77 protein-coding genes and 1 tRNA gene (1 of these 78 cut by a window edge) are annotated in these 52171 nt (G+C 40.4%); 54 read left to right on the top strand and 24 right to left on the bottom strand.

Annotation, left to right across the window (positions count from 1 at the left end):
• The 5 genes in view from ADHAQ_RS0114355 to ADHAQ_RS0114335 are tightly spaced (at most 55 nt apart) and all read right to left on the bottom strand, a layout consistent with a single transcriptional unit that may run on beyond the window.
• Positions 1-665 carry the 5' portion of a hypothetical protein gene (locus ADHAQ_RS0114355; RefSeq protein WP_026463528.1) on the bottom strand. 295 nt of this gene lie to the left of the window's left edge, so only the first 665 of its 960 coding nucleotides appear in the window; its start codon is at positions 663-665; its stop codon lies beyond the left edge, outside the window.
• A complete protein-coding gene (locus ADHAQ_RS0114350; RefSeq protein ID WP_026463527.1) occupies positions 640-1113 on the bottom strand; it encodes a DUF6932 family protein in 474 nt (157 codons plus the stop codon). Before ADHAQ_RS0114350 ends, ADHAQ_RS0114355 begins: the two co-directional genes overlap by 26 nt.
• A 33-nt stretch (positions 1114-1146) precedes the next feature.
• On the bottom strand, positions 1147-1476 hold the full coding sequence (locus tag ADHAQ_RS0114345) for a hypothetical protein (RefSeq protein ID WP_026463526.1): 330 nt from the start codon (positions 1474-1476) through the stop codon (positions 1147-1149).
• 55 nt (positions 1477-1531) lie between these two features.
• Positions 1532-2344 (bottom strand): DUF4468 domain-containing protein, encoded by an 813-nt coding sequence (locus tag ADHAQ_RS0114340; protein ID WP_026463525.1) that lies wholly within the window; start codon positions 2342-2344, stop codon positions 1532-1534.
• Between the two features lie 12 nt (positions 2345-2356).
• Entirely contained in the window at positions 2357-3046 is a 690-nt protein-coding gene (locus ADHAQ_RS0114335) for a LexA family transcriptional regulator (RefSeq protein ID WP_051359933.1), read from the bottom strand.
• A 38-nt stretch (positions 3047-3084) separates the two neighbouring features.
• Here ADHAQ_RS0114335 and ADHAQ_RS0114330 point away from each other — a divergent pair, with 38 nt between their 5' ends.
• The 29 genes from ADHAQ_RS0114330 (at position 3085) to ADHAQ_RS27275 (ending at position 22468) form a co-directional block, all read left to right on the top strand.
• Positions 3085-3360 (top strand): hypothetical protein, encoded by a 276-nt coding sequence (locus ADHAQ_RS0114330; RefSeq protein WP_026463523.1) that lies wholly within the window; start codon positions 3085-3087, stop codon positions 3358-3360.
• Positions 3361-3362: 2 nt separating this feature from the next.
• Positions 3363-4160: a KilA-N domain-containing protein gene (locus tag ADHAQ_RS27660; RefSeq protein ID WP_071781117.1), complete on the top strand. Its 798-nt coding sequence runs from the start codon at positions 3363-3365 to the stop codon at positions 4158-4160.
• A 3-nt stretch (positions 4161-4163) separates the two neighbouring features.
• Positions 4164-4478 (top strand): MerR family transcriptional regulator, encoded by a 315-nt coding sequence (locus tag ADHAQ_RS0114320; RefSeq protein WP_026463522.1) that lies wholly within the window; start codon positions 4164-4166, stop codon positions 4476-4478.
• Between the two features lie 85 nt (positions 4479-4563).
• Positions 4564-4941 carry a hypothetical protein gene (locus ADHAQ_RS0114315; RefSeq protein WP_026463521.1) on the top strand — a complete coding sequence of 126 codons (378 nt, stop codon included), beginning with the start codon at positions 4564-4566 and terminating at the stop codon, positions 4939-4941.
• A 2-nt stretch (positions 4942-4943) separates the two neighbouring features.
• Positions 4944-5204 (top strand): hypothetical protein, encoded by a 261-nt coding sequence (locus ADHAQ_RS0114310; RefSeq protein WP_026463520.1) that lies wholly within the window; start codon positions 4944-4946, stop codon positions 5202-5204.
• Between the two features lie 2 nt (positions 5205-5206).
• Complete coding sequence (locus ADHAQ_RS0114305; protein WP_026463519.1) at positions 5207-5407, top strand: hypothetical protein; 201 nt, start codon at positions 5207-5209, stop codon at positions 5405-5407.
• Positions 5408-5531: 124 nt separating this feature from the next.
• A complete protein-coding gene (locus tag ADHAQ_RS25765) occupies positions 5532-6251 on the top strand; it encodes a phage replication initiation protein, NGO0469 family (protein WP_034256833.1) in 720 nt (239 codons plus the stop codon).
• A 1-nt stretch (position 6252) separates the two neighbouring features.
• Positions 6253-6468 carry a hypothetical protein gene (locus ADHAQ_RS0114295; RefSeq protein WP_157433424.1) on the top strand — a complete coding sequence of 72 codons (216 nt, stop codon included), beginning with the start codon at positions 6253-6255 and terminating at the stop codon, positions 6466-6468.
• 15 nt (positions 6469-6483) lie between these two features.
• Positions 6484-7734, top strand: coding sequence for an ATP-binding protein (locus ADHAQ_RS0114290; protein ID WP_026463517.1), 1251 nt, complete (start codon positions 6484-6486; stop codon positions 7732-7734).
• Positions 7734-7979 carry a hypothetical protein gene (locus tag ADHAQ_RS0114285; RefSeq protein ID WP_026463516.1) on the top strand — a complete coding sequence of 82 codons (246 nt, stop codon included), beginning with the start codon at positions 7734-7736 and terminating at the stop codon, positions 7977-7979. The genes ADHAQ_RS0114290 and ADHAQ_RS0114285 overlap by 1 nt, the downstream gene beginning before the upstream one ends.
• 9 nt (positions 7980-7988) lie before the next feature.
• A complete protein-coding gene (locus ADHAQ_RS0114280; protein ID WP_026463515.1) occupies positions 7989-8276 on the top strand; it encodes a hypothetical protein in 288 nt (95 codons plus the stop codon).
• Positions 8263-8859 carry a 3'-5' exonuclease gene (locus ADHAQ_RS0114275; protein WP_026463514.1) on the top strand — a complete coding sequence of 199 codons (597 nt, stop codon included), beginning with the start codon at positions 8263-8265 and terminating at the stop codon, positions 8857-8859. The genes ADHAQ_RS0114280 and ADHAQ_RS0114275 overlap by 14 nt, the downstream gene beginning before the upstream one ends.
• A gap of 1 nt (position 8860) precedes the next feature.
• Complete coding sequence (locus ADHAQ_RS0114270; RefSeq protein ID WP_071781116.1) at positions 8861-10036, top strand: ATP-dependent DNA helicase; 1176 nt, start codon at positions 8861-8863, stop codon at positions 10034-10036.
• Positions 10037-10120: 84 nt separating this feature from the next.
• Positions 10121-11518: a DEAD/DEAH box helicase gene (locus ADHAQ_RS0114260; protein WP_026463512.1), complete on the top strand. Its 1398-nt coding sequence runs from the start codon at positions 10121-10123 to the stop codon at positions 11516-11518.
• Complete coding sequence (locus tag ADHAQ_RS0114255; protein WP_157433423.1) at positions 11476-11730, top strand: hypothetical protein; 255 nt, start codon at positions 11476-11478, stop codon at positions 11728-11730. The genes ADHAQ_RS0114260 and ADHAQ_RS0114255 overlap by 43 nt, the downstream gene beginning before the upstream one ends.
• Positions 11731-11733: 3 nt before the next feature.
• Entirely contained in the window at positions 11734-14199 is a 2466-nt protein-coding gene (locus ADHAQ_RS0114250; protein ID WP_026463510.1) for a BT4734/BF3469 family protein, read from the top strand.
• Positions 14168-14905 carry a hypothetical protein gene (locus ADHAQ_RS0114245; RefSeq protein ID WP_026463509.1) on the top strand — a complete coding sequence of 246 codons (738 nt, stop codon included), beginning with the start codon at positions 14168-14170 and terminating at the stop codon, positions 14903-14905. The genes ADHAQ_RS0114250 and ADHAQ_RS0114245 overlap by 32 nt, the downstream gene beginning before the upstream one ends.
• Before the next feature lie 158 nt (positions 14906-15063).
• The gene (locus ADHAQ_RS25760; RefSeq protein ID WP_034256831.1) at positions 15064-15462 is read left to right on the top strand and encodes a VRR-NUC domain-containing protein; all 399 of its coding nucleotides are present in this window, start codon (positions 15064-15066) and stop codon (positions 15460-15462) included.
• A gap of 182 nt (positions 15463-15644) precedes the next feature.
• Positions 15645-15776, top strand: coding sequence for a hypothetical protein (locus tag ADHAQ_RS28885; protein ID WP_281172351.1), 132 nt, complete (start codon positions 15645-15647; stop codon positions 15774-15776).
• Positions 15773-16033: a hypothetical protein gene (locus tag ADHAQ_RS0114230; protein WP_026463508.1), complete on the top strand. Its 261-nt coding sequence runs from the start codon at positions 15773-15775 to the stop codon at positions 16031-16033. Before ADHAQ_RS28885 ends, ADHAQ_RS0114230 begins: the two co-directional genes overlap by 4 nt.
• Before the next feature lie 5 nt (positions 16034-16038).
• Positions 16039-16218 (top strand): hypothetical protein, encoded by a 180-nt coding sequence (locus ADHAQ_RS0114225; protein WP_026463507.1) that lies wholly within the window; start codon positions 16039-16041, stop codon positions 16216-16218.
• 50 nt (positions 16219-16268) lie between these two features.
• On the top strand, positions 16269-16817 hold the full coding sequence (locus tag ADHAQ_RS0114220; protein ID WP_026463506.1) for a hypothetical protein: 549 nt from the start codon (positions 16269-16271) through the stop codon (positions 16815-16817).
• 2 nt (positions 16818-16819) lie between these two features.
• Positions 16820-17596 (top strand): terminase small subunit, encoded by a 777-nt coding sequence (locus tag ADHAQ_RS27285; protein ID WP_051359932.1) that lies wholly within the window; start codon positions 16820-16822, stop codon positions 17594-17596.
• The gene (locus ADHAQ_RS27280) at positions 17593-18786 is read left to right on the top strand and encodes a PBSX family phage terminase large subunit (RefSeq protein WP_051359931.1); all 1194 of its coding nucleotides are present in this window, start codon (positions 17593-17595) and stop codon (positions 18784-18786) included. The genes ADHAQ_RS27285 and ADHAQ_RS27280 overlap by 4 nt, the downstream gene beginning before the upstream one ends.
• Position 18787: 1 nt before the next feature.
• Positions 18788-20182, top strand: a complete 1395-nt coding sequence (locus tag ADHAQ_RS0114205) for a phage portal protein (RefSeq protein ID WP_026463504.1) — start codon at positions 18788-18790, stop codon at positions 20180-20182.
• 175 nt (positions 20183-20357) lie between these two features.
• Entirely contained in the window at positions 20358-20729 is a 372-nt protein-coding gene (locus ADHAQ_RS25750; RefSeq protein ID WP_034256829.1) for a DUF551 domain-containing protein, read from the top strand.
• Positions 20730-20731: 2 nt separating this feature from the next.
• Positions 20732-21118, top strand: coding sequence for a hypothetical protein (locus ADHAQ_RS0114190; protein ID WP_026463503.1), 387 nt, complete (start codon positions 20732-20734; stop codon positions 21116-21118).
• A 72-nt stretch (positions 21119-21190) separates the two neighbouring features.
• Positions 21191-21418 carry a hypothetical protein gene (locus ADHAQ_RS0114185; RefSeq protein WP_026463502.1) on the top strand — a complete coding sequence of 76 codons (228 nt, stop codon included), beginning with the start codon at positions 21191-21193 and terminating at the stop codon, positions 21416-21418.
• Between the two features lie 27 nt (positions 21419-21445).
• Positions 21446-22468 (top strand): hypothetical protein, encoded by a 1023-nt coding sequence (locus ADHAQ_RS27275; RefSeq protein ID WP_051359929.1) that lies wholly within the window; start codon positions 21446-21448, stop codon positions 22466-22468.
• Between the two features lie 19 nt (positions 22469-22487).
• Here the strand turns inward: ADHAQ_RS27275 and ADHAQ_RS28135 are convergent, their stop codons facing one another.
• The 9 genes from ADHAQ_RS28135 to ADHAQ_RS0114140 form a co-directional block, all read right to left on the bottom strand.
• Positions 22488-22655, bottom strand: coding sequence for a hypothetical protein (locus ADHAQ_RS28135; protein WP_157433422.1), 168 nt, complete (start codon positions 22653-22655; stop codon positions 22488-22490).
• A 75-nt stretch (positions 22656-22730) separates the two neighbouring features.
• Entirely contained in the window at positions 22731-23615 is an 885-nt protein-coding gene (locus tag ADHAQ_RS0114170; protein WP_169728002.1) for a hypothetical protein, read from the bottom strand.
• Positions 23616-23665: 50 nt separating this feature from the next.
• Complete coding sequence (locus tag ADHAQ_RS25740; RefSeq protein ID WP_034256828.1) at positions 23666-23914, bottom strand: hypothetical protein; 249 nt, start codon at positions 23912-23914, stop codon at positions 23666-23668.
• Positions 23915-23920: 6 nt separating this feature from the next.
• Complete coding sequence (locus ADHAQ_RS0114160) at positions 23921-24157, bottom strand: hypothetical protein (protein ID WP_026463500.1); 237 nt, start codon at positions 24155-24157, stop codon at positions 23921-23923.
• 70 nt (positions 24158-24227) lie between these two features.
• Positions 24228-24647 carry a hypothetical protein gene (locus ADHAQ_RS0114155; RefSeq protein WP_026463499.1) on the bottom strand — a complete coding sequence of 140 codons (420 nt, stop codon included), beginning with the start codon at positions 24645-24647 and terminating at the stop codon, positions 24228-24230.
• A gap of 1 nt (position 24648) precedes the next feature.
• Positions 24649-24882 (bottom strand): hypothetical protein, encoded by a 234-nt coding sequence (locus tag ADHAQ_RS25735; RefSeq protein ID WP_034256826.1) that lies wholly within the window; start codon positions 24880-24882, stop codon positions 24649-24651.
• Between the two features lie 2 nt (positions 24883-24884).
• Positions 24885-25160, bottom strand: coding sequence for a hypothetical protein (locus tag ADHAQ_RS0114150; protein WP_026463498.1), 276 nt, complete (start codon positions 25158-25160; stop codon positions 24885-24887).
• 4 nt (positions 25161-25164) lie between these two features.
• Positions 25165-25374 carry a hypothetical protein gene (locus ADHAQ_RS0114145; RefSeq protein WP_026463497.1) on the bottom strand — a complete coding sequence of 70 codons (210 nt, stop codon included), beginning with the start codon at positions 25372-25374 and terminating at the stop codon, positions 25165-25167.
• A 157-nt stretch (positions 25375-25531) separates the two neighbouring features.
• Positions 25532-25604, bottom strand: a tRNA-Gln gene (locus tag ADHAQ_RS0114140).
• 462 nt (positions 25605-26066) lie between these two features.
• On the opposite strand from ADHAQ_RS0114140, the gene ADHAQ_RS29035 reads away from it, so the two are divergent.
• The 13 genes from ADHAQ_RS29035 (at position 26067) to ADHAQ_RS28130 (ending at position 31979) form a co-directional block, all read left to right on the top strand.
• Positions 26067-26276 carry a helix-turn-helix domain-containing protein gene (locus tag ADHAQ_RS29035; RefSeq protein WP_051359928.1) on the top strand — a complete coding sequence of 70 codons (210 nt, stop codon included), beginning with the start codon at positions 26067-26069 and terminating at the stop codon, positions 26274-26276.
• Positions 26277-26445: 169 nt separating this feature from the next.
• Entirely contained in the window at positions 26446-27075 is a 630-nt protein-coding gene (locus ADHAQ_RS25725; RefSeq protein ID WP_034256824.1) for a hypothetical protein, read from the top strand.
• 10 nt (positions 27076-27085) lie between these two features.
• Positions 27086-27478: a hypothetical protein gene (locus tag ADHAQ_RS0114125; RefSeq protein WP_026463496.1), complete on the top strand. Its 393-nt coding sequence runs from the start codon at positions 27086-27088 to the stop codon at positions 27476-27478.
• Positions 27479-27482: 4 nt separating this feature from the next.
• Positions 27483-28568 carry a major capsid protein gene (locus ADHAQ_RS0114120; protein ID WP_026463495.1) on the top strand — a complete coding sequence of 362 codons (1086 nt, stop codon included), beginning with the start codon at positions 27483-27485 and terminating at the stop codon, positions 28566-28568.
• A gap of 2 nt (positions 28569-28570) precedes the next feature.
• The gene (locus ADHAQ_RS0114115; protein WP_026463494.1) at positions 28571-28822 is read left to right on the top strand and encodes a hypothetical protein; all 252 of its coding nucleotides are present in this window, start codon (positions 28571-28573) and stop codon (positions 28820-28822) included.
• A complete protein-coding gene (locus ADHAQ_RS0114110; RefSeq protein ID WP_026463493.1) occupies positions 28822-29118 on the top strand; it encodes a DUF6706 family protein in 297 nt (98 codons plus the stop codon). The genes ADHAQ_RS0114115 and ADHAQ_RS0114110 overlap by 1 nt, the downstream gene beginning before the upstream one ends.
• The gene (locus ADHAQ_RS0114105; protein ID WP_026463492.1) at positions 29112-29492 is read left to right on the top strand and encodes a hypothetical protein; all 381 of its coding nucleotides are present in this window, start codon (positions 29112-29114) and stop codon (positions 29490-29492) included. Before ADHAQ_RS0114110 ends, ADHAQ_RS0114105 begins: the two co-directional genes overlap by 7 nt.
• A complete protein-coding gene (locus ADHAQ_RS0114100) occupies positions 29483-29941 on the top strand; it encodes a hypothetical protein (protein WP_026463491.1) in 459 nt (152 codons plus the stop codon). Before ADHAQ_RS0114105 ends, ADHAQ_RS0114100 begins: the two co-directional genes overlap by 10 nt.
• Positions 29938-30372, top strand: a complete 435-nt coding sequence (locus tag ADHAQ_RS0114095; protein WP_026463490.1) for a hypothetical protein — start codon at positions 29938-29940, stop codon at positions 30370-30372. The genes ADHAQ_RS0114100 and ADHAQ_RS0114095 overlap by 4 nt, the downstream gene beginning before the upstream one ends.
• A 31-nt stretch (positions 30373-30403) precedes the next feature.
• Positions 30404-30910: a hypothetical protein gene (locus ADHAQ_RS0114090; protein WP_026463489.1), complete on the top strand. Its 507-nt coding sequence runs from the start codon at positions 30404-30406 to the stop codon at positions 30908-30910.
• Between the two features lie 90 nt (positions 30911-31000).
• Positions 31001-31180, top strand: coding sequence for a hypothetical protein (locus ADHAQ_RS0114085; protein ID WP_026463488.1), 180 nt, complete (start codon positions 31001-31003; stop codon positions 31178-31180).
• 65 nt (positions 31181-31245) lie between these two features.
• Positions 31246-31773 (top strand): hypothetical protein, encoded by a 528-nt coding sequence (locus ADHAQ_RS0114080; RefSeq protein WP_026463487.1) that lies wholly within the window; start codon positions 31246-31248, stop codon positions 31771-31773.
• Positions 31774-31814: 41 nt separating this feature from the next.
• Positions 31815-31979, top strand: coding sequence for a hypothetical protein (locus ADHAQ_RS28130; protein WP_157433421.1), 165 nt, complete (start codon positions 31815-31817; stop codon positions 31977-31979).
• Between the two features lie 18 nt (positions 31980-31997).
• Here the strand turns inward: ADHAQ_RS28130 and ADHAQ_RS0114070 are convergent, their stop codons facing one another.
• From ADHAQ_RS0114070 to ADHAQ_RS0114055, 4 genes are all read right to left on the bottom strand, one after another.
• Entirely contained in the window at positions 31998-32207 is a 210-nt protein-coding gene (locus tag ADHAQ_RS0114070) for a hypothetical protein (RefSeq protein ID WP_026463486.1), read from the bottom strand.
• Positions 32208-32339: 132 nt separating this feature from the next.
• Positions 32340-32579 carry a hypothetical protein gene (locus ADHAQ_RS0114065; RefSeq protein ID WP_026463485.1) on the bottom strand — a complete coding sequence of 80 codons (240 nt, stop codon included), beginning with the start codon at positions 32577-32579 and terminating at the stop codon, positions 32340-32342.
• Between the two features lie 40 nt (positions 32580-32619).
• Positions 32620-32985, bottom strand: a complete 366-nt coding sequence (locus ADHAQ_RS0114060; protein ID WP_026463484.1) for a helix-turn-helix domain-containing protein — start codon at positions 32983-32985, stop codon at positions 32620-32622.
• Between the two features lie 46 nt (positions 32986-33031).
• On the bottom strand, positions 33032-33325 hold the full coding sequence (locus ADHAQ_RS0114055; protein ID WP_026463483.1) for a type II toxin-antitoxin system HigB family toxin: 294 nt from the start codon (positions 33323-33325) through the stop codon (positions 33032-33034).
• Between the two features lie 186 nt (positions 33326-33511).
• Between ADHAQ_RS0114055 and ADHAQ_RS0114050 the strand changes: the two genes are divergently transcribed.
• Together ADHAQ_RS0114050 and ADHAQ_RS0114045 are read left to right on the top strand one after the other, a co-directional pair.
• Positions 33512-39475 (top strand): hypothetical protein, encoded by a 5964-nt coding sequence (locus ADHAQ_RS0114050; RefSeq protein WP_026463482.1) that lies wholly within the window; start codon positions 33512-33514, stop codon positions 39473-39475.
• 51 nt (positions 39476-39526) lie between these two features.
• The gene (locus ADHAQ_RS0114045; RefSeq protein ID WP_026463481.1) at positions 39527-39715 is read left to right on the top strand and encodes a hypothetical protein; all 189 of its coding nucleotides are present in this window, start codon (positions 39527-39529) and stop codon (positions 39713-39715) included.
• A 91-nt stretch (positions 39716-39806) separates the two neighbouring features.
• Here the strand turns inward: ADHAQ_RS0114045 and ADHAQ_RS0114040 are convergent, their stop codons facing one another.
• The 6 genes from ADHAQ_RS0114040 to ADHAQ_RS0114005 all read right to left on the bottom strand — a co-directional run bounded on the left by ADHAQ_RS0114040 (position 39807) and on the right by ADHAQ_RS0114005 (position 43301).
• The gene (locus ADHAQ_RS0114040; RefSeq protein WP_026463480.1) at positions 39807-40199 is read right to left on the bottom strand and encodes a hypothetical protein; all 393 of its coding nucleotides are present in this window, start codon (positions 40197-40199) and stop codon (positions 39807-39809) included.
• 35 nt (positions 40200-40234) lie between these two features.
• Positions 40235-40531, bottom strand: a complete 297-nt coding sequence (locus ADHAQ_RS0114035) for a hypothetical protein (RefSeq protein ID WP_026463479.1) — start codon at positions 40529-40531, stop codon at positions 40235-40237.
• Between the two features lie 122 nt (positions 40532-40653).
• Positions 40654-41022, bottom strand: coding sequence for a hypothetical protein (locus ADHAQ_RS0114025; RefSeq protein WP_026463478.1), 369 nt, complete (start codon positions 41020-41022; stop codon positions 40654-40656).
• A gap of 648 nt (positions 41023-41670) precedes the next feature.
• Positions 41671-42030 carry a hypothetical protein gene (locus tag ADHAQ_RS0114015; RefSeq protein WP_026463476.1) on the bottom strand — a complete coding sequence of 120 codons (360 nt, stop codon included), beginning with the start codon at positions 42028-42030 and terminating at the stop codon, positions 41671-41673.
• On the bottom strand, positions 42030-42230 hold the full coding sequence (locus ADHAQ_RS0114010; RefSeq protein ID WP_026463475.1) for a hypothetical protein: 201 nt from the start codon (positions 42228-42230) through the stop codon (positions 42030-42032). The genes ADHAQ_RS0114015 and ADHAQ_RS0114010 overlap by 1 nt, the downstream gene beginning before the upstream one ends.
• A gap of 273 nt (positions 42231-42503) precedes the next feature.
• Complete coding sequence (locus tag ADHAQ_RS0114005) at positions 42504-43301, bottom strand: hypothetical protein (protein ID WP_026463474.1); 798 nt, start codon at positions 43299-43301, stop codon at positions 42504-42506.
• Positions 43302-43444: 143 nt separating this feature from the next.
• On the opposite strand from ADHAQ_RS0114005, the gene ADHAQ_RS0114000 reads away from it, so the two are divergent.
• From ADHAQ_RS0114000 to ADHAQ_RS28345, 10 genes are all read left to right on the top strand, one after another.
• The gene (locus ADHAQ_RS0114000; protein ID WP_034256822.1) at positions 43445-43771 is read left to right on the top strand and encodes a hypothetical protein; all 327 of its coding nucleotides are present in this window, start codon (positions 43445-43447) and stop codon (positions 43769-43771) included.
• Between the two features lie 48 nt (positions 43772-43819).
• On the top strand, positions 43820-44302 hold the full coding sequence (locus ADHAQ_RS27855) for a hypothetical protein (protein WP_051359927.1): 483 nt from the start codon (positions 43820-43822) through the stop codon (positions 44300-44302).
• The gene (locus ADHAQ_RS0113990; protein WP_026463471.1) at positions 44295-46292 is read left to right on the top strand and encodes a phage tail family protein; all 1998 of its coding nucleotides are present in this window, start codon (positions 44295-44297) and stop codon (positions 46290-46292) included. Before ADHAQ_RS27855 ends, ADHAQ_RS0113990 begins: the two co-directional genes overlap by 8 nt.
• Positions 46293-46346: 54 nt before the next feature.
• Complete coding sequence (locus tag ADHAQ_RS0113985; RefSeq protein ID WP_026463470.1) at positions 46347-47642, top strand: hypothetical protein; 1296 nt, start codon at positions 46347-46349, stop codon at positions 47640-47642.
• Entirely contained in the window at positions 47642-50023 is a 2382-nt protein-coding gene (locus tag ADHAQ_RS0113980) for a hypothetical protein (RefSeq protein ID WP_026463469.1), read from the top strand. Before ADHAQ_RS0113985 ends, ADHAQ_RS0113980 begins: the two co-directional genes overlap by 1 nt.
• Positions 50023-50436 (top strand): hypothetical protein, encoded by a 414-nt coding sequence (locus tag ADHAQ_RS0113975; RefSeq protein ID WP_026463468.1) that lies wholly within the window; start codon positions 50023-50025, stop codon positions 50434-50436. Before ADHAQ_RS0113980 ends, ADHAQ_RS0113975 begins: the two co-directional genes overlap by 1 nt.
• Positions 50437-50438: 2 nt before the next feature.
• Positions 50439-50645, top strand: a complete 207-nt coding sequence (locus ADHAQ_RS0113970) for a hypothetical protein (RefSeq protein WP_026463467.1) — start codon at positions 50439-50441, stop codon at positions 50643-50645.
• Positions 50645-51052, top strand: coding sequence for a hypothetical protein (locus ADHAQ_RS0113965; RefSeq protein ID WP_026463466.1), 408 nt, complete (start codon positions 50645-50647; stop codon positions 51050-51052). The genes ADHAQ_RS0113970 and ADHAQ_RS0113965 overlap by 1 nt, the downstream gene beginning before the upstream one ends.
• Positions 51039-51746, top strand: a complete 708-nt coding sequence (locus ADHAQ_RS0113960) for a hypothetical protein (RefSeq protein ID WP_026463465.1) — start codon at positions 51039-51041, stop codon at positions 51744-51746. The genes ADHAQ_RS0113965 and ADHAQ_RS0113960 overlap by 14 nt, the downstream gene beginning before the upstream one ends.
• The coding region (locus ADHAQ_RS28345) for a hypothetical protein (RefSeq protein ID WP_026463464.1) at positions 51746-52171 on the top strand (426 nt) is incomplete at its 3' end. The genes ADHAQ_RS0113960 and ADHAQ_RS28345, both read left to right, overlap by 1 nt.

Raw genomic sequence — 52171 nt, 5'->3', positions numbered from 1 at the left:
AAACTTAATATCCTATCCTTGTCACCATACCATTTATTGGTTTCGTTATTGGGAGTTATCCAATCCATTTCAAGTTCTAAGCCGTCTTCATTTAATTCTCTAAAGAACCTGGAATAATGCTTTATACTTGAAAGCCCTACTTTATTAAGATTATTAGTCAGGTCTTCGCCATTTTCGCTGCTAACAAATTTAAATAAGTTATCTAAGCTATCCTGAATCAACGAGTTCCCATAGAGATCAGGCGTTGTTTTACCTGACAAATAAAAGATTGTGGATCCTTTTCCAATTGCCTCTAATCTCAAATCAATTGTATTGCTTATGATTTTATTTGAGTTTTTAATATTGCGTTGGCCAAACTGTAAATATTTGGAAGTAGTATGAAGTGCATCAGAAAAGGCTGACGTTAAAGCTCCGGCAATACTAAGTGGAATTGAGCCAAATTGAGCAGGCTTTCCTATTAATCTTAATGAAATTACCTCCTTATAACGGTCTTCGTTTACTTGTTTTAATTGCGTATATAACTCTTGAAGGTGGTTTTTTAAAGAATTAAGGTTGAGTTCAATAGCCATGTTTCCTGGAGAAGAATTTAGAATATTTTCTTCTTCAAGGATTCTCTGGTTTATTTCCTCTATCCTGTTTTTAAGCTGCTTGTATGTTGTTGTCATACCATATTCGGGCTATCCCCTTAGGTTGTTCATCTCTAGTAAAACAGAACCATCCTCTCCAATAACTCCTTGATTCCATATCTTCTTTTCTAACGAGAAAAACGTCACAATTATACCTAATTTGAGAAAGAGTTCTGTCATTAATTTCTTTTAAAATAGAAATTTGATCTGGTGTCAGGTTCTGTACATCATTATCTGAATAAAAGAATATAAGATCTACATCCCCTGGTGACTCCTTAAATGTAGAGAAAGACCCATCAATCCATATTTCTGCAGGGATACCTGCTTCAGAGAACCGTTTAAAAAGGCTTTTTAAACGACTGACCAAAAAAATCCTTCTTTCTTGATTTATAAAAGGATTTACGAAAATATCTTCAAGTTGATCAGGGGTCATTTCATAGAAACCTGGCGGGAACAAGGGAAGGAACTCCTCTTTATCTTCTAGCATCTATTTGCATTGGTAAAGATTAAAACAATATTGTTATACACTAATTGCTCCCTCTAATTTCTCCAGGCTTTCCTGGATGGCGCTGAGCTGTGACCGGATAAAAACCATGTTGAGTTTGGGCGGATTGATAAACAGGATGGATTCAACCGAAACCTTGTAAACAGACTGTAGGTTATAAAGCATCTGCAGGGTGGGCTTAGTAACACCCGTTTTAACCTGGTTAAAGGAAGCCGGTGATATTTCAATACTCCGGCATAATTCGGCATAAGAATCTACCCGGCCGGTGCTGATCAGGTCATCACATTTCTGGATAAACCTGGTTCTTATTTGGTTTTCTATATCGTCGTTATAAAGTTGTGGCATGGGATTTTAGTTATTGTTTTGGTGGGGACTGGTTTTTAAATGTGTTTTCTGTTATCTACCAATCTGTTTCTGGCGAGGAAAGTGTATTAGCAAAAGATTGTATTAAGGTGTTAAAGTGGGTCTCTAAATCATTTTTAGCAAGTTTAGATTTTAACTCTCCTGCTGTATTAAAAATACCTAGAATTGAGCCGTCCAAAGTACCGTCATGCACTAATAATAATCTTTGGTGGGATTGGGTAAAAGTGGTCAACCTAAAAGAAGGCTTTTCAACTTTGATCTTATTGTCTTTAAACTCAAAGTTTATTGTATAATTCATGTCGAAGACATGGCCTAGTTTATTTCTATAAATTGATCTGGGGGCAAACCCATTTACAGTGATTGATTCGTTTTCAATAAGGCTCATTACATCTTTAGGAGATACATAGTTTTTGTTGATGTATTTTAAGGCCTTCTGGTATAATGTCTTTTGATCAGTATTAGGAATATTTATAACTATAAATGACCTTGATTCATCTTTATCATTAATAAATCCATCAGAAGTTAGTTTAAATTTATCTACTGGATAGTTTTGTAATATAGAATTAGGGTTTTTATTTGGAACCCTTTCAGGGCTATCTAAATCTTCTATTAAAGCAAAATACCATTCTCCATCTTGTTTTATTGAATACCACAAATCATTATGTTTCTGATATACAAACACTCTACCGCCCTGATTTAAAAATTTATAGACATTGGCTTTAGCACTTGGGCTGTATCTGAGTGCAACTTTATCATGTTTAGCTGCATACTCTGTATTTATTTTTTGTCCATATATAAACTGGAAGCTTGATAATAATAAGATTAAAACAAATGCAAATGTTGGTTTCATAAGAGGTAGAATTTAAGACATGCTATTTATTCTAATACTTGCTTTCACTAAAGCCAAAGCCCTTACATTATCTAAAGGGATTTCAAAAGGGTCATGATATTGATTCTGGCTTGCTAACTTTATAAACCCTTCTGTAGAAGACTTCTGGATATACTTGACAAGAGTGTAAATTTTACTATCCAATTCGAAGGATATTAAATACATCTCTCCGTAAAAAATGTATCTTTTATCATTTAATATCTGGTACATAACTATATCTCCGCTTTTTAAAAGAGGGTACATGCTATCACCAGTTATATGAATAGCCCCATCGCACTTGGGGATGTTCGGTATCTTGATAAAATCAATAACATTGTTGTGTCTCCCAAACAACTCAACCAATCCTGCTGAGGCCTCAAAATCATAAAGCGGCACATCTTGTTGCTCCTCAATTTTATCTGTTCTCATTTTAAAATTCTTTACTTCGGATTCTCCTGTTATCCCTCCTATTCCGGTAAGTAGCCATGCAGGTCTTATATCAGGAAATTCCTTACATATTTCAGTAAGATACTTTGCTGGAATGTCCCCTTTTTTGTTTAAATGCTCTGAAACAGTCTGTGGTTTTACCCCAACAAGCTCAGAAAGCTTTGCCTGAGTAAAAAATTTTTTAATAATGAGAATTTTAATTCGCTCATTGACAGGCATTTGAGAATAATCTTCCATACTGTTTTAAATAATATCAGATATTTCCGAACTTTTATTTGGAAACTTCGGTAAAACCTGATAACTTTGGTTTACTAAATAATTATAACGGACAAAATAATATTAAAATGGCAGAAGAAAAAATAATTCAGATGAACGATGAGGTACGGGCAACCTTTATCGTTCGCCCTGATCTCAATGAAAAAATGAAGGCCATTGCTTATTGGGATCGCAAACTTATTAAAGATGTAGTCAATGAGGCTTTCGAAGCATTCATTAATAAATACGAGAAAAGCCATGGTCAACTTGTTTCTCCACCCTCTAAAGCAGCCTAGTCATGCTTCAAAAATTCATCTACAACGATAACCCAATAACCTTTGACCTGAATGGCGAGGTTATGATTAATGCGTCTCAAATGGCTAAACCTTTTGGAAAGGCTCCAAAAGATTTTTTGAAAAATGAGCAAACCCAATCTTTCGTTATGGCCTTGCAAAAGCAATGGGAGAATTCTCCTATTGGGTCTGAAAGGCAAGACCGGAATTCCGGCCTTGGTATTGTTCGGGTCAATAGAGGCGGCAACAACCCCGGCACCTGGATGCACAGGAAACTAGCCTTAAAATTTGCTGCCTGGTTGTCTGCTGATTTTGAGCTTTGGGTTTTCGATCGTATTGAAGAAATCCTTCTAGCCGGTAAATCTGAAACCACCGCTACTCTTTCTAATGAAACTTACCTGCAACTGGTAAGCGATCTGAACAGTCTGAAAAAAACAATCAATCTGCACAGCTCTATTATTACCCAACAAAGCCAGGAGATTACCAACCTTCGGAGAGTTAATCAATCCAAGTCCTCTCGCTTACCAACCTTGAAAGAAATCACGGCGCATGTAAATATGTACGTGGACAAGAGCCTTGATCTGGAGCCAGCGGAAATGAAAGTTGAAACTCTAAAAGAACTGTTGGGCAAAAATTGGCTACAAAAATTAATGGAGCAAACCAACATGAAAGCCTTTGAAGTGCGCAACATGGTTTTAGGTTTATGCACCAATCATTCCCAATGGCACAAAGTGGTTGCGCTTGCTTTAGCCGCCCAAACCGAAAAGACTTTAGCCGAACTGGAAAGTTTAAAAGCCGCCTAAGCCATGAATGTTGAATTAAAACCAGAATCCTATTGGGATAACAAGATGCTTGAGAAAGCTTCTGAAAAATACGGAGACAAGAAAGCCCTGATGGATACCTTTTCTAAAGTTTACAAAGTAGGTCCGGAGCTTTATCAGCGGTTACAGCTAAGCAAGAACACTGTTTACAGTCTTATTCACACTGGAAAACTTAAAGCTTTTTGTGTTGGTGAAAAGGGTTACCGAGTAACCGAACTTGCTTGTCTTGAATTGTTGGGGGATACTAAAATTCTTGGGTTCACTACCCGAGATGAAGAGCCGCAAATGCGGAGAGCGTAAATGATTTACGCTGCTAATATATAAAAGTTCTATATACCAACCAAATCATAAATTAATTATTTGCCCAACCTCTAAATCTTTTGTTATGTCAACGTCATTTTTACCTAACCCATTAACCAGCCCAATTGATTACAGTGCTTTCCTGGTGCCACCTAGCCGCCAAGTGCGCAAGGATACTGTTTTTACCACTCCCCACAACATTGAACCTGAATGGAGAGAAGAAAGCCAGGCTTACTTACACCTTATATATAATGAGGTTGACAAAGCCTTTAAAACGGACCCCAAAGAGATTAAATGTTTCTTCTCAGTTAAAGGCAAAGGCCACCGGGAATGGAAGGATGTCTCGAAAGCCATTGATAAAGGGGACGCTGAGAAAGCAATTGAAGAAATGGATGACCTGATTACCAAGCTAATCACCATGCGGCTGAAAGTTTCCAAGAACACTCACCTTCCTATTCAATAACCATGCAACTCACAGGAAACGAACCAGCAATGCCGCAAATAACTACCGATGTAGACTTTGCTGATGCAAGTAAAGAAAAGCAGTATGGTTTAACCTATTCAACAGGTGGCCTTACCATTCGCCAACACTTTGCCATCTCCATTCTTCAGGGGTCTATGGCAGGAGTTAAGGTTACTGTAACTCCCGAAATAGCCACGGCTTTAAGCAAAGAGGCGGTAATGGTTGCTGATGCTTTAATAGTTGAACTTAATCAAGGAGAATAACCATGACCATTTTCAAGACCAACGAAGGTGAAGTTGTTTACCGCACCTTATGCCGGATGAGCAGCGCCGGCAGAGCTATAAGAAAAGCTGCAAAAAAGGGGAAAACTTCCTTAGTAGCCATAGAGCCGGATGGCCAGCAATTCAACTACAGCTTTATGCTGAACCGCTATTACGAGGAACACCAGTTAAGCCCGGTAGCATGAGCCACCACAAACTAGGGCCGTGCAGTGTCAACTGCAAATTGAAAGACCTTATTACCGTCATCAAATCAAATTTAAATCAATCATAATCTAATTCATAATCTATAACCTTTTTACTATTTCAATCATGAACGAGAACTATTTTGCACCAGACGAGGAAATTATTGCCACATCAACAGGAGAAAAATCTTTTGAATTAATCCCAGCCGGGAACTACCTGGCACGCTGCTACTCCATGATACTATTGGGTACTGTTACGGAAGAGTACGAAGGTAGAACCAAGGAAAACGAAAAGGTACGCATTACCTGGGAGCTGCCAACGGAGACCCGGGTATACAAAGAAGAGAATGGCCCACAGCCATCCGTTATTTCCAAAGAATACACCTTATCCATGGGTGACAAGGCGAACTTGAGAAAGGATTTAGAAAGCTGGAGAGGCAAGCAGTTTACCGACGATGAAGCTAAAAGTTTTAATGTCTCTAAACTGATTGGAATTCCTTGCCAGTTAAACATTATTCATAAGGTGAGCAAGCAAGGTAAATCCTATGCCACCATTGCTACGGTTTCTCCTTTGATGAAAGGCATTGAGTGCCCTCCACAGGTAAACCCTTCTTTCATTTTTAATATCAGAAGCTTCCAACAGGATAAGTTTAACTCTTTGCCGCAGTTCCTGAAAGAAAAAATCAAAGCCACCAAAGAGGGCAAAGCTTTAAACATTCAGGATACAACGCCTCAACCAGTTCCACAGCCTCAAGCTGCACCAGCACCACAACCGCAACCAGTGGCGCAACCAGTTAAAGTGGCTGAGCTTGAACTTGCCACCATTGATGGCCCCTTACCCTTTTAATATGGCTGGCAGCTTCCATATTAACCAGGAGCAGCGCCGGGTAGAGATTACTTTCCCGCAGGCTCCGGGCAGGTTCACCAAAAACGAATTGTACAAAAATAACTTCTCCTACCATCCGGGCTCCAAAGCCTGGATCCGGGAGGGTTTACAGGTGCAAGGCGTTGGCCGGATACTGGCCTACTTTGATCATGAGGCCGCCCATTCAATAGCCGCTTAAAAATTAATCATAACCATGAAAATCGAAGAAATAGAAATCAAGAATTTCAAAGCCATCTCTGAGCTAGGTCTGGAGATTAAAGGCAACAACGTGTACGTGTTAGGTGGCAATGGCAAGGGTAAAACCTCTTTCATTGATGCCATCTTTAAAATCCTGACCGGCAAAGATCTGCCACCCAAACTGGTAAAAGCCGGTGAAAAGAATGGCGAAGTCCGCATTGATATGGGTGAGTATATAGTACGGGCCATCTTCAACGCCAAAACTGAAAAGTTGAATCTAAGTGTGGAGTCTCCGGAGGGTGCTCAGTATAAAAGCCCCCGCACCATGCTGGATCAGATTGTTAAAGTGATTGACTTTGACATTAACCAGTTCTTTTCCCTCTCCCCAAAAAAGCAGGTGGAGCAGATCAAGACCCTGGTTGGCATTGACTTCTCCGATCTGGATGAACAATACGCGGAGCTTTACCAGGAACGCACTTTTGTTAACCGGAAGGTGAAAGAGGTAGAGGCCCAAACGGTTACCTATGACAAATCAAAAACGGAAAAGATTGATGTAAACGCACTGGTGGCAGAACTCAATAAAGCCAATGAGTTTAACCACACCATTGATGGTGCTGCCTCCCGCCTAAATGAGCGCACCCAGAAGATTACTTATAATGAAGCGCGCATCCAACAGCTGATGAAAGAAGTGGATGCCCTGCAAGCTGAAACAGATCAGTTTAAAACCCAAAATCAGCAAGCGTCTGCCTGGTTAGGTGCCAACACTAAAATAGACACCACTGCTATTCAGGCCAAGTTTGACAGCGCCGCCGAACACAATGCGCAGGTGGATCACACCCTGGCAGCTATCAAGAAATATGAGGAACTGGAAGCGCTGATCAAACAGCAGGAGCATTTAAATAAGCGGATTGCCGATATCCAGGAGGCAAAGAAACAAGCTATTGCGGAGTCGCAAATGCCGGTAGAGGGTTTGACTTTTGATGATGACCAATTGTATCTGAATGGTTTGCCGTTTGAGCGTTCCCAGATTAATACCGCTACCGCCATCATTACCGGACTAAAGATTCAGATGGCCTTATTAGGTGAGGTAAGGATTGCCCGGTTTGATGGTTCCCTGCTTGACAACACCAGCCTGGCAGAAGTGGAAGCCTGGGCGGCTGCCAACAACCTGCAGCTATTTGTGGAGATGGTGGACCGTAGCAGCGAGGCATTGAAGATTGAGGTACGGGAACCGTTGCAGTTTGAACAGTTGGAGGCTGCAGCATAATGAGGTACCAATTCAACGAACAGAAGTGTCGGGAATTATTAGCGGAGCGGCATGAAGGCTGCTCCAAAATAACAGTTCACATCTCCAAGGATCCGGAGTCAATTTGGAACGGGATACCAATCTACTACAATGGCCAATGGCTGGAAGACAACCTGGAGCTAGTTAGAAATTTTATCGACAAAGAACCCATCCTGGTCAGGTTCGGGGCTGTCAGTTCAAATCAATGTTATACCGAAATTAAATAAGGGTCAATTATGGGATACACGAAATATGTTTCAAAAGAGGTTGAGGTTGACATAGATGTTGACATTGACTTCGATGATGTAATGGGATACATCAACTGTGGTCTTGATGCTGATGAGACTAAAATTATAGCCAAAGCATTAGGTAAACCAAATACCCTTCCCAATTCTATTACTTGCCCATGTAATACTATCATGGATGAAATTGCCATTGGCGAGTTACAGGAAATCATAAATAAACAAGGTGTTGAGGCTGTTGTGGCTCAACTTAAAGCTAAGGCCTATTATGTCACTCAATAACATAACTATTCTCGACTTTGAAACCACCGGCTTAGATCCGGATAAAGATCGCGTGATTGAGATTGGCGCCATGCGCGTAATTGATGGCGACGTCAAGATGGAGTTTAACTGCATCGTTAATCCGGAAGGTGTCAAGCTCAGTGAGTATGCTGCCAAAGTCAATAACATATCAGAGGAGCAACTGGCTAATGGTACGAACCAACGCTTAGCCATGGCGCTACTCCGCAACATTATTGGTGACAGTGTCATCATTGCCCACAACGCGGCCTTTGATTTGTCTTTCCTGCATCACTCTTATAATCGGTTAGGTGGTCAACCATTGACTAATCCTTTCCTGTGCACCCGGACGGTAGCAGCTTTCCGCTACCCGTTTCCGCACTCTTTGGAATCCTTGTGCAGCCGGATGGGCATTGTGAATGAAACCGCTCACCGGGCTTTGTCCGATGTTAAGGCCACCTACCAGTTGCTGTGCAAGATGCGCGAAGCCGCCGAATGTGCGGAGTTTGTCAATGTCATGGGATTTATGAAAAAGTACGGGGCTCCCGGTTGGGTGCCGACCTATGCAACCTTGAGGGGGTACTAATATGATACTATCTAGCAAACAAGAATTATTTCTTCAAATGGTTTTGGCGGGTAAAAATATTTTTCTTTCCGGAAAAGCTGGTACTGGTAAAAGTACCATCACGAAAATAGCTATTGAAGCTTTGAAAGAAGCAGGCAGAAAAGTTGCAGCAGTAGCCCCAACCGGTATTGCAGCAAACAATGTTGGCGGCCAGACTATTCATTCTTTGTTTAGACTCAATCCTTTTGGTGTTCTGAATTTTGAAACATGCAATTATGTGTCTAGCGAGAAACGCAGGCTGCTTGATGTTATTGACACCCTAATAATTGATGAAGTATCCATGTTGCGGCCTGATGTCCTGGATGCTATGCATTGGACGTTGCGCAAAAACGGGTGCAATGGATTAGATAAAAAACAGGTAATTCTTATTGGAGACCTTAAGCAATTACCGCCAGTTTTAAATGATAACACCAGAGCTATCCTTTATGAAATTTATAAAGGTGATTCGTTTTTTGATGCCAATATCTATCCCAAGCTAAACTTTGAATCTTTAGAATTAGATGAGGTATTACGGCAATCAGATATGGATTTTATCAATGCTTTAAACCTTTGCCGTGAGGGATTAAAATCAGAGTATTTCCGTCAGTTTGTTGGAGAAGCCCCAAACGCAGGTGTAATTCTGGCTCCACATAATGCAACAGTGCAAGCCTATAATAAGGCTAATCTTGCTGCCATAAATTCAGATTTATTGGTATTTGATGCTGTTGTTGAAGGCAATGTTAAGGCTGATGATTTTAATTTAGAAAGCCGGATTGAGGTTAAAAATGGGGCTAAAATTATGTACCTGGTTAACAGCAAAGACGCGCCCCTTTTCAATGGTGCCCTAGGAGAATTTATTGTAAAAGAAAAACAATACTTCATTCGGGCTCATGATATTGACTACCCATTAGAAACGGTCAAGTTCACCAAAAAAGAATACGTTTTTAACAAGGCTACAAATGAGCTTGAATTAAGGGAAATAGGCAGCATTTCGCAGTTGCCTATAAAACTAGCCTATGCCCTATCAATTCATAAAAGCCAGGGATTGACTTTTGATGAAGTTACCGTCGACCTAAAAACTCCTTGTTTTCAAAAAGGCCAGTTATATGTGGCATTATCGCGGGTAAGGAAACCAGAAGGTTTAAGGATCTTGATTTAGCCATGAAACACCTGTTAACCCTGGCCTTATTAGCCTTTTTGCTCCTTTTGGTTTTATTCTTTCCACATCCAGAAAAATATTTTAATGATTAACGTTCCTACCCTCCGTCCTTACCAGGTGCAATCCATTGAGGAGCTCCGGGAAGCATTTCGTCAAGGCCACCGCCGCATGATTTTAGTGATCCCCACCGGAGGAGGCAAAACCACCGTGGCCGCCGAAATGATCCGCAAAGCCACTGAAAACGGCAACCATATTCTTTTTCTGGCTCACCGCAAAGAACTGGTGGAGCAGGCCAAAAACAGGCTGCACACCTTTGGCATCAAGCCAGGTGTTATCATGGCCGGCTGGACACAAAAAGCCCGCCCGGTGATGGTTGCCAGCCAGCAAACGCTTATCCGGAGGGCACTCCCGAAAGCGGATGTGATCATAATAGATGAATGTCATCACAGTCCTTCGAACGGCTTTCTAAAAATCATAAACGATGAGCAATACCGTCTTTCTTTTATTATTGGTCTTACTGCCACTCCTTTCCGGTTGGACGGCAAAGGACTCGGATCAGTAGGCTATACTCAGATTGTGGCACCCATCACCATCACCCAGCTGGTGGATGAGGGGCACCTGGTCCCGGCCAGGTACTACGGGCCTAAACGGGACATGAGTGATGTGCATGTAACGGGCGGCGACTTCAACGCCAAAGAACTGTTTTCCAAGTTTGATAAAACGGTTATTTATGACGGTGTTATCCAGCACTACAACAAGTTTGCCCCTGGTTCCAAAGCGATTGTTTTTAATGTTAATGTGGAGCATTCGGTAAAGATGGCCCGGCTCTTTAATGAGCAGGGCATCAGTTGTGCCCACGTGGATGGGGAAACGCCGGCGCTGGAACGGGCGCAGATTCTGAGTGATTTCCGGGAAGGCAAATACCAGGTGCTGTGCAATGTGAACATTTTAACTGAAGGCTTTGACCTTCCTGCTATTGAAACGGTAATCCTGAACCGGGCTACCAAATCCAAGGCCCTCTACTTACAGATGGTAGGCCGTGGACTACGCCCGGCTTTAGGTAAATCCTGTTGCACCGTCATTGATCAGGGTGGCAATGTCTACATGCACGGTCCGGTTGATCTGGAGGAAGAGTATAGCCTGGAGGATAAACCTAAAAAAGGTGGTGGTGCTCCTCCTATGAAGGAATGCCCGAATTGTTTCCTCCTTCAGCATACAGGAGCACAGGTATGCAAAGAATGTAATTATGTCTTTTCCATTGCCATTCACGAACGGGAATTACCACAGGAGGAGTTTGAAGATATTACCAACTTCTTACCCAAGCCAGTCAAAGCCAATAAGGTGCCGGTGCCGGAGCACTTACGCAAGCCATGGAGTGACATGACAGATGAGGAGTTGAAAGAGTTTGCCCGCATGAAAGGATTTAAGCCGGGATGGGTTTGGGTGCAGATCCAGAACCGGCAGAAAGGAGTGGCCGCATGATCCTGCATAACGACGAGCCTTATTTTACCCTAAGGGCTGCAGACACCTATGCGCCTAAGATTATCCTGGATTGGTGCCGACTGGTTTTACACAGCCCGAATGCCAACCAGGAACAATTTAAGAAAGCAGCACAGGCGCATCAGTTAGCCATTAAAATGCTGGAGTGGCAAGCTGCTAATCCGGAAAAAGTTAAAGTACCTGACAGTAAATAACCCATGATGGTATCCTTATATAAACACATCAAAGAAGTTACCAACGGCCACGAGGTGGCGCTGTTGCTTATCCTGCAAGGCATCAAGCAAGGCCAGTGGCAAACAGCCGTGGAACAGATCCGCACGCTGGAAGATAAGAAAGCCCGGACGGAAGCAAAGAAAACAATTCCTTACTTCACGCCTTCCGGTACCTTCAGCCACCGCAGCATTCCCGGCTTAAAAACCCACTCCGGTATACTGGCCATTGACATTGACCACGACACCAGCAAGCGGCGCCAGCTGGAGCAGGACCCTTACACCTATGCTCTGCATTTAAGTGTTTCGGGTGATGGCTTAGTGGTGTATGTCAAGATAGATCCGCTCCGGCACCTGGATAGTTTTAAATGGATTGAGAAGTATTACCGTGAAACCTATGAGGTCCTGATTGATAAGTCCTGCAAGAATGTGGACCGTGCCCGGTTTATTTCTTATGATCCGGATTTGTTCCACAATCCCGACAGTAAAACCTTGGGGCCGGATGAGCTAAATGAACTGGATTTAAGACCCAAGCCCTCCGCTCCTCCTGTGGTTTACGGCCGCACCAATTACGGGCAGGTCATTCTGGAAAGAGCGGTTAACCTGGTGTTAAAAGCTGAGGATGGTGAGAAGCATAAACAGCTAAATACAGCCGGCTTTCTTTTGGGTGGTTACGTGGCCACTGGTTTCCTTTTCCAATCCGAAGCTGAGGAGGCATTAAAAAATGCGATCCGGCAAAAGAGCAACGTAGCCAGTTATGAGGATGCTGATAAGGTTATCAGCCGCTCGATCCGGGAAGGTATGGCAGAGCCTATTCTACCGGATGAAGTGGAAATGTACGTGCGTACCCAACGCCGCGATGGTCAGTATCCGGATAATGTTCTGACCAAAGTTAGTGCCATGAACGGGGTACCGGAAAACTTACTCCGTCCGGTAGTGGAAAAGATTTACCAGGAGCCGAATGTTAAAATTGAGAAGTTCTGGCGATTGGTTCTGAAAGATGAAAAGAAGGAACAGTACAAACTGGAAATGTCAAAATCCAAGTACCTGGCCTTTTTAGAAGAGGCTGGATTTGGCACATATAAGGTAGGCAAGAATCACCTGGTGGTACAGGTTAAGAATAACATTGTTCGTGCCGTGGATCGCAAGGAAATCAAGCAATACGTTATTTCATACGTGGCCTCCCTCCCGTTTGAGTTTGATGGCATCTTCCGCTTTGAACTGGATGAGCGGTTAAAGTCAGAGCACCGCATCTGGTTTGAAGAAGGGTTAATTGAAATGCTGCCGGACATTGGCAATGAGTTCCAGCGTGACACCCGGACGCATGCTTATTTTTATTTTAATAATGGGTTTTTAACCATAACCCGCCATACGGTCATCTTTAGCGATTATAAATTGCTCGCTGGTAAAATCTGGCTGGAGCAGGTAATTGATCGAAAATTTACTTTAATAGAAGAAACCGACTATTTAAATGACACTGACTTTTATAGATTTCTTTTTAACATAACCGGGCAGGAAATTAAACCAATTGGAGACAATACACCTGGAAGGCTTTGCAGTTTAATGACTGCAATTGGGTATTTACTACATGGATATAAAGCACCATCTAATCCAAAAGTAGTTATATTAGTTGATGAACAAATTAGCGACGTTCCATCGGGGGGTACCGGCAAAGGTCTTGTTTTTCAGGCCATCAAACGCATGCAACCTACGGAGGTGCTGGACGGAAAGACGTTTGATTTCAAAGATAAATTTGCCATGCAGACCGTGAATGAAACTACTCGTTTAATTGTGTTTGAGGATTGGGATGGTAAGAGATTGCCTTTTGACAAACTGTTTAACATGACCACCAATGAGCTTAAAATTAACCGGCTCTATTTAGGTCAGGTAAGTGTACCTTATGAACGTTCACCAAAGTTCGCCATTACCACCAATGATATGGTGAGTGGTGAGGGTGACAGCCACGCACGCCGTAAGTTTGAGATTGAGATAGCGCCACATTACAGCGCACAATATACGCCCGTTGATGAATTTGGACTAGAGTTTTTTAATGATTGGGAGGCGGAGGAATGGAACCGGTTTGATAACCTCATGATTAACTGTGTGCAGTTGTTTTTAACCGGAGGGCTCAAATTTACTGCCCCAATCAATATTAACAGAAGAAAATTATTGCAAGAAACGAGCGATAGTTTTGTGGAGTTTTGTGATGCTTTAGATCGAAATTACACTTATTATAAGAAAGATATTTATGATTCTTTCCTTTTAGAATCTGGGAATAATGAGTCTAGATTTACTTTTGATCGATTTAAAAAATGGCTGACAAAGTATTTTAAATATATGGAACTGGAAGTAGAACAGGATAAGAATAGAACACCTGGTCCGCTTAAAAACCAAACCTATTTTACAATTAAATCACATACCAATGGAAAAGACAATACAGGCAACGCCCACTGAATATAAAGGGATTATTTTTCGATCTAAAACTGAGGCTATCCTGGCTAGATGTTGGGATATATTTAATGAGCAGAACGATTCAAATATTACAGTTCATTATGAGTATGAGCCTAAATCACTTTTATTACCTGATGGGTACGTTCCTGATTTTGCTGTCACTACTTGGTATGGAGATATTAAGAAGTCTATTCTTATGATTATAGAATTAAAACCCTGTGCCGTTACCGAAACCTACAAAAGAAAATTAGGCAAAAGATTTGATGCAATTTTGTCAATTATGGGGCAAAGTCGTATCCCGATGGGATTCTTGCAGGAAGTCAGAATGGAACTTTTTACATGTAATTTTTTTGAAGATAATCACATAAATACATCCCAAGTTTATCAGAACGGCCGTTTCTCTGCACCACATGAATTAAGGAGTGGCGAGTTGGATTGTATTCAACAAGCAAAAAGTTATAGATTTGATTTACAGCCTAAAATAAATCAAATATCTAACGAACCTAAATTTGAAATACCTAAACCAATTAAAGAAACTAAAGGTGTAAAAACAATGGTAAAACTTCCCTCGCTCGCCTCAATAATTCCAAAAGCATCAGAAGAATCGGCAAAAACACCTCCAGTGACTAATATAGAGGAGGTAAAAAAAAGAACTGTTAAGATGCCTTCATTAAAAGATATCAAAGCAATAGCATCAAAAAAACATTGAATAAATGTCCGCGTGTCCACGTCTTTTCTGATTCCTTTACTTACTTGCTTATTTTGTACTTTTTCTATTTACACAATATAAGAAAAAATACAAATAAGTAATAAGGGGCTAGAATAAAGGAAAAACGTGGACACGCAGACAAAAAAATATAATCAGTTATGACTAACTCATTCAAAATCAAACCAGAAGCCCAAATTCAGGCCGAATGTGTGACCTGGTTTAAAAATGAATTTCGTGGATTACGCCGGCGCCTTTACATGGTGCACAACGACGGAAACAAAAATGCCATCACAGCCAGTCAGGATTTAGCCAGAGGTTTAACCAAAGGGGTGCTTGATCTGAATCTGGATATTCCCAACGGGCAGTACTCCGGCCTCCGGATTGAAATGAAAAAGCCAGGTGGGTCTTTAAGTCCGGAACAAAAAGAAATGATAGCCGAAAATGAATACTTTGGTTATAAGTCGGTAGTAGTGGATAACCTAGAATCTTTTCAGCAAGCTATCCTGGACTACCTTCCGGCTCACCTCCTCCCGATCCGGTACCAGAAGGCTAGTTAATGCACTATATATGCAACGCGCTATATAATTGCAGCATAGTTGCAAGGAATGATAAAGAACCAAATATATTTTTTAGGTAAATCATATATATTTTATTTATATTTACATGTATACATATTCAATTTATTTATAATTGCCGCACCCAAAAGCAACAAGATACTGACTCCAAAACAACCATAAATATGGCAAGGCTCTTAATGTACCCGGTGATTTTTGTTAAAGCACTCGTTGGTTCGGTTGCTCTTCTCACCGCGGCCATTGTGGTGGTTGGGCTTTTTGTTATTGACCATAAACCAGCCAGCAAACAGCCATGAAAGAGGCAGTTGAAATATTCCTGATGCTGGTGGTAGTGATTGTACTGGTAGCTCTGATTTGGGAAACAGCTCAATTCACCGCTACTAGGAAAGATGCCAAGACCGCAATGGTAGAAGCCTTGCGAGAGAATGAACTGAGAGCTGGCTTTATGGGAAGTGATTACCGGGCAGTCTATAAATTTTACAAAGAGGGGGTGTTGGATGTGGCAAAGAAATTAGGAATAAGAATCAGACCAGAAGAATATACCAAACACTAAAAGCGATGGCCAGACTAAACAAGAAATCAACTAAGAATGCAATAGTGAAGCTGCTGAAGGAAACCAGAATTGATCATGTAAGGTCAGGTCCTGCTGCAGAGGAATACTACCAAGGAGCAGAAGCTTATTTGAGAAAAGTAGCGGTTGAGCTGGAGATCGAGATTAAGCCGGAGGATTATAAATAATGACCACCACCGAACTAAAAGCCAGGATATCATAATTATTGATTGAAAATATGAACGTATTAAAATCCGGTCGCATGGACCACAACTTAGCAGAGGTAATCATTAACCGTTTCGTTCAGCGGTATCCTCACCTTGCCTTAGAGTTGGATGAAGATATACGTGCCATATTGCCTAAAGCCATATTTACCGATTACGACTTACTGCCTTTGTTCCTGCAGGAGTTTTGCACTTACCGAAATATTGAACAGGAAGAAATAATTGGCCGGCATATAACTTCTAAATATTTAGAGTACCGCAAAGAGTTTTTAGCGGTCCTTTTGCTATTATATCATCCGGAAAAAATTCACGGCATAACCAGAAAACGCACCTGGCAGGGTATCCAGAATACTGCAGCTGAAGTTTTACAATGCTCACCAAAATCACTCGCCAATTTTATACCCGAGGTTATAACCTGGTTTCAACGCTATAAAGATTTTCGCATCATTACCACCGAAGTACACGAGGTCCTATTGGAAAAGTTTATTGATCGGGAAGGCTGCGAAAAAACCCGCACCTATGAAGGTTTTACAGTTAGGAATACACAAACCTCAATTTTTTAATAATGTCATCAGAAATAAATCACGAACCATTACAGGAGTTAACGGATAAAGAACAGCGGTTCGTGGATGCTTATTGTATTGAATTTTGCAAAGCTAAAGCTGCCCGGGCTGCAGGCTATTCCAAAAAGACCGCAAAAGAGATAGGATACCAATTATTCACAAAACTTCACGTTAAGGCCGCTATTGATAAAAGGCTAAAAGAAATGTCTCTTTCTTCTGCTGAAACCTTAAAGTCTATTTCTGACATTGCCAGAAGCTCCCTGAATGATTATTTTGTCATCAAACAGGTAGTAAGAACCCCCAAAGTAAAGAAGTCCTTACATGAGCTTATTTTAGATATTCAGGCAGAAATAGAAGATGCTGATAAATTCATTCAACGGGCGAATATTCAGGATTCTGAAGTAATTGACCAACACAACAAAGCCCAAAATAATAAGCGGTTAGAAATACTTCGTTACGAAATTGAATTAGAAAGAAACCCCAATGCTTACCGGGTGGTTGCGGGAGAGACTGAACTTACCGAAGTAGCAGACCTTGATCTGGCAAAGCTGGTAAAGGATAAAGAAGCCGGCCGTATTAAATCTGTTTCTCCAACTGAGCACGGCGTTAAAGTAGAAATGTATGCTGCAGATGCTGCCTTAAGAGATATGGCCCGTCATCATGGGTTATTCGAAAAAGATAACGACCAGGCTAAAGTTGCTCCTATCTTTAAAACAGTTGTTAAAATACTGCCTTCTGACGTGCCCATTGTTTCATCTGAAAAGGATGTCGTATTATGATGGTAGAAGAGGTAGAAAATATTCTATTTACTACTACGGCCCTATATGAGGCTAACTATCATTCTGATGCCCTGATAACAGTAAACCAAGGCGGTACCAGTTCCGGGAAAACCTATAGCATTGATCAGGCCTTATTTACCAAACTAGCAGAACGGGAAAAGAAAGTATGTACTGTCGTAGGGCAGGATATCCCCAATTTAAGAGTAGGCGCCTTACGGGATGCTCTGGAAATCTACGAAAATTCAACCGAGCTAAAACGAGCCATAAAATCCTATAACAAATCAGCCTTAACTTTTACTTTCAATAACGGATCTGTTATGGAATTTAAGAGTTACGATAGTCCGCAGGATGCCAAGTCTGGTAAAAGAGATTACCTTTTCATCAATGAAGCTAATGGTATTCCTTATCCTATTTTTAAAGAGTTATATCTAAGAACTTACACCCAGACATATATTGACTATAACCCCAATGCGGAATTTTGGGTGCATGAACATTTAATCGGCCAGCCTCATGTAAAATTACTTATCTCGGACCACCGCAATAACCCCTTTTTGCCACAGCATACCCGGGATAGTATTGAAGCTTTAAAAGATGAAGATGAAGAGCTTTGGCGGGTTTATGCCCGGGGCTTAACTGGAAAGATTGAAGGGTTGGTTTTCCGGAAATGGTCTGTTTGTGATAAGATACCGGAAAACGCCAAATTAATAGCGGTAGGACTTGACTTTGGATTTACCAATGATCCAACTGCCGCCATAGAAGTTTATCAGCAAAACGGGGAATTGTGGTTAGATGAAATAGTTTATAAATCCGGATTAACAAACCCTGACATCGGCCAGCTTCTTGATAAAAGCAAACCCATTATTGCCGATAGTGCGGAGCCCAAAAGTATTGAAGAAATAAAAAGGCTGGGGTTCCGAATTGAAGGAGCCATGAAAGGTCCGGATAGTGTTAAAAATGGTATTGATATTTTAAAACGCTATCATCTGAACGTTACCCGCAGAAGTGTTAACCTCCGCAAAGAATTAAATAATTACAAATGGAAGGTCGATAAGCTTTCCGGTAAAGCTATTAATGTGCCGGTCGACGTCTACAATCATGGACTAGATGCCCTTCGCTATGTGGCCTTAAATAAGCTGAAACAACCATACGAAATCAAAGCAACTTCAAAAGAAGCCTTAGGCTTTTACTAATATGACACTAGAAGAAATAAAAAAACTGATTGATGCTAATGATATCGCATCCGTGCAGGAACAATTTACCACCCGCAAAACGGAGGTAGAAAAAAACCTGAAGCAGTACAACATCAAGGAGCACGATGTTATGACTAACATTAATCGTCGGGATAAAATACTTCCTGCCAAAGGTGACCAGCCATCTAAAACCGTCAGGCAGTGGCGTATTCCTATTCCTTACCAAAAGAAAATAGTAGACAGCGCCGTAGCTTTTCTATTTGGTAAACCCGTGCAGCTGATTGAGGAATCCAAAGATACCAAAGAAGCCTTTGCGGTTCTAAAGGATTTATGGAAAGATATGCGCATGCATGCCCTGAACCGGGAGAGTGCCCGGATTCTGTTCTCTCAAACCGAAGTAGCCCGGTTATTTGTGCCTTACCACGATAACCAGGCAGATGCCAGCGATCCAACCAAAGCTAACCGGGTGCGATGTATATTATTAGCTCAAAGCTTAGGAGATACTCTGTATACTGATTTTGACATCTACGGCAAGATGCAGGCATTTGCCCGGAAATACTTTGTGACCGAAGGCGAAGAACAGGTAGAGCATTTTGATATTTATACCGCTGATACTATTTACAAGTGCACCAAAAAAGGAGATACCTGGGAGGTAGTGCCGGAAAAGAATATCATTAATAAAATTCCGGTTACTTATTACAAACAGGAGCAAACCGAATGGGAAGATGTGCAGCCAATGATTGAGCGGCTGGAATGGTTGATGTCTACCCGGGCTGATGTAAATGATTATTCTGCTAACCCTATTCTGATACTGGAAGGGCAGGTAATAGACCTACCCGATAAACACGAAGTGGCCAAAGTGGTACAGTTGGAAAATGGCGGCAAAGCTTCTTACCTCACTCCGCAGATGGCCATTGAAATGGTGAAAGATGAGCGGGAAACGTTAGAGGAAGCTATACGCTTCTGTACAGATACCCCTGACCTTGCCCAGAAGGAAGACCGCCAGGGTACCCAAATATCGGGCATTGCTTTAATGATGAAGTTCTTCCCGGCCATCCTGAAAGCTATGAACAAGCAAGAATTATGGGGGGAGATGCTGGACCGGGAAATTAATATCCTGAAAGCTTATATGCTGGCTTTACGGGTAGGCGTGACCGAAGAAGTTAAAACCTATCAATCCCAGGTTAAGAAATTAGTAGTAGGGTTAGAATTCGGTAATCCATTGCCGAATAATGTAGAAGAAACAATCAACCTACTCTCTCAAGCTACAGGTGGCAAACCGATTATGAGTCAGAAAGCAGCTCAGTCCATGAATCCACTGTTAGCCGATGCAGAAGATGATTATGCGCAATTACAGGCTGAGCAAGCAGAAGAGAATGTAACCATAACGATGTAGGATATGGAATGGGCTAACCTTTTATCTAAAATATGGGAGATGTATAAGTCTATAATTGCTTGTGCATTTCTTATGATCCTATTTTTAATTGCTGTGTTCGGAGGGGATATGCATATAAAAATAAATTTCCATTCCATTATTAACCTTTATAAAAGCCTTACTTAAGGCATTGGATATGGAATGGATAAGCGTTAAGGATAGGTTACCTAAGCCGCATACCATGGTATTAGGTACCTATGGTTTTCAATCCTATCATGTAAGCGAGGTTTTTTATGATGGGGAATATTTTTGGATCCCAAATAACAGGAAAGAGCCTTTGCGCCATTTGCCGTTTTGGATGCCTAAACCTCCGCCACCTATTGAACTAAACCAAGTCGGTATGACAAATGCTAAATGGGTTATGTACGACCCCTATAGTTTACATTTTGTTCTTCAAACACCTGCTAAGGTTGTTGTTGGGTTTAGAAGAAAAATAGAGCTTCTTTGTTATAAAACAGACAAAAAATGCCCTTATAATTGTCCGGGCTTGTGTAAAGAAAGTTATTAATCATGGCAAAGATAAAAGAGTACCTAGTCACCTATAATTTTACAAAAGAAACCCCTGAAACCGGAATTACTAAATCCGAAAACTTTCAAGCGGTAGTTGCTTCCTATTCAGCTAAAGATGCACTAATTCAAATTGAACTAGCGTGTAAGCCTACACTGCTCAATTTTGTTTCTATTAGTCCCTTTGTAAAGGAAGCCAAAGCTGAATATATAGCTATTCTACCTAAGTGGCAGAATGTTGATGAAATAAAAAAGTTAAAAAGGGGTAATGTTGTTCGAAATAGAGGCAACAAAAATTCTTATGTGGTTGATGCTAATTATGGGGATAGGGTTACAGCAATTTGTAGTGTAGATATTACCAATCCGGATGAATGGGAGGTCTTACAGTAATTCAGACAATGGTGAGTATTAATGAAACTTATGAAAAGGTGCACCCGGAGACTATAGCAATATTGGCAGGTTATGAAAGTATTTAGAAGCAGATACGGATTAGGAGACATAGTTTATCTGATTACAGATGAATTGCAACTACCTCGCATGGTTACCGGACTTAAGTTTTATCCTGGTGGCTATTATTACCAATTAAACTGCGGCACTGTAAATACCGAGCATTATGAAATCGAAGTATCTGAATCATTAAACGAAAGCCTTAGATTAGGAATAGATCCCATCAAAACCAATATAAATTAGTTATGGAATGGATTAAAGCTTCGCCTGATGCCAGATATTAACGAGCAATACGAAAAGGAGCACCTGAACAACCTCAAATCTTACCAGGTTGAGGTGCAACAGGAGTACCTGTCTGCTATTGATGATATCTTCCGGACGGTTGCCCTTTACCGCTTTTTACCTGAAGTATTTAAGCTTTCTAAATATCCAACCCTTAAAAAACAGATTGAAGAGCGCCTGGATATGTTTCGTAGAAGAGTTCAGGCCATTATTTCCCGAGGCATAGAAAAAGAGTTTAAGCTTTCCGATACCAAAAACAGTGATCTAATCTTACAAAAGTTAGAAGGTATCTCGTTACCACCTACACCTCCGGATAAAGTAGCGGATTTTATCAATGCGCCTAAACGCAATTTAAGGCTCTCTGATCGGGTCTGGAAATTACACGGCCAATTCTATGAAGAAATAGAAATGAACCTGTACGCTGGTATATCTGAAGGCAAAGCAGCTGCCAGGATGGCTACGGATATGAAGCAGTTTTTAAAGGAACCGGATAAGTTATTTAGAAGGGTACGGGATGCAAAAGGCAGGTTAGTTTTATCAGGGCCGGCAAGGAAGTATCAACCAGGCCAAGGAATTTACAAGAGTTCTTACAAGAATGCTCTTAGACTAGTAGCAACAGAGACTAACGCCGCCTATCGTACCGCAGACCAAACCCGATGGTCAAATACTCCATTCGTTTTAGGGTATGAAGTAAGGTTAAGTAAAAATCACAAAACTTTCGATATTTGCGATCATCTCGCCGCCGTTTACCCAGTTGACTTTGTTTGGCAGCACTGGCACCCATTTTGTATTTGCTATTGTGTTCCACTCCTTCCTAGTAAAGAAGAATATGCTAAATATCAAGATGCAATATTGAAAGGAGAAGAGGCAGGTTATGAATTTAAAAATAAAATTACTGATGTGCCTGATCAGTTTAAGTATTATCTAGCTGATAACATGGAGAAAATGGAAGGCCGGAAACGCTTGCCTGATTGGGTTACAACTAATAGAAAATTTACTAAAGCTGATTAGATCCAGCTTCCATTTTATGCTAAGAATTGCGGGGTGCTATTTTTCTGGAGTATTCCACTACAGCACTCATTAATTCCTGCAATTCCTCGGATAAATAATCATTTGAACCTCGTTCCTTTTCTATTTCCTGAATCTCCTCTATTCGTGCTGCCACCTCTTCAAATTGCGTTTCATTATTTATTTCCATGGTGCATTTATAACTGACAAGAATAAAAAGTATAGAAAAGCAGATTAAAAAAGCCTCGGTTATGAGGCTCTTTAATTATTCTTCTTCCTGTTGATTTGGTTGAATTTTATTTTCAACTGTTACTTTAGTAGCTCCGGCTCTGGAAACCATAACCTGTTTACCTACATCGGACAAACCCTTGCTTTCATAGATTTTCATAGCTGTAGAAATATCTATTGCTTGCCTGGTTTGCTCATCTAAATCAAAGGTTAGGGTAATGAAGTTAAGGTGAACGCCTAAAGGTTCTAACACTTTGTTGGCTTCATTTAATAAATTGGTTTCTAAGTCAGCCTGATCTAATTCAACAATATCTTCCTGTAGAAATAAAGCTTTACCTACATCCCGAATGCGTTTGTCAATAACCATATTCTCCGCTCCTTCAAATGCTTTAGAATCCAATGCATCAGAATTATCAGCGTCAGTGTTTGCTTTGCCTAAATATTTGGCTTGTTTGATAAAGGCTAAAGGCTCAATTATGGAATAATCATAATCAATGTGAATGGAAGCCCGAACTTTGTCTTTCAGGTTTGAAATAAACCTGCTATCTCCCTGCATAGGGTAATTTGGCATAACTACTTTCATGTAGCATGCATTCATACCACCTTTCGGTACGGCATCCCCGGCATTAATCTTTTTCCAGGTCATGCCGCAATCATCCGATACAACTACTTGTTGGTTGGATTTAGCATAATTACAACCTTGCAATATTACCAATAACAATAAGGCCAAGGTCCATAACCTTTTTAAGCCCTTAAAGAGAAAATAAACAAGTACAAATACTCCGATAAAGATTAATCCAATATTAATAAAAGAAGCATTTACCAGATAGTTACCGTAGACCGCTTTTACTAATCCGTAAAGCATAAAGGATGTACCCAATAGTACAATAGCGGTAATAATAGTTTTCCAAAAATTGTTCATGTTTGTAAATATAGGGTACTTTAATATTTTCTTATCCATAGCTTTATAAATCAGATCCAGCTTTCTAAAATTACAGGGTCGTCGTTCTCCTGCCTTCCTACACAAGTCAAACCCATATCTTGTAAAGTAGCGCGGATGTTTTCAACTGATTTTGTTTTATAAAGCACCTTCATCTGGGGGCTAGTTGTGCCATCATCAAGGACAATATGCTTTCTACAGACATAATATTCTGGAAAGTCAGAAGGTTTTTCGTAAATGGTATAAAGCACTAAGCCTTCCTGTGATGGTTGTCTTTGCATGGGTATTTAATTATATAAATAATCTAACTTTTGCGTTTTCAGAGTTTCCAGTACTTTTTGGAAAGGAAGATTTATTAAAAAGCTGTCTCCCGATTTAAGGTATAAATAGGTGTATTCACTTTCATCTTCAATACCAGGCCTAAAAGCTGCAATATCATTGATATTAAAAGCCATTGGGGTTGTAGCTACCTTTTCAGCGATTATTTTATTTTCTAAGAATATTTCAGCTATTAACCATTCCATTATTATATTCTGTTTTGGGATCCATAATGCATTTTTGTGCCATAAATTCTAACTTATTAAGTTATAGGGGTTAATAAGAATCTTTGCATAAACCAGGGCAACTATAAGGGCAAGCTTTGCCTGTTTTATAACATTCTTGCACCTTTACTATTAAAGCCTGTTCAGCTGCTTCTTTTGTTGAATACCTTTTGTGGTAAGGAGGCAAAGCAAAGGGCATACCTGTAATAGATTTTACTTCGTGTACCCGATTCGCACCAACTCCCCAATACTTTTCGCCGTGATAGATATTTACCCCGTCCTCGGTATTACAAACAAATCTTTTCCATAAACCATCCTCAATATGCTGTTTAGCGGTGGCAATTTTAACCTCGTAAACCTCTTCATTCGGGCCTTTCGTGTATAATACACCTGCTCCTAAATCGGGGTAAATAGCACCTATGGTAAATTCACCGCCGAGATATTTAAATTTTAATCCTTCTTTTAATTCCATTTTAGTTTTTGTTTGATGCACTTAATTCTTTCTGGCGCTCTTTATACCTCTTAATAAAGTCATCGGGAAATTGAGAAGTCCATCCGCAAGTAGGGCAAACAAACTGAGAGCCATTAAATTTTGTTCTTGGATTAGAATTACTCCATAGGGTAAACTTGCACCGGCCGTTACCGCAATAAGGAGAATAACCAGGTCTAGTCATTAAGTTCTCTCGGACAATGGTTTCTTCTGCCATGATTAAATTTCTAAAGGTTGAAAGCCATGGACTTTAAAAGGATGTTCGGCCATTACCATGACCGGAGGCGGAGGCCAGGCCATATTTGAAATCCAGACACCTTTTGCTTTGGCTATTTCGTGTAATTCTTCTTCTGACAATTTCCAGAAAGAAACCGTGTGTAGCCTTTCCCCTGATAATTCAGGATTAATACTTACGGCTACCGGCATACCTATTGTGTTGGGGTTGTCTCCTGCCCCTAGCAGGGTGTTTTGTTCTTTGAAAGGTATTGGCTCCATATTCTTAATCTACAAATCCGATTACAGTTAATTTATCTATTGCTTTTAGCCCTACAATCATCTTGCCTTCTGCGTCCTTTTTAGGCTTCATATTAGGCTCTAAATAGCACACATGAACTTTGCCGATGTCAGCAAAAGACTTGTGCTGCTTTGCGTTGTAGGCTATGTATTTATTGCCTTCGCTGTCCATCAATAGCTTGCCGGGATTTTTCATTGTGCTTTGTTTTTTTTTGTGCTCAATTACCCCAGCTTTTACACTGGGGCTTCCTTCATCGAGAGCGGGTTAGATAGGCAAAAACTTATTAGCTCATATTTAACTTATCAGAGAGCATTTTTCAAACCGCGGATGCTCCACTTCTAACCCTATTGTGAGCCTTCTATTGGATTCGAACCAATGACCTTCAGTTACAAAGACTGATGCTCCACCAATTGAGCTAAGAAGGCACCAATAAGAGATAGACCAGTATAGCAGCCCATTTGTGTAGCATATTACGCCTGAGCGCCCCGGATATACGTGTATGCTCACCTACTACCTCTTATTAGATTAAATCAGTTCTTACAGGGCAAGATTCAGATATTTGTACCACATCGGCGAAGCTATTGCCTAACCGGAGGATTCGAACCTCAATATCTTACTTGCACGGTTTTTAGTTCATTAGTTTATCGTCTCCCTAGTTTCAGACGTCAAGATCTACCGTAAACTAGCCTTTCTTTTTAAGCCGGGGTTTCACCAGCAAGTCTGTCGTTAGCGCGCCGGAATGCTACCGGAACTTCTTCACACGCGCTGCGTTTCTGCCACCTGTAATCCCTGATTTTAATTCTTTAAAGTTCGCATATATGCAAACAATATCCAAATAATTTCTTACCTTTATTTCGCAAATAGGCGAACTTTAGTAGGTTTGCTAAATGGACTTGAAAATGTTAGGGAAAAAAATTAAAACAGCAAGAAAGGCAGCCGGTTTAACGCAGGGACAATTAGCTGTTAAAGTTCAGACAACTAAGAGTGTGATCTCTGAATATGAAAATGGGAATCGAAATCCTTCTTTTGAAGTCCTTAGTAAATTAGCCACAGCCCTAAACTGTAATTTGCGGATAGAACTCGATCCAAAAGAGTAGTCAACCTATTATCTTACTACTTTTATGCACTCAATTCGGGTGCTTTTTTTATTTATACCCCTTTCTGATTACTACTTACAAGAGTACACCTATCTGGCTAGGCTACAGTAATATTATATCATTTACTACTAATACTTTTAAGTTCAATATTCAAACGACTTAAAAGTACATGGCTGTAGAAAAAAGCAAGATCAAGGAACGACTGAAGGTTTTATACCCAGGCGTAAACTTATCGAAAGAAAGGATTGAACAAATCAGTTCAAGACTTGCCACCAAACCAGCAGATGACGCCGAGGAAGCCGCGATTGACGAAGTAATTACCAATGCTAACGATTTCATGCCTTTTGCAGATATAGCCAAAGAAGATGATAGAGTTAGAACTTTACTCGCTAATCAAAAACCAACTCCAAGTCCTGCCCCAGCACCAGAGCCTAATCCGGAGCCTGCTCCAAAACCAACTCCAACCGATGATACCCCAGCGTGGGTAAAAACATTGATGGAGGATGTAAAAGCTTTGAAAGCAGAAAAGGCACAAACCACCATCAAAGAGAAAGCTAAAACCGCATTAAAGGATGTGCCAGAAGTATTCTGGAAACGCGCCCCTTTACCGGAAAATGAAGCTGACTTAGAAACGTGGGCTGAAGAAATCAAAACTGATTACACGGCTTTGAAGCAATCGGAGGTGAATAATACTTTGGGAACAGGTGCTACAGCCAAGGGGGCTTCTAATTTGTCAAACAAGGAAGCGCCGAAAGAAAAAATAGGCGCAATGCTTAAAAATATGATTCCAAACTCTTAAAAAAAGAAAAATGGCTATAGTAGACCTTCATAATGAGGGAACTTCAATAGGTTATGGTAAGTCGGGCATTATTGTTCGCAATAACCAAAGAAGCATACCTGGCGGGAAGTCTTTAAATGTTACAGGTTTCGATCCTACGGTTATTCCGGAAGGACATGTAATAATTAGAGAAACCGCCACCGGTGATTTTAAGCCGATGCCTGTAACAGGTGCCGCTTACGCCGCTTTACCCGCAGGACATACCTACGCGGGCATTAATGTAGCAGAAATTAGAACTGCTAAACCTTTTGCCGGGATCTCTTATGAGTGTACCGTTAACCGCGTTGCTTCTAAATATCCCACAGCACCAATTGAGGCCGCAATTAAGGCTGCTCTCCCAAACATTCACTTTTTAGAAGATTAAGAAAATGGAAGAAAGTTTATATTTAGAATGGGTACAGCAGTATTTCCGGGGCCTGTCATTAGGGACTGTGGAAACGCTAAACGGTATAACCGGGCCACAGGCTTATTTGCATACACGGGAATTGCGCCCGGTATTTTCGGTAACCGGTAAGTGGGAAAGCACCACATTTTCAAATCGGGCAGTAATGGCTGATGTGGTTGCAATGGACTCAGAATTACCAGTAAAAAAACGCCCTTCAATGGGTAAAGCAACCGGCGAAATTCCAAAAATCGGGATGCATAAACAACTGAATGAAAACGAGCTTACTCAATTGGATACGCTAGTAGCCATTGGACAACAGGAAGCCGCAGTTGAAATGTTTTTTAACGATACACCGGCAGTTATTACCGGTATCTACGAACGCAACGAATATACCTACCAGTTTGGCTTATCTACCGGTATTGCTTTAGTAACGGATTCAGATAACACAGGAACCGCTGTTCGTCTTAATTTTGGTTATCCGGATGAAAATAAATTTGGAGTAGCTGCACTTTGGACAAACACTGCTTCCAAGCCTTTTGACGACATTAAAAAAGTATTGAACAAAGCTAAAGCAGATGGCCGTGTAATCACCCGTGTGCGTTTAGATTCAGATACTTTGGAAAATATTGCCAATACCACCCAGGCGAAGGAGTTGTTTGCTTTCCAGTCCAATTTTGTAGGAGGCAATATTCCTACTCCCGATACAGATCAGCTTAATTCAATGGTAAATCGTCGTTACGGCTTCACTTTTGAAGTTATGGACCGGACCTGCATTGTTGAAAAGAACGGCGAAGATACCCCGGTTAAGCCGTGGAAAGCTGGTAATGTTATTTTCTTAACTGGAAATGGCTTTATTGGAGACTTAGTGTATGCACGTTTAGCGGAACAAAACCGTCAGACTGTTTCTAAGGCTACCTATATACAGCCTACACCTTACATTCTTATATCTAAATATCACAAGTTAGATCCTTCTTTCTCTGAACATACGAAGTCTCAGGCCCGGGTATTCCCGGTAATTAATAACGTGAACTCTATTTACTTATTAGAATCAACTGTAATCGAAGCATAGTCATGGCAGATAAGAAAAAAGATAAAACCACCGGTGAGGATGCACCTCAAAGAGTCGCTAAACCTGCTACTTATGAAGTTCTGAAACCTTTCCGCAATGCCGAAACAAAGGTAATGCAGGAGCCGGGTGACGAGATCACGGTAGCTAATGAAAAGCGCCTGCAAAACTTGTTTGATCAAGGCTTGCTTTTAAATCCGGATGGTGAAAATTCTGATTCGGGAGATGGCGAAGGCGAAAAACAGCCAGCTGAGTAATGACTAAAAGAGAAGCCCTGGTTTCCTGCCTGATGGTAGAGGTACCCAATGAGACGCTGATAGAAAAAGTTCTCCTGGATATGGATATTGATGGCGATGCGAGTTATTCCGCAGCTGCTAAAGACGAAATAACCCAGGCAGAATTAAATTTATTACGTGTTTTGGTATCCCTGCCAGATTTTACCGAAGGCCCGCTTTCGGTAAAGCACAAGGTAGAAGCCCGGCTTCTCCAGATAGAAAAATTACAGCAACCGGTAGGTGTTCCTACCATTCGGGATGCGTCACATTTATGGTAATCCGGTATCCTCACCTCCTTAAATTTATCAGCATAAACGGTGCTGTAGCAGGTGGATTTCCTTACGCTTTCCCGTTCTCCTTTGGCGGTAGTGAGCCAACTCAAAATAGCTTCGGGCATTGGGTTATACCGGAAGCCGATAGCGAGGAAATGCAGGTTGGTTGCCGGGCCTGGCCGGTAGCCGCAGGAACTACTCATAAAAGTGAGGATGGCCAGGAGGTGAAATACACCTGGGACATTTATCTGCCTAAGGATTGCCCGACTATTCCGGAAGGTCTGGAGGTGAGTATCTTCCAGGGAGATGAATTGATTGGGAAAGGTACGGTTAAAAGGTTTTTTCCCTACCCATTTTTAGGTAATCGGATATGGCTTTAACTCCCAATTTTAATGAGCGGGAAGTTAGGCGTACGCTGGAAGCCTGGAAAGAGCAGAAAATGCACAAAGCCATTATATCCAGGCTCACTTACATTGGTGAAAGCTTTGTAGGCTACGCCCGAGAAAACGGAGACTATGGTGATGTAACCGGGAATTTACGCAGTAGCATCGGCTTTGCTGTACTCTATAAAGGAGAGATTATGGGAATCGGCGGTTTTGAACAAGCAGATACTGGCACTGACCGGATTACTGGAACAAGAACAGGGAGGCAATTTCTGGAGACGCTGATAGGTGAATATCAAAATTTCACTTATTGCTTGATCGGAGTTGCGGGAATGGAGTACGCTGGTTATTTAGAAGCAGCCCTTGGACGGGATGTTATCACGGGCGCGAGCATTAGAGCACGAAATGACCTGATGAAGGCCATACAGGAATTAGGGAAACAATGATAACTACTGCATTAGAAGCCGCTGGGATATTACATCAGCACCTGCAAGGCAGTGTGTTGTTTGCGAATAGTAAGAAGCCTACGGGTAGATTATACCTCTATCAGCGCCTTGCGAATTCTCGCGCGGAAGATGTGGTTATTAACTCCTTAACCCTTAACCGGGCCACCATACAGGAAGGTGTGTTGAACGTCAACGTGTATGTGCCTAACCTGAGACTTTCTTTTGACGGGGCTTTTGACGAAAGTCAGCCGGATATAAATCGCTTAGTGGAGTTAGCCACCCTGACTAACGAAGCTTTAAAAGAAACATGGTCCGCTGCTGGGGATTATGTTTTTGAGGTACAGCAGGATAATTTGTTTCGGGATGAAAACAACCAGCATTTTATCAATTTCAGGGTGATTGTTAAAGCATTAAATATTCCAATTCACTAAAAGAAGTTTTAACCTAATAAATTATAACGTCATGCCAGAAGTAACCTTTGGTTTAGCACAAGTATTAACAGGAGCGCCTGCTGCCGATGGTGGCATGAGCATCGCCCTGACTGAAAAATTCGGCTACACCGTGTCGGATTCATTCTCCATTACCACCGAGGAAGGAACCTTATCGGAAATTTTTATTGAGGAAAGCGACACCGCTATTATTTCCCAAAGTACTGCCGGCGCCAAGCGGGTTGCCTGGTCTACTTACAACACCGAGCCGGAAGCTTTACAAGCTGCTTTCGGAGGCACAGTATCCGGATCTGGCGCAGCTAAAGTCTGGAATGCCCCGGCCAATATTAACGCGGTTATACTATCCGTTCGGGTAAACACTAAAAATAACAAGCGTTACGACATGGCCAAAGTTTCCATTGTGCCCCGTTTGAATATTAATATTAACAAAACGGATGCTGGCCGGATTGACTTTACTGGCACCATCCTTATTCCGGACAAAGCGGGTGTTTCTCCGATTGTAATGGGTTACCAGTCATAATATTGGGGAAGTAACCTGGTGTACAGCTGAAACAACATTTCTATAGTCGGATAGCACGCCCTGTATTTTTCATCTTTTAAATTTATAAAAATGGCAAAAGCTAAAATAAAAGTATCGGAAGATGTATCACTTTCTGATAATGGTACAATTATAACCGCCAAAAAAGGCGAGGAAGTAGAAGTAAGCCAGCAGGTAGCTGATTGGGAAGTATCAGCTGGTCGGGCTACTTATGCAGATAAAAAAAAAGAAGGGGACGGCCCCGCAAAATAACCACAGTTTGAACATTTAAATAAAACGCCTAGGTTGATGCTAGGCGTTTTGTGTTTATCAGAACAATGGAAGATAAAGAAGTTTTAAAGCAGGTAGTAGATAACCTGGTCGATACGCCGGATGTGTTAACCGTATCCGTTAAACCCCGCAATAGGTGGCAAGAGCTACTGATGAAATACAAGCTGCTACCAGCCAAGCGGGAGTATAAAATATACCGCCTAAAAGTGGGCAATGCGTACCGGGTTAGCAAGGCGGTATTGGAGATACCTTCAGATATTGTAAACCTGAATGAGCGTTCTTTAAAGGACATGCACACGCTTTTAATTAACCATATTGATACCATTATCTACGTGGTGGCAGTTGCCTTGCAGAACAGCCGGGAAGAGCCCAGCAAAGCTTTATTAAACCGGATCCGGTGGGACTTCAATGATCAGGAGTTGCTATCGGTACTGGTTTATGTGATTCAGAAGTTAGATTTAACAACTTTTACCAATTCTATTGCCTTGGCCCGTGGAGCCGACATCCTAAGCCTAAAGGCAAGCCCAGCGGAGAACGCGGAGATAATAGCCCGTTCGGACTTATCGGAAGCATAGCCAAATACTGGAAATGGAGTGAAGAGGCTGTTTTATGGGAAATGTCCTGGGTAAAAGTTAATGCTTACCTAGCGACTATTCCGCAGTCTGATACCTCCGATGATAAAGATTCTCCCAAAGAAACTCCGAAACCTAAAGGCCCGGATGTGGTAAATGCGGATGATATGGAGGATAGTGAACTGGATAAACTATTGGGGGTTGGGTAGTCAGATTTATTATAAGCTTTATAAAACTACATATTCCATTATCCCATTATCTTCCCTAAGCAAATAAAGTTCTTTTTGGTCATTTAAAACTCGTAACATATTGTATAATTGTTGTGGCTCGACTTTAGAAAGTTTACCCTCAATAAGCTTTAAACTATCGTCATTATCACCAACTATTGTTTCATATTTACAACTATGAACATTAAATTTTATAATTGAATTACTCATAATTTTAGATTTTGATATTTAAAAATACTGATACTTTAAATCTACAGCCAAAGGATGAACATCAGATTCTATAAAAAGCTCATTCGCATTATATCCTCTTTTTGATTAGAGTTACGTTATTATTCTGGATTGTTATTGTTGTCCTTCATTAGAGTTTATTTTAATATTTAATTCCACGTTTACCTCAACCCTAATATCTATTGGGGCAGAGCTTTCTTCAACATAAAATAATTCTGACTTGTAAGTAATATTATCAGGCAGCACACCTGTTTTATCATAGAATTCATGTAGCAACTTTACAATATTGCGCTCTAATTTTACCTTCTCTTCCCTTACTTCTGGTATTGATACTTTTAGTTGATCTAAATCCATTTTATTCTTCTTTACAGGCTCTTTAAATATTAGTTAATAGCTAGGCATGGGTCGGTTCTTTAACCAGAACCTCCAGTGAGAGCCGTAAACCTTTATATAGTGCCCGGATATTGTTAAGGCTTAAATCTCTTTTGCGATTAAGCACCTTGGATACATTGCCTTTATTTCCAAAATAAGGCACCAGGTCATTTTGAGTTAATCCTAATACCTCCATTCTAATTTTCAGGTATTCAATTGGGTCAAGTTCCTCCGCTGGATAGTTTTCTTCTTCATATTTAACCAGTTGCATGGTTAGAATTTCTGCTTGTTCATACTCAGCGGTCCCTTCTTCCGGCTCACCTAATTGCCGGATTCTTTTTAATGCTGCCTGGTAATCAGCTTCTGTTTTGATTAATAGAGAATCCATCTTAAAGTCATTATAACGGTTAAATCTTAATTTATAAAGGCCTCTTTTAAAGGTCTTTTATTTTTACTTTGCTATAATCGGCATGGGTTCCGATAAAGATTATTTGTACCCTTTTAGCCTTAAATAAAACAATAGCCACCAAGCGAAAATCATTGGCCTTAATATTAAAAACTACCTTGTTATCAACTACCATTTCAGCACTTGGAAAGTCTAAACGCATTTCGTTAACATTGTTCCAATTAGCTTTTTTAGTTGTGTGATACCAGTCTAAAAGATATGATTTTGAAGCTGCATTTCCCTCAAAAAATTCTTTTATTGTGGGGTAGCTAATAACATTCATCTATTCTGCTGTTTCAAGTATTATACGTCAAAGATAATACCAAGTTGTCAAATGGACAACTAATAAGTGATATATTAATTTATTGGTGCTTAAATATTTTCTCCTTACCTCTAACCAGTTACCACTACTTAATCAAAAGCGCCTGCTGAGTATTCCTGAAATTGGGGGAACTATATCAAACTAGGCATGGCAGTAGAAATAAATGGCGCCCCGTTAACATTCACAGCCCAAATCGAAGATAAAGACTTTGATAAAGGCATTGAAAATATCCTTCGAAAAACAAAGGCGTTGCAGGATGCCGAAATGAAGCGTTTTGAAGTTGGTATCAAAAAGCAAACCGAGTACAATAAGTTATTGCTCCAAAACCCGGGAGTTAATAAAAATCTGGATGCAGAAACAGCCTTACAGGTTAAGGCGTTTCAAAAGCTGGAGGCTGCTTTAAATAAGCTCAAAAAAGATAAAGAGGACCTGAATGCAGCTTTTGCTAAAGGGAATACGGGTCAGGATGTTTTCCGGGCTAAATTAGCTGAGATCGTTCAGGAAGAGCAGAAGCTGGCCAAGACCATGGCTGAAGTTAGCATACAACTATCCAAGTCAGACTCTTTACAGAAAGCCGGAACAGCTGCTATTACAGCTAAACGCAGGCAATTAGAACAGTTAGAACAGGCCTATTTAAAGCTGTCCACAGCAGAGCAAGGTGGTGACAAGGGTAAATCCTTGCAAAACAACATTGCTAATGCCAAACAAGAGTTAAAGAGCTTAGAAGGAGCTTTTCGCTCGCTGAGTAATAATGCTTTTAATAATCTGGCCGGCAAAGTACAGCAACTGGAAGAATTTAAACGCGTTGCGGATGAGATCCAGGGTACAGATGGACTATCCTTTGAAGTAGACTTTGGTTTGTTGCCAGAAAAAATGGAACAACTGGAGACCCTTAAAAAGGAACTGGCGGAGCTGGAAGAAACAAGGTCTGCTAAACTTAATCTTACAACTGATTTTGATAAAGTTGCAGAAGATATTCAGGCATATGAAACAGCTTTAAGCTCCTTAAATGAAAAAGAATTGGCGCTGACCAATTCCATTGATGACCGGGCCGCTTCTTTGCTCAAAAATGAGGACATTCAGAAAATTGCTACTGCTAATGTGGAAGATCAGATAGCTAAACTGGAATCCTTAAAACTTTCTTACAGCCAGCTTTCAGAAGAAGATAAAGGTAGCAACAGAGGTTTAGCCCTGGCCAGCAGCATTGAAAAATTAAAAGGTGAAGTAGAAGGGTTAAATGCCGCTTTAAAGGATACCGGTAGCGGCGTCAGTAATGAGACGGCTGCTAAAATTCAGGGAGTGGTTCAGCTGAAAGACCAGTACCGTAGCCTTCTAACCATCCAAAAGGAGCTGGCTAATGTTAAGGTGTCTAAAATTGATTTAGAATCTAATTTGAAGTCAGCCGCCATTGATGTTGATACTTACGGCAAAAGTCTGCAAAACCTGGAAGATCAGGAACGGGACTTACTGGTTGCCTACCAAAAACAAAGCGATGCTATTCGCCTGAATGCAGAATTTCAAAAGTCCGGAACGGAGTTAATCAAGGAAAGAACAAAAGAGATTGCCAAGCTAAAAGCTGCTTATCAAAACTTGCCCACCTCATCTAAAATTGATGTTTCAGTAGGTGGCGAAATGAAAGCTAGTATTGCGGAGCTGGAACAGGAATTAACTACTCTTAAAAATATCCTGAACAATTTAGACAGTTCGGGTAATTTCAATAAATCAGCAGCCAGCGCCCAACAATTCCGGAAGTCCATTGAATCCATTGAAATAGAAATGGCCTCCTATGAAGCCATTGTTCGAAAAGCAACGGATCCGGGAATTATAAAACAATATACTGCGGAAATCAAAAAGCTTCAGAAAGAAATTCAGCAGATGAAAAATGCCGGGGCTGAAGGGTATGACCGGTGGGGCAGGCCTCTGAAGGAACAACTAAGCATCATTGGCCGGTTAGAACGCGCTGCCCAGCTTTATAAAAATGCGATTGCAACTGCTACCGACCCGGATAATATTACCAAGTACAATAAAAAGCTGGAGGATGTAGAAACCAGACTTACCCGAGCCCATAATGCCGGCAGAACCGGGTTTGATGCTGTAGGTAATGCTATAGAAAAAAACAATAACAAATTAAGTCAGTTTAGGGGCACTTTGGTAAACATTGCCGGTGCTTTTGGCCTGGTGGGGTTGGTGGATACCCTAGTAGACTTTGGCCGGGAGTTAGTAGGTGTTTCTGTAAAAGCGTCCGGAGTTGATCGGGCCTTTTCCAAAATTGGTGATGCTACCTATTTAGAGAAATTACGGAAGGAGACAAAAGGCTTTGTCAGTGATTTTGAACTGGAAAGGCTTACCGTAAAAGCCAATAACCTCAACATCCCATTGAAAGATATGGGTACTTACTTATTGTTTGCATCCACCCGGGCAAAGGAAACTGGTGAATCGGTTGAAAAAATGACCGACGACATTGTAGAAGGACTGGGGAAAGAATCCTTGCGGATTATTGATAACCTGGGTATTTCTCAAAAAGCGGTACGGGAAGAAATGAAAGCTGGTGGCACTATGGCGGAAGCTGTAGGTCGTATTATGCGCCGGGAAATGGGAGAAGCGGGGGTTGAAGTTGACACCTTGGCGGATAAAACCAACCGGATGTCTGCTACCTGGGATAACGCTAAAAAATCAATAGCTGGTTTCTTTACCCGCTTAGCAAACCCACAGGGAGCAAACGACCAGGTAATAGGCGCTCTTACCAAAAGGGCAACCGACCAGTTAAAATTTGATAAAGCTAATGCCGACCAAAGACAAAGAATTATTAATGACCAGATAAAAAAGGTAGCTGATCTTTCTAAAGCTTACGAGCAAGCCCAAAGAACTGCGGCTACTTCTAATAGTGGTTTGGATGGAGGCCGGGCGGATCGGATGGCTAAACAGGCTGGAGAAGAACTACAGGCAGCGAAAAATGTACTACAAACCATTAAGGAGCAAAACCGGGAGTTCGAGAAAAAAGAGCGCATTAACCGGGGTAATCTGACTATTGCTGAAGCTGAAGAAAGATTGGCCAAGGCTCAGGAAAATTTGCAAAACACCGACGATGATGCGACCAGAAAGAAATACCAGAAACAGGTTGATGATTACACCAATCAGCTAGAGGTATTACGGAGAAATGGGAATGCTGAATTTGGGAAGCTCTTGTCCGATGTAGACACCAACTATAAGAAGTTGGTGGATATGGCTACGGATGAGGAAGATTTAAAACAAATTCAGGAAGGCTTACGCAAAAAGATTGGCAGCTTAGCCCCTAATGATAAAGAAATTGGGAGGTTGCAGGTTAGGCTTAAAGAGGTAAATAAATTACTGGAAGGGTACGAGATCAAGGAAAAGGCCAAAGGACAGGCTTTAGATAACAGGTCCTATGAACAGCGTATTGCCTTACTTCAAAAGTTAGCTGAGTTAGAAACCAAGTATAACGCCAAGAACTTGTCTCCGGATGAATTAGCCAATGAACAGCTGCAGGATGAATTTAAGAAAATGGCTAATGAGATCGGGAAGTTTAACCGTGATCCAAAAAATAAAATTAAAATACCTGTTGCCAGGTTAGAAGAGTTACGGGTAAAAGCCACGGCCGACCTGGTGTATAAACAGGAAACGGAAAAGTTAAAAATCGAGATGGAAAGGCAAAAAGGCATATTCCAGGAATACGAAAACTTTAAACTGGTAGTAGGTAAAGAAGAAGCGGATAAAAGATTTGCTTACGATAAGAAAGCGTTTGATAATTACGGGGCTTATGTTGAAAGTGAATTAGCTAAAATGGATACGTCCAAAAACTTAACCCCTGCAGAACAGCAGAAATTTGATATGCTTAAAAATGAATCTAAGGCATATTGGGAACAGGAGCGGAAGTTACGTACCCAAAATCTACAAGAGGCTTTGGTAGCTACGGCTACATTTGAACAACAACGAGCAACTATCATAGCTAAATTTGCTAAACTGGCACAAGAACTTCGAAATACAAAACCAAACCAGAATGTAGATCGGGAGATTCAGGAACTTAATCGGTTAATGCAAGTCGAAATAAATAATGCCGCCGATGCAGCCCTTAAAAAGACTAAGATTTATCAGGATGCCAGCAAGCAAGCTATTGACTACACCAAGGCTGAATTAAAAGCACAAATTGAAGCAACTAAAAAAGTATTAGAGCTTACGAAAGGAAATAATCTAATACCCGACACTTTTAGAACAGATTTAGAAGCTGAATTATCAGGTTTAACCTTTACCCTTGGTTTAGACGATTCCAGTATGGAGGAAATTGAAGCCGATATAGCCAAGATAAATCTTGCTCTTGCTGATATAAATATAGGTCCAGAAGTACGGCAAAATTTAGAAAAACAGTTAGGTACATTAGAATTAAAGCTAAAATTCAAAACAGATGGAGCTTACCTGGCTAATTTAAAAAAGGAAAAACAAAGAATTGAAAAAGCTTTGTCTAGCTCCCTAACTACACCCGAAACAGCGGCAGAATTGCGGGATAAATTAGCGGGAGTAAATGAAGAAATAGATAAAGCCGAAAAAGGGTTTGGTGAAATAGCAGAAAGATTACAAAAAGTATCTGTGCTTTTAAATGCGGCAGCTAACCTGGTATCCAAGATTGATGTCGAGGCAGGAAAAGCTTTAAATACATTTTCTGGTATTGCCAGTAGTGCAGGTGCCATATTTGCAGGCTTAGCATCAAAAGACCCGCTTGCCGTTCTTACCGGTTCAATAGGTGTGATATCCGGACTGGTAGACTTAATGGATCGTTCAGATGAAAAAAGAGAGGCGGCTGCCAAAAGACAACAGATAGCGTTAGAAAAAACTAAATCTGTCTTGCAGGAAATGTCCCGCTTATTATCTGATCAGGCTAGAGCTATAGAGAGAGCTTTAGGGGTTGATAAAATAACTTCTTATAAGGACCAGCTTAATTTGATTAATATCCAATTCCGGAAAACGATAAGCGACCTTACCAACCTAAAATTAAATATTACAGTCCAAGGCCGCCGTAGAGGAGAGCAGGAAATACAAAGCTATGCCATTGCTTTAAAGAATTTAAATGACCTCATAAACCAAACAGGCCGGGGCACGAGTCGCCCTGTTGAAGGTGGATTAGATACGATAGAGGCAGCTTTAGAAGCAAACAGGAAAGTAATCAATGAAATTCAGAAAGACTTAGCCAGTGGTTCCTTGTCGGGTCAAGTTGAGGAATTAAAGGAGTTAATTGCTAAATATCAAGAACTGGAAGAACAGGTAGAGCAGTATAAAGCCAAATTGCAGGAGGTACTAACCGGTACAACATTCGGATCTATAGTGGATTCCATGGCTGATGGTTTTAAGCAAGGCTTCAAAAATGCGGAACAAAGGGCCAAATTCTTTGCCGATACCTTTAAGGATCTAATGAAGAACTCTATTATTGAGAGTTTAAAAATGCAGGCATTAGAAGGCCCTCTTAAACGGTTTTATGATGATTTTGCAAAAGCAAGTGACAGCGATGGAGGGTTGGATGCTGGAGAAATAGAAGACCTTGAAAGAATATATAAGGAGATTCTTACCAATGCGGAAAAGAAGTTTGCAGAATTGCAGAAATTGGCCGGGATAGATTTTGCTGACCCTACTAATAGCAACGCCAACTCCTTGCAAGGTGGTATCGAGAGAATGTCGCAACAAACAGCCGAAATAATCGCCGGCCAACTGTCCGGTATGCGCTTGGGAATTATAGATATAAGTCAAACAGCAAAACAAATTCTGGCCGCCATTATAAGCCCAGGTACGGCAAATATTCCAGCAGCAGGCAATAACACATTCTCTATACCAGGTATGCTTGAGGTGGCTAATAATACGGCTCAAATAGCAGGTTCAAATGAGCGGATTGCTCTTAGTGTATATGACCAACTACAAATTTCAATACAAGCCCTATCTTATCACAAGGAAATAGCACAAAATACCGGGATGACAGCGACAGCAGCAGCACAAATTGTTAAAAACACAGATGCTATTAACAATATGGCTACTACTCTTAAGAATATAGAGAAAAATCAGACATCCGGTAGTAATGCCTTAAATGCCAATGGATTTGGAAGGGGATAAAAAGAATAACTATTTTAAAGCTAAATTTAATATTGTAAAAAAAGATTAATTATGACAGTAGAAGAACTAATCCAAGAAAGAATTAAACTTGAAAAAGACATTATGAGCTTAATAAAGGATTTTCAAGTTAAATCCGGTTTACTTGTAAGTCGGATTGATACAATTGAGCAAGGTAATTATGACAAAAACAACGAATACCAACTTAAAGAAATTGCTGTTAGGATATCAGTAAAGGTTTGATTTTTATTTTTTTAAGTTAAATAATTAATTTTCAAAACGGTATTAAAAGCGCCCTGATTAAAGGGGGCTTTTTTTATGGAATCTGGCTTTATTAAGGAACTCTGTCGTATTTGTAATCCCCAATCCCAAAAACAATAACGTTAACATCTTGCGTGGTTCCACCCATTTCGCTTTTGCCGTTTGGATAAAAAACTTCAAAACTATCTATATTTCTTTTGCTAAGGGTTAATTTATAGGGGTAAACCCTTTTACCGTTAATTATATTTTTCCCGTCAATATCGGCGGAATACATCTCAACTGTGTTTGCATTTGTAAAGTGTAAAAATTCATAAACATCCTCCCTGCTAACTACTGCCTTAAAGCTAAACCTCTTCCAGGTTGTATTAGCAAGTTCTGTTTTAGGAAATTGTATCCCATCTATCTTTGTTTCCTTTTCACACCCGAAGCAAAAGATTGTGAAAAGGATTAATAATAAGTGTTTCATGTTATTGGTTGTCTGGGCAATCGGTTTTATACCAGTTATTCCTGGTCTTCATATAGTTTTTCAGTTGCCTTCTTAAGGCCAGCATTAGGTAAAAACTGATCAGAAATAGTTAAAATTGCATGGATATTATTCCGCAGTTTATCTAGTTTTATTTCTCCTGGGTTTATTGAAGTTTGCAAAAGGTGTAGCGCCATATCAGCAAGTAGCGTGCGTTGTTTCTCCAGCCATCCATCATCTCCAAGTTTTGCTGGATTATCCATGTAACTAGCTTCAACCTGGCTATGCAATTCCCAACTTGTCTTTATAATTTTTAATCGATCATCTATATTCATATTTTATTTTTGGGTTTTGAAATTAGCTGCGCCCTCTTTTACCATTAATCCCAATGGTAGCAACAGCCACAAGGCTAAAAGGAGTTTGGTTTGGTGTTTCATGTTATTGGGGGTTGGTTTGATTAAGAATTAAGTATGGTGTTATAATTGTTTAATATACTCTCAATTCGTTCTTCATCTGCCCCATAATAGAGCCCTTCAATAAGGCTTAAAAATGTCAGAAGCAATTGATATGCTTTGTTGTAAGATAAGAGGATTTGAGAATTAATTTGGCTAAAAACGGTTTCGCCATTTTCTACATGCTCAATTAAAAGTATTTTATCTGGTACTAATAAAAATAATCCTCCATGGGTGTAAATATTCCTATCAATTATAAAGCTGTGGAAAAGCTTTGTAAGGTTCTTTAATTTTCTTGCTGTGTCAAAGTGAGGTATTTGTTTCAAAGGCTCCCATTTCTTTAAAAATTCACTTAAGGTATCTCTTCGCGTCATGAAGTCCATTTTGACTATGGTGCCCTTAATTCTCGGTTTATAATAAGTTTACCTAAAAGGTTTTTTAACTTAAGATTAATGGTTTCAGCATTATTGACACAATTATTAATATGATTTTGGGTCCCGAAATATAAAACGCTATCTCCTTCTGGTGGTGGTATTTCCCCCATATAGAAAACCTCAGTAGCGGTTCCTATTGACAACCCCTGAAAAGCTTTTCGAAAGGGAATGTTAGGGTGGAATATATCGGTAACATCAAAATTATAAAACAATTGGCCCCTCATTATATTACTAGGGAATTGAAATGGTTCCGGGCGTAAAAGTCTCATAATAGAGCAAGGTTTTGTAATTAGATTTAAATGTATAAAAAGATTTGAAACCAGCTTTAAGTGCTAAATTGTATTTTAAAACTAAATTTTCAAAAAAGTCTATAAAAGTAAACTATAAATTCTCTTAGTTTACTTTGGAGATCGAAAGTAAACTATAAATATCCTTAGTTTACTTTCACCAGTAAAAAAAACCACTAATGGTAATTCAATTTGAGAAATATAAATCAGGGGTTAGCGGGATTGGGATTGGTTACTAAAGTAGGGAAAGAAGGGGGAAATTAAAAAAGCCACTGGTTAGAGTGACTTTTTTGTTTATAATTTATTCAAATTTTATATTGAGATTATCTAAATGAGTCTTTTCAAGCTTTTCTGTATACTTATCTAAAATTTTTTGAATTTCCTTGCGGCGAGTTGTGGTTATATTTGGATCATTTAATTGCTGTTCGTATTTGGCAATAATTCCTTCCAAATATCTACAGGCTCGTTTGTGATTAAAATATTGGATCCCGTTACGAATCAAAAAGCTTACACCATGACCTAGTGGAGGTGATAGTAGTACTGCCACCTGTCGTAATGTTTCATCTGGTATTAGTGTAGATAAAGTAGCAAAGAGTGAAGAAAGCCCAATAGAAACACCAGTTTTTTCAGCTTTCGCTTTCCCTTCTGGGGAGTTGGCCATTAATTAAGAATATCTAAAAGCTTTTTACTGTCATTAAAATTAAACTCTTTAGATATTGTTACAGATTTACCTGTATCTTTTCTGGTGATCTTAATGTTTTTGGATTTAGAAGAGGACAATACCATTTTCAAGATACTAAATCCTGCTACCATGGAAGATAAAACCAAGGAGGCAATAGTTATATCATTTAATGGTTCCATTTCTTTATTGATATTATTTGATAATAATAACTTAACTAAAATACTGTTATTGTTATTATTGTTGTGTTGTACAAATGTATAATATTATACAATACTATTATACAAAAAGTTTACAAATATTTACCATAGTTTACCATATTATACCAATTCTTCACACTTGCCTTATCACTTAAAGCATACTTTTTAATATGAGTTAATGGTAGATAGGATTATTAATGAAGTCTCTTAAGAAGAGCCTTTTATTTTATAAATGGCTTAACGACTCGTCCTGTTCTAAGTAAGATATTTTATTAATTGGGTCCCTAAATTAGTACAAGTTACTTTAGCCGTGTCATTCCCTATTTTATGTGCCTCAATAAACCTGTTATTTATTAATTCATTTATTGAGTGAATAATCCTTTCATGGTAACTATGATCATGAATGCTTTTTGCATTCCCATAATCCCTTGTAAATTCCATATACCATTCAGATACAATTTTTGTACCCATTGTAGTTGACATTTGTAATGAAACTATTGGCCAATTCTTATTATCTGTTAAAATAGTTAGCGCTTGCGGTGAGAGTTGTTCAATTTGACTTAACGCGAACTTTTGTTCAGAGAATAACTTCTCAAAATCAGAATTAGTAATATTCTTCAAGACATTGGCTAAATGGTTTGATAATTCAATGTCTGGTGGTGTATTATCTAGTATCCTTAATATCTTATTAAATAAGGTGTTGCCGGCAGGGCTAGTAAGCAGCTTAGTGAGTTTAACAACCGATTCTTGAGTATGGTCTACTTTATCAAAGTAAATGTTTAATAAATAATCCTTTTTAACACCTTTCAATTCATTATCTATATCCTCATTCCAGTTTAATACTGTTTGAATAACTTCCCCTACCTTAAATAGACCTAATATTTTGTCTCTTATAGTTTTTGTGGTTTTAGATTTTATAATTTCTGACTCCTCCTCCGGGGTAAGTTTTACACCATCGAGTTTTTGCTCTAAAGATTTTTTTTGAGCATTAAAATAGTGCTCTGGATGTTCAATTATAGAACGTTTAGCGATATCGCTTATGTTTTCAGCCATTTCAAGTACCGGTTAGCAATGAATTTATATTCAAATATAGCAGGAATAAATATTAAAATTATAACCTTAAAAGTTTGCAAGTAACGAACTTTTGTGTAACTTTATATCATCAATCACGCCGGGAGGCATTAAAAATCTCAACTATGTTAGAAACCTTATTACAAATTGCAAAAGAGAATCCATTCGGATTTACTTTCAACATCCGGACTGCTAACCAGGTTAAATTCGGGGTAGTAGTGGCCTACAAAGAAACCCAAAACTCATTTGGTACTGAAGGCCTTAAAATCGTTATCACCCACGCACAGGCTCACGATCAGATTGTAGGAGGCTGGTTAAACACCGAAAACAACCAGTATTACTTTGATAGCTGCAAAGTATTCAGAAGCCGAAAAGAAGCAATTGAGTTTGGCAGAGAGCAGGAACAACTAGCAATCTTCGACCTGACAAACTTAGAAGAAATCAAACTTTAACAGGAAGGGGCTCCGGCCCCAACCTTTATATATAAAATATTATTAGCCATGAGAAATTTAAATTTATTAGACATAGATAATGAAGTGCGGGAACTCATTCAGGTTTCCAGTGATAAACTACGCGCTTATGCTGGTATTGCCGTTGACATACTGGAGGTGAATGAGAAAACTATACGGATCCACGTAGAGCAAAAAGAACTTAAGAACAATTATATCCTGAACCAGAAGCAGCTCGTTAGCCGAGCCGGCGCCTTATTTACACCACTGGAAAGAAAGTTTAAACTTTACTTCGTGCCAGTTATTTATGTGCCGCCATTAAACCAGGTAACACAAGAATGGATAAACGAGCGCATGCAGGAATTAGGACTTTCCCGAAACGATATTATTAAACAGGTTGGTATTGATAAGGCGACTTTATCCGAAATGCTTTCTGGTGAAAAGGCTTTAACTAAATTCCACAAAGCAACTTTTTACTACTACTTTTTAACCTATGAGTTAAACCGGGATTTCAGGGAATATCAGAATGAATAAACCTAAAAAGGTCTGGGCAGTAGTTCAGGCCTTTTTTGTGTTTGCTGCTAAATCGCTTACCTCTTGCCAAATACCACCTAAAAAACAAAAACTATTTCAGCAATGTGTTTTAATTGTAGGCATGGATTACGAGATCAAAAGAGGCGACACGGTAGTTATAACGGTCCGGCCGGAAGGAGTGGTAAAAGAAGCCATCATGGCCGGGGATTTTGTTACCTTTTCTTTTACCTTACCCCAGCCGGTAGACTTCCGGATTGGGGATTATGTAATTGTTTACCGTAAACGTTATCAATTAAATCAACTACCAGTATACGAAAAGGAAGATAGCAGCGGCGTTTTAAAGTATACCTATAACCTGCAATTTGAATCTGAAGCTTATGACCTGGCCAAGACCGGGTATTATTTCTTAAACGAAAATAACGAATTTAAAACCGTTGATTTTTCCTTAACCGGTACCGCTGATGCCTTCATGGATGTACTTATCCGGAACACCGCCCGCAATGGTGGGGGCTGGGTAAAAGGTGTCGTAGATTTAACCGAAACAAAAACCTTATCCTTTTCCGGGTTAAATTGTCTAGCAGCTCTTTCCACCTTTGCCGTAGAATTTGATCTGGAATGGTGGATTATTGATAAAGTAATTCACCTGACCAAAAGAGCCAAAACCTCTGGCCTGACCTTTGAATATGGGAAAGGGAAAGGATTATATGCCTTACGCAGGCAGAGCGTTAGTAACACCAATATTGTTACCCGTTTAATTGTAGAAGGAGGAACCCGTAATATTCCCGGCGATTACCGCAATTATTCCAACCGCATTAAACTACCAGCATCCGCCGGTTGGGCTTTGGAAAAGAATATTGACAAATATGGCATAATTGAACAGTCAATTATTTTTGAGGATGTTTTCCCTAACCGGGTAGGTACGGTTACCAATGTAGTTGATCCCAATACCTTCTCAGATTCTACCTTAGAATTTAATGTCAATAATTACCTCTTACCCGACGGTACTTCTCCTAAGATTGTTTTTAATACCGGAGCGTTGGCTGGGTATGAATTTGAAAATGCCTCCTTTAATAATATTACCAAAACCTTTGTTATAAACGATAACAAGCAGGAAAAAGCCTTGCAGGTTCCCTCGCTTACATTAAAACCAGCGCGGGGCGATCAGTATATCGTTACGGAAATAACCTTACCGCAAAATTATATTGATTTAGCAGAAATGGAACTTCAGGAAAAGGCGCAGCGGTATCTGGATGAGAACAGCGTACCCCGGGTAATTTACGAAGTTGTACCAGACCCGCTACATTTTAAACGTTCCGGTATTGCCTTAACCTTGGGCGATTATGTACACGTGGTAGATGAACCTTTAGGCGTAGATATTAATCCAAGGATAACAGCTTACGAGCGGGATTTGCACGAGCCACACCGCTATTTATCCATTACCCTGGCTGAACATGTTACGCTCCCGCCCATTGTAAAACAGAAGGTAGAACAGAAGGTGGAACAGATCAAAAATAAACTTGATATGTCCCGGTTTGATAAGGCCGGCTCGGTAACTGTTTTAGGTATGCAACGGGAGATTGTTTTTAAAACAGGCTACCGGGCAGCACCATTGGGGCAGGTATTCGGATCTGTTACCGCTTCCCGCCCCGTCTATTGGAAAGACCTTTCCAACAATGTTTACCTGGCGGGTAGTTTCTTACAAAACAATGCTGGATCACCGTATTCTCCTTTCCAATTACCAGCTGAGTTTACCCCTGGCCAGGAGACTACCTTCCCTGTTTATATAGATACGCTGTCGGGTTATGCCGGTCAGGCTATGATGCGGGTAACCGTTACCGGGGAAGCATTTATTTCTGCTAAACGCCCGGATGGCAGTATGGTAAACGGCAATGAAATTAAGTTTGTGGATTTGTCCGGAGCCAGGTTCTTTATTGGAGCCAGAACTTATGCAAACAAGTTACCCTTTTTACCTTCTGTACTCTTCGGATAGGTAAGAGCTTATAAAAGCAGGTTTATTAAAAAGTATGTTGCTTTATAATTAGATATGGCAGCAGCTTCTAACCGACATAAACTTAACGGAAAAGACTTATTTGATGTCTTTGGTATTGCTGTGGAAGATGGATTGGGAGAGTTTGACACTCCTTTTCCTATTAAAGAAGTTTTAAGCCACAGTTGGCCGGAGGAGTCCGGTAGGGATTTCGATTTGTCGGAAGGCTTGAATTTTGACAGCAAGCAAATCCGGTTAAAATGTTTTATTGTAGCAAACAGCAAAACAGAATTCTACACCAAAAAGCAGGCCTTTGAAGCGGAGATCTGCAAGCCGGGTTGGCAGACCTGGCACAATGTGGACCACTCTAAAGACTATTCGGTAAAGTACGAAGGCGCCAGTAACGGCAACAAGGCCAGTCGGCGGTATGAGAATGTAAGCGTAATTGTTTTTACGTTCGATCTGAATCTTACCGTTCAGCCCACCTTAATGCCCCAATTTGATAACCGGGTTGCCGTGCTGCTAAACGGTGTTTTCTACGCCTATGGGTATCCAGGAAGTACGGTAAATGTTGCGACAGTTAATGGTGGGGCTACGCCTACAATAAGCATTAGCGACGTAACAGCGGTTGACCGTAAAATAACCATTACTGCATCTGGTACGCCTGGTTATGATTTGCAATACAGTATTAATTCCGGGGCAACCTATCAATCTTCTCCCGTTTTTGAGAATGTAGCGGATGGTACCTACACCAATAAAATTATGGCTCGTCTTGTTGGTACAGCTTTTACAGCTACCAGTGACCAGGCGATCACCATAACCTATGTACCTCCAACCCTCCCAGAATCGGTAGAGATTACCAATGTTACACCATACAATAATAGCATTACGGTACTGGCTACGCCTTACAATACCAATAAGGCAATCGAATATTCCAGGGATGGTATAACCTACCAGACCTCTAATGTATTTTCCAACGTTCCTAACGGTGATTACCAGATTTCTGTAAGGTTAATGGGTACTTCAGTTACGGATACCTGGGACAGCCTGGTAAAGGTAGAATATACACCTCCTGCTAATAGCTACAATACGATCCTTTTCCCGGGCCAATCAGTTGGTGGGGTAAGTTTTGCGCTGGATAGTGAGGCCAGTACAGCCTTTCATTTTAATGCTCCCGTGCCTAGCAATCCGCCATTCCCCGCTTCTATGCCAATTTTCTGGCAGAATAACCTAATGATTGGCCTTGTAGATTTTAACGCCGGCGCTATCGGGCAACCGTGTGCTTTTACTTATAACGGAACGATGTATCATGTGCCGGGTGGCTTACAGAATCAGGAGGTCAGTATAGGGTAATGGGAACCATCCGGAAAGGGTTTAATCAGTTTGTTTTTAACGGGGCGAGTATCCCGTTAAACAGCGTTTCCTGGGGTATTGCGGTAAAAGGCATCTACCGGATAAATCTGGTGCGTACGGGCTGGGAGAGCTGGCAACCGGGCCGGACTATTAATGCCTTCGGAAGTTTAGAAAGAGATACGTTTTACCTGATCGAAGCTTACCGGGATTTTACTTTACCCGATGCGCAAATAGTTGTATGTGCTACAGGAGCCGCAAGTGCTGATATTCCAGAGGGTTTATCTCAATTTCTTTTTGCCGGGGAAACAACCAGTTTAGGCTCCTCTTTAGGGAATACTACGGTTTTATATACTTTAAATACCAGCGGAACGGGTTGGTTAAGCTGGATGCCTACGCGGCCCATTAATGCTTTTAATGCCCTTGTTCCGGGTAAGTTCTACTTTGTTAATTCTTCTGCTCCTTTCTCTTTAGCAGGAGCGCAGAATTTGGCGTGTGCAGAAACCTTTGGGAGTGAAAATATAAATGGGGCCCAATATGTTAGGTACACCGATTTAGATGCCGAACTGCCGGAAGTGCCGGACCTTAAAAGGGATTCTAAAAGAGCGCCTAACATGGTGCTCTTTAGGAAGTATCTGCAATCTCCTTATTGGGATAAAACTCAATTTATACAGGAAACAGAAGATTACGAGTTGCCTGATGGAAGCATCGTAAATGATGTGCCGGTTAATAAGCTTAACCCAGATTTTGTAACAAGTATTGCTGGGGCTTTAAAGGGTACTTTTGAAGAGATTAACGCCCTGAAAAATGCCAGTAGTTTACTGGTTCACCGCTATTATACTGTCCTTGATTTTCAAACCATCCATTTTAAAACCGGCACAAGCGAAATCGTAACCGGCCCAACCGAAGAAATAACCCTGTTGGCAACCAGTAGTAACAGTTTTGCAAAACAGGCATGGAGTTCAACGTATTCAAATCATTACATTGAATTTGACTTTAACAATCAGGTTTGTGAAGACAACATAACCCCCCGTAAAGGTAAAATTGAGTTGCGGCGCGACCCGGTAAGCGGCAACGAGGCTGAATTTGATTTTCTGGCGGTTAAACACAAGTTAAACCCGGCTAATGTATTAGACTGGAATAGTGGGGTAACTTATGGACTTGGTGCAGTTCGCAGAGGTTCTAATGGGCATATTTATGCCTCCCGAAAATCAGGCAATATTGGCAACGATCCAATTTTAAGCCCTGATGTTGGATTTACTTTAGGTTTAGCTTATTCAAATGAGTGGTGGGCCTTAATTATGGTAGTTACAGATAACGGCGGGTATTGCTGTTTCACAGGCGGTGGAACGGCAAGAATTGGCCGCTATACTTTTAGCAATTTTACTAGTGATAGTCTGGATTTTTATACCTTCAATACTACCCATAACGGCATACTAGAAAAGGGGAATATTGGCAAAATTGTAAACATAAAGCTTGGTAAAAACCCGTCCAACAACCCGTATGGCGGGAATATTTTTATAGCAACCGACGATGGCGCGACAATCTACGAAAACTACTTAGGCGACAATTCATTTAATAATATTTTTTGGGGAAGTAATATAAACCGCAACCAGTTCGGGAAACGGGCTAATAGTAATTATTTCGGTAGTTATTCCTTTAATAACAATTTCGGTAATGATGCAAGTGGCAACGTTCACCCGTACGGCATTAATGACTCAGGACTCCGCAATAATAATTTTGGTAATTCCATAGTAAATAACAGTTGGGGGTTTGATGTGGCCAATAACAACTTTGGTAACAGCATGTCCGGGAATTGTTTTGCCAGCCGCACCATCTCCAACACCAGTGGGAATTTTTTCAATAATAATATCGCCCGGTATAACTTTAATGTAAACCGGTTTAAAGACTACTGCTCTGGTAATACCTCCGGCCCTAACTTCCTTTCCAACACCTATGATCTTTTCCAGGCCAACACGGTAGGGAATGGCTTTGAAGACAATTGGGGGGAAGATGTTTATTTAAATACGTTCGGAGACAACTGCAAGTACAACCATTTGAATCACATTGTAGGTAGCGCCTTTGCAAACGGATTTAGCCGGAATGTTATGAAATTGGTTAGAGCAAATCCTATCAATAATCAAATTCAAATCCAAGCGCAAAACGTCACCGGAAACAATTTTGGGACGCATGTTAGAACCTTAACTATTAGCCCAGGAGCAACCTTCAATGATAATCAGATAACAGTATCCATTAGTGACAAAATCATTACCGGATCCTATGTCGGCTATAATATTTCTCATAAAACAACTACCGGAAAATTAATTGGGGAAACAGTAGCGGATAGCGAAGGCTTCCCGGTAACCAGAACAGAAATTGTTTAATGACAACAGAACAAATACGCGATTTAATTCAGAACATGCCTACTAATACCTATAGTGTTGACGGACAAACCATTACTATAGGAGCAGGTGTTACCCAGTTAGAAGAACCTACGGCGGCAGGCTGGCAATACCGCTATGAGTTTGAATTCCTGCTTATTCGGGAAAAAGGGAAACTGATTAGGGTAGGGTTTATGCAGCAATTACTAGACCCGAACGGAGAGTTGAAAACGCAGAAAACGGTAGAGTTTACTTTGAGCCGGTGGGATTATGACTACTTCGAGGCCACACTAGGGTTGCCCATCATCAAACCTTTGTTACTTGATGGGTTACTTAAATCTCAAGGCAAACCAAAGTACTTTAACCCGGTAGAGGACGAACCGGCCAATTATCCTGAAACAATAACAGAAGAGTAACCATGAAAAAGATATTAGACTTATTATTCTTGAAAGCCATAGGCTCTTTACACAATTGGGTGTTATGGCTGATCCTGGGCGCCTTAATTACCCTGGCAATAGAAGGCAACAGCAACGATGGTTTTGCAACTAGTACGCTTTGGGTAATTGGCGCCAGTATAGCCGCCGCAGTTATATCTGTTATCTGGAATTTAAAGCGGATTAAGTAATGGTGTTCGCTTCCTTAATAATCTTTCTGGTGGTATTGGCTGGGGCAATGAAAGCCCTGGCTGATGCCATAGCTCACGGTAAAATAATTTATAACGGGCCTTTCTGGTCTAACTCTGGAGAAGCAAAATGGAAGAACGGAGACAAAGCCCAAGGCGAAAAATTTTGGGGTTCTTCTACGTTTTTTGTTGCCCTTACGGATGCCTGGCACCTGGCTAATCTCATTCAGTATGCTTGCTTTTTCGGGGGCATGGTGTGCTTCTTCCAGTTAGGTGTTTACTGTTCGGCTCAGAAAATCAATCCGATTTACCCACTCTTATTCAGCATACTAGCGAAAGTCTTCTTTCATGTGGTATTTGAATTCCTTTACAGTAAAGTCCTAACTAGAAAAGAACATGGCGCTACCTAAAATAACATACCCCGATAAAACCCAAATTAAACCTTATGGCTCTAATGGTTGGAATGCTAAAGATGCTACCGAGGTAAAAGAAAAGCATAATGAGCTTGTTGAGATTATTCTGGAAGAGACAGAAGCAGGGCCAAAGATTAAAAAGGGAGTACTGCATGACCTGATATTTTCAGATGATAATTTCGATAAAACCACGGTAGAAGGGGTTGAAACGGTTACTATAAAAGAATCCTACCGAAATGGAATACTAACCGCCGCAGCTAATGCTGCAAAAGCTTTAGTAGATGCTATAAAAGGTAATAATACCACTGATACCATTGCTTCCTTAAAAGAGACTATTACTACCACTAATCAGGCATTAGCTGGGGTGCTGGAACTCATTGGCCCGGGAGAAGGAGATGAGAATAATGCAGTTAACAACCTTAGAGAAGCCTTAGCTATCCTGCAAAACTTTGCGGAAGGCGTTGATGTGCATGCGCAATTGCAAACAGCGGCTAGTAATGCCAGTAGTGCTTTAACAGGTTTAGTAAGCCGGTTTGAGGAACACACAGTGACAACAACAGGAGCGGCACAAGCTTTAGCTACGGGTAGTCAACCAAGATTGATTACGGTAGAAATAGATAGTAACCGGGATAATGATATTGTTTATATGTACACACCGGGGAAACCTTTAAAAGAATTATTCTGGTTATAATGGGAGCAGGAGAAAGACTTAATAACAAGTTAAAAGCTGACGGTGAGTTTCAGCTAACCAAACACAATTACGATGATATTGCTAAGAACACAGTAGAAGCTAATAAAACAGCTTTAACCGGAACCTTGTATACACCGAGAATACAGCAGGTAAGTGATTATAATTTACTATTAAGAAGTAGCGGAACGGTTGCCCGGCACCAAATGAGCTGGTTCTTTGGCAAGTCTGCCAAAACGATTAATGCAATCGGGGTTTTTATCTTTCGTTTAAAAAGTGAATCCAATATTTCCGATGTACGGGTGCAGGTACTCTCTAAACGGAATGGGGCAGTAACGATTCATTTAGATACTACCTTGTTAGCTGCCACTTTGGCGGCTTATAATACCACCGTTTATTCGGGGAAACCGGAGCATTACGAAAGGAGG

Source organism: Adhaeribacter aquaticus DSM 16391, assembly GCF_000473365.1.
Classification (GTDB): Bacteria; Bacteroidota; Bacteroidia; order Cytophagales; family Hymenobacteraceae; genus Adhaeribacter; species Adhaeribacter aquaticus.
Note: the sequence above shows the minus strand (reverse complement) of the source record. Positions and strands in the feature narration are given on the sequence as shown.

Excerpts from the sequence above, each read along its gene's own strand:
- ADHAQ_RS0114350 (WP_026463527.1), bottom strand. The coding sequence starts at position 1,113 with ATGCTAGAAGATAAAGAGGAGTTCCTTCCCTTGTTCCCGCCAGGTTTC.
- ADHAQ_RS0114345 (WP_026463526.1), bottom strand. The coding sequence starts at position 1,476 with ATGCCACAACTTTATAACGACGATATAGAAAACCAAATAAGAACCAGG.
- ADHAQ_RS0114340 (WP_026463525.1), bottom strand. The coding sequence starts at position 2,344 with ATGAAACCAACATTTGCATTTGTTTTAATCTTATTATTATCAAGCTTC.
- ADHAQ_RS0114335 (WP_051359933.1), bottom strand. The coding sequence starts at position 3,046 with ATGGAAGATTATTCTCAAATGCCTGTCAATGAGCGAATTAAAATTCTC.
- ADHAQ_RS27660 (WP_071781117.1), top strand. The coding sequence starts at position 3,363 with ATGCTTCAAAAATTCATCTACAACGATAACCCAATAACCTTTGACCTG.
- ADHAQ_RS0114320 (WP_026463522.1), top strand. The coding sequence starts at position 4,164 with ATGAATGTTGAATTAAAACCAGAATCCTATTGGGATAACAAGATGCTT.
- ADHAQ_RS0114315 (WP_026463521.1), top strand. The coding sequence starts at position 4,564 with ATGTCAACGTCATTTTTACCTAACCCATTAACCAGCCCAATTGATTAC.
- ADHAQ_RS0114310 (WP_026463520.1), top strand. The coding sequence starts at position 4,944 with ATGCAACTCACAGGAAACGAACCAGCAATGCCGCAAATAACTACCGAT.
- ADHAQ_RS0114305 (WP_026463519.1), top strand. The coding sequence starts at position 5,207 with ATGACCATTTTCAAGACCAACGAAGGTGAAGTTGTTTACCGCACCTTA.
- ADHAQ_RS25765 (WP_034256833.1), top strand. The coding sequence starts at position 5,532 with ATGAACGAGAACTATTTTGCACCAGACGAGGAAATTATTGCCACATCA.
- ADHAQ_RS0114295 (WP_157433424.1), top strand. The coding sequence starts at position 6,253 with ATGGCTGGCAGCTTCCATATTAACCAGGAGCAGCGCCGGGTAGAGATT.
- ADHAQ_RS0114290 (WP_026463517.1), top strand. The coding sequence starts at position 6,484 with ATGAAAATCGAAGAAATAGAAATCAAGAATTTCAAAGCCATCTCTGAG.
- ADHAQ_RS0114285 (WP_026463516.1), top strand. The coding sequence starts at position 7,734 with ATGAGGTACCAATTCAACGAACAGAAGTGTCGGGAATTATTAGCGGAG.
- ADHAQ_RS0114280 (WP_026463515.1), top strand. The coding sequence starts at position 7,989 with ATGGGATACACGAAATATGTTTCAAAAGAGGTTGAGGTTGACATAGAT.
- ADHAQ_RS0114275 (WP_026463514.1), top strand. The coding sequence starts at position 8,263 with ATGTCACTCAATAACATAACTATTCTCGACTTTGAAACCACCGGCTTA.
- ADHAQ_RS0114270 (WP_071781116.1), top strand. The coding sequence starts at position 8,861 with ATGATACTATCTAGCAAACAAGAATTATTTCTTCAAATGGTTTTGGCG.
- ADHAQ_RS0114260 (WP_026463512.1), top strand. The coding sequence starts at position 10,121 with ATGATTAACGTTCCTACCCTCCGTCCTTACCAGGTGCAATCCATTGAG.
- ADHAQ_RS0114250 (WP_026463510.1), top strand. The coding sequence starts at position 11,734 with ATGATGGTATCCTTATATAAACACATCAAAGAAGTTACCAACGGCCAC.
- ADHAQ_RS0114245 (WP_026463509.1), top strand. The coding sequence starts at position 14,168 with ATGGAAAAGACAATACAGGCAACGCCCACTGAATATAAAGGGATTATT.
- ADHAQ_RS25760 (WP_034256831.1), top strand. The coding sequence starts at position 15,064 with ATGACTAACTCATTCAAAATCAAACCAGAAGCCCAAATTCAGGCCGAA.
- ADHAQ_RS28885 (WP_281172351.1), top strand. The coding sequence starts at position 15,645 with ATGGCAAGGCTCTTAATGTACCCGGTGATTTTTGTTAAAGCACTCGTT.
- ADHAQ_RS0114230 (WP_026463508.1), top strand. The coding sequence starts at position 15,773 with ATGAAAGAGGCAGTTGAAATATTCCTGATGCTGGTGGTAGTGATTGTA.
- ADHAQ_RS0114225 (WP_026463507.1), top strand. The coding sequence starts at position 16,039 with ATGGCCAGACTAAACAAGAAATCAACTAAGAATGCAATAGTGAAGCTG.
- ADHAQ_RS0114220 (WP_026463506.1), top strand. The coding sequence starts at position 16,269 with ATGAACGTATTAAAATCCGGTCGCATGGACCACAACTTAGCAGAGGTA.
- ADHAQ_RS27285 (WP_051359932.1), top strand. The coding sequence starts at position 16,820 with ATGTCATCAGAAATAAATCACGAACCATTACAGGAGTTAACGGATAAA.
- ADHAQ_RS27280 (WP_051359931.1), top strand. The coding sequence starts at position 17,593 with ATGATGGTAGAAGAGGTAGAAAATATTCTATTTACTACTACGGCCCTA.
- ADHAQ_RS0114205 (WP_026463504.1), top strand. The coding sequence starts at position 18,788 with ATGACACTAGAAGAAATAAAAAAACTGATTGATGCTAATGATATCGCA.
- ADHAQ_RS25750 (WP_034256829.1), top strand. The coding sequence starts at position 20,358 with ATGGAATGGATAAGCGTTAAGGATAGGTTACCTAAGCCGCATACCATG.
- ADHAQ_RS0114190 (WP_026463503.1), top strand. The coding sequence starts at position 20,732 with ATGGCAAAGATAAAAGAGTACCTAGTCACCTATAATTTTACAAAAGAA.
- ADHAQ_RS0114185 (WP_026463502.1), top strand. The coding sequence starts at position 21,191 with ATGAAAGTATTTAGAAGCAGATACGGATTAGGAGACATAGTTTATCTG.
- ADHAQ_RS27275 (WP_051359929.1), top strand. The coding sequence starts at position 21,446 with ATGCCAGATATTAACGAGCAATACGAAAAGGAGCACCTGAACAACCTC.
- ADHAQ_RS28135 (WP_157433422.1), bottom strand. The coding sequence starts at position 22,655 with ATGGAAATAAATAATGAAACGCAATTTGAAGAGGTGGCAGCACGAATA.
- ADHAQ_RS0114170 (WP_169728002.1), bottom strand. The coding sequence starts at position 23,615 with ATGAACAATTTTTGGAAAACTATTATTACCGCTATTGTACTATTGGGT.
- ADHAQ_RS25740 (WP_034256828.1), bottom strand. The coding sequence starts at position 23,914 with ATGCAAAGACAACCATCACAGGAAGGCTTAGTGCTTTATACCATTTAC.
- ADHAQ_RS0114160 (WP_026463500.1), bottom strand. The coding sequence starts at position 24,157 with ATGGAATGGTTAATAGCTGAAATATTCTTAGAAAATAAAATAATCGCT.
- ADHAQ_RS0114155 (WP_026463499.1), bottom strand. The coding sequence starts at position 24,647 with ATGGAATTAAAAGAAGGATTAAAATTTAAATATCTCGGCGGTGAATTT.
- ADHAQ_RS25735 (WP_034256826.1), bottom strand. The coding sequence starts at position 24,882 with ATGGCAGAAGAAACCATTGTCCGAGAGAACTTAATGACTAGACCTGGT.
- ADHAQ_RS0114150 (WP_026463498.1), bottom strand. The coding sequence starts at position 25,160 with ATGGAGCCAATACCTTTCAAAGAACAAAACACCCTGCTAGGGGCAGGA.
- ADHAQ_RS0114145 (WP_026463497.1), bottom strand. The coding sequence starts at position 25,374 with ATGAAAAATCCCGGCAAGCTATTGATGGACAGCGAAGGCAATAAATAC.
- ADHAQ_RS29035 (WP_051359928.1), top strand. The coding sequence starts at position 26,067 with ATGGACTTGAAAATGTTAGGGAAAAAAATTAAAACAGCAAGAAAGGCA.
- ADHAQ_RS25725 (WP_034256824.1), top strand. The coding sequence starts at position 26,446 with ATGGCTGTAGAAAAAAGCAAGATCAAGGAACGACTGAAGGTTTTATAC.
- ADHAQ_RS0114125 (WP_026463496.1), top strand. The coding sequence starts at position 27,086 with ATGGCTATAGTAGACCTTCATAATGAGGGAACTTCAATAGGTTATGGT.
- ADHAQ_RS0114120 (WP_026463495.1), top strand. The coding sequence starts at position 27,483 with ATGGAAGAAAGTTTATATTTAGAATGGGTACAGCAGTATTTCCGGGGC.
- ADHAQ_RS0114115 (WP_026463494.1), top strand. The coding sequence starts at position 28,571 with ATGGCAGATAAGAAAAAAGATAAAACCACCGGTGAGGATGCACCTCAA.
- ADHAQ_RS0114110 (WP_026463493.1), top strand. The coding sequence starts at position 28,822 with ATGACTAAAAGAGAAGCCCTGGTTTCCTGCCTGATGGTAGAGGTACCC.
- ADHAQ_RS0114105 (WP_026463492.1), top strand. The coding sequence starts at position 29,112 with ATGGTAATCCGGTATCCTCACCTCCTTAAATTTATCAGCATAAACGGT.
- ADHAQ_RS0114100 (WP_026463491.1), top strand. The coding sequence starts at position 29,483 with ATGGCTTTAACTCCCAATTTTAATGAGCGGGAAGTTAGGCGTACGCTG.
- ADHAQ_RS0114095 (WP_026463490.1), top strand. The coding sequence starts at position 29,938 with ATGATAACTACTGCATTAGAAGCCGCTGGGATATTACATCAGCACCTG.
- ADHAQ_RS0114090 (WP_026463489.1), top strand. The coding sequence starts at position 30,404 with ATGCCAGAAGTAACCTTTGGTTTAGCACAAGTATTAACAGGAGCGCCT.
- ADHAQ_RS0114085 (WP_026463488.1), top strand. The coding sequence starts at position 31,001 with ATGGCAAAAGCTAAAATAAAAGTATCGGAAGATGTATCACTTTCTGAT.
- ADHAQ_RS0114080 (WP_026463487.1), top strand. The coding sequence starts at position 31,246 with ATGGAAGATAAAGAAGTTTTAAAGCAGGTAGTAGATAACCTGGTCGAT.
- ADHAQ_RS28130 (WP_157433421.1), top strand. The coding sequence starts at position 31,815 with ATGTCCTGGGTAAAAGTTAATGCTTACCTAGCGACTATTCCGCAGTCT.
- ADHAQ_RS0114070 (WP_026463486.1), bottom strand. The coding sequence starts at position 32,207 with ATGAGTAATTCAATTATAAAATTTAATGTTCATAGTTGTAAATATGAA.
- ADHAQ_RS0114065 (WP_026463485.1), bottom strand. The coding sequence starts at position 32,579 with ATGGATTTAGATCAACTAAAAGTATCAATACCAGAAGTAAGGGAAGAG.
- ADHAQ_RS0114060 (WP_026463484.1), bottom strand. The coding sequence starts at position 32,985 with ATGGATTCTCTATTAATCAAAACAGAAGCTGATTACCAGGCAGCATTA.
- ADHAQ_RS0114055 (WP_026463483.1), bottom strand. The coding sequence starts at position 33,325 with ATGAATGTTATTAGCTACCCCACAATAAAAGAATTTTTTGAGGGAAAT.
- ADHAQ_RS0114050 (WP_026463482.1), top strand. The coding sequence starts at position 33,512 with ATGGCAGTAGAAATAAATGGCGCCCCGTTAACATTCACAGCCCAAATC.
- ADHAQ_RS0114045 (WP_026463481.1), top strand. The coding sequence starts at position 39,527 with ATGACAGTAGAAGAACTAATCCAAGAAAGAATTAAACTTGAAAAAGAC.
- ADHAQ_RS0114040 (WP_026463480.1), bottom strand. The coding sequence starts at position 40,199 with ATGAAACACTTATTATTAATCCTTTTCACAATCTTTTGCTTCGGGTGT.
- ADHAQ_RS0114035 (WP_026463479.1), bottom strand. The coding sequence starts at position 40,531 with ATGAATATAGATGATCGATTAAAAATTATAAAGACAAGTTGGGAATTG.
- ADHAQ_RS0114025 (WP_026463478.1), bottom strand. The coding sequence starts at position 41,022 with ATGACGCGAAGAGATACCTTAAGTGAATTTTTAAAGAAATGGGAGCCT.
- ADHAQ_RS0114015 (WP_026463476.1), bottom strand. The coding sequence starts at position 42,030 with ATGGCCAACTCCCCAGAAGGGAAAGCGAAAGCTGAAAAAACTGGTGTT.
- ADHAQ_RS0114010 (WP_026463475.1), bottom strand. The coding sequence starts at position 42,230 with ATGGAACCATTAAATGATATAACTATTGCCTCCTTGGTTTTATCTTCC.
- ADHAQ_RS0114005 (WP_026463474.1), bottom strand. The coding sequence starts at position 43,301 with ATGGCTGAAAACATAAGCGATATCGCTAAACGTTCTATAATTGAACAT.
- ADHAQ_RS0114000 (WP_034256822.1), top strand. The coding sequence starts at position 43,445 with ATGTTAGAAACCTTATTACAAATTGCAAAAGAGAATCCATTCGGATTT.
- ADHAQ_RS27855 (WP_051359927.1), top strand. The coding sequence starts at position 43,820 with ATGAGAAATTTAAATTTATTAGACATAGATAATGAAGTGCGGGAACTC.
- ADHAQ_RS0113990 (WP_026463471.1), top strand. The coding sequence starts at position 44,295 with ATGAATAAACCTAAAAAGGTCTGGGCAGTAGTTCAGGCCTTTTTTGTG.
- ADHAQ_RS0113985 (WP_026463470.1), top strand. The coding sequence starts at position 46,347 with ATGGCAGCAGCTTCTAACCGACATAAACTTAACGGAAAAGACTTATTT.
- ADHAQ_RS0113980 (WP_026463469.1), top strand. The coding sequence starts at position 47,642 with ATGGGAACCATCCGGAAAGGGTTTAATCAGTTTGTTTTTAACGGGGCG.
- ADHAQ_RS0113975 (WP_026463468.1), top strand. The coding sequence starts at position 50,023 with ATGACAACAGAACAAATACGCGATTTAATTCAGAACATGCCTACTAAT.
- ADHAQ_RS0113970 (WP_026463467.1), top strand. The coding sequence starts at position 50,439 with ATGAAAAAGATATTAGACTTATTATTCTTGAAAGCCATAGGCTCTTTA.
- ADHAQ_RS0113965 (WP_026463466.1), top strand. The coding sequence starts at position 50,645 with ATGGTGTTCGCTTCCTTAATAATCTTTCTGGTGGTATTGGCTGGGGCA.
- ADHAQ_RS0113960 (WP_026463465.1), top strand. The coding sequence starts at position 51,039 with ATGGCGCTACCTAAAATAACATACCCCGATAAAACCCAAATTAAACCT.